This is a genomic window from Shewanella sp. SR1 (assembly GCF_020447145.1).
Lineage (GTDB): Bacteria > Pseudomonadota > Gammaproteobacteria > Enterobacterales > Shewanellaceae > Shewanella > Shewanella baltica.
Window position 1 is genome coordinate 288,357 of the sequence record NZ_JAJAEF010000001.1, and the last position, 57,671, is coordinate 346,027.

The 57,671-nt window shown below is 47.8% G+C and carries 52 protein-coding genes and 1 pseudogene (2 of these 53 cut by a window edge); 25 read left to right on the plus strand and 28 right to left on the minus strand.

The window, feature by feature from the left end:
• The 4 genes from KV201_RS01285 to KV201_RS01300 all read right to left on the minus strand — a co-directional run.
• Nucleotides 1–837: the 5' portion of a TolC family protein gene (locus KV201_RS01285; RefSeq protein ID WP_226058291.1), read on the minus strand. 606 nt of this gene lie to the left of the window's left edge; only the first 837 of its 1,443 coding nucleotides appear in the window; its start codon is at nt 835–837; the stop codon falls past the left edge of the window.
• 371 nt (nt 838–1,208) lie between these two features.
• Entirely contained in the window at nt 1,209–1,661 is a 453-nt protein-coding gene (locus KV201_RS01290) for a hypothetical protein (RefSeq protein WP_226058368.1), read from the minus strand.
• A gap of 220 nt (nt 1,662–1,881) precedes the next feature.
• A complete protein-coding gene (locus tag KV201_RS01295; RefSeq protein ID WP_226058292.1) occupies nt 1,882–2,091 on the minus strand; it encodes a DUF3012 domain-containing protein in 210 nt (69 codons plus the stop codon).
• A gap of 36 nt (nt 2,092–2,127) precedes the next feature.
• A complete protein-coding gene (locus KV201_RS01300) occupies nt 2,128–2,493 on the minus strand; it encodes an STAS/SEC14 domain-containing protein (RefSeq protein ID WP_006079956.1) in 366 nt (121 codons plus the stop codon).
• A gap of 136 nt (nt 2,494–2,629) precedes the next feature.
• Between KV201_RS01300 and arfB the strand changes: the two genes are divergently transcribed.
• From arfB to KV201_RS01320, 4 genes are all read left to right on the plus strand, one after another.
• On the plus strand, nt 2,630–3,061 hold the full coding sequence (gene arfB, locus KV201_RS01305; RefSeq protein ID WP_011845670.1) for an alternative ribosome rescue aminoacyl-tRNA hydrolase ArfB: 432 nt from the start codon (nt 2,630–2,632) through the stop codon (nt 3,059–3,061).
• Nucleotides 3,062–3,294: 233 nt separating this feature from the next.
• Nucleotides 3,295–3,735: a type II 3-dehydroquinate dehydratase gene (aroQ, locus tag KV201_RS01310; RefSeq protein ID WP_006084274.1), complete on the plus strand. Its 441-nt coding sequence runs from the start codon at nt 3,295–3,297 to the stop codon at nt 3,733–3,735.
• Between the two features lie 35 nt (nt 3,736–3,770).
• The gene (accB, locus tag KV201_RS01315) at nt 3,771–4,220 is read left to right on the plus strand and encodes an acetyl-CoA carboxylase biotin carboxyl carrier protein (RefSeq protein ID WP_226058293.1); all 450 of its coding nucleotides are present in this window, start codon (nt 3,771–3,773) and stop codon (nt 4,218–4,220) included.
• Between the two features lie 81 nt (nt 4,221–4,301).
• Nucleotides 4,302–4,979 (plus strand): SDR family NAD(P)-dependent oxidoreductase, encoded by a 678-nt coding sequence (locus tag KV201_RS01320; RefSeq protein ID WP_226058294.1) that lies wholly within the window; start codon nt 4,302–4,304, stop codon nt 4,977–4,979.
• Nucleotides 4,980–5,067: 88 nt separating this feature from the next.
• Here the strand turns inward: KV201_RS01320 and KV201_RS01325 are convergent, their stop codons facing one another.
• Together KV201_RS01325 and KV201_RS01330 are read right to left on the minus strand one after the other, a co-directional pair.
• The gene (locus tag KV201_RS01325) at nt 5,068–6,303 is read right to left on the minus strand and encodes an MFS transporter (RefSeq protein WP_226058295.1); all 1,236 of its coding nucleotides are present in this window, start codon (nt 6,301–6,303) and stop codon (nt 5,068–5,070) included.
• Nucleotides 6,304–6,698: 395 nt separating this feature from the next.
• Nucleotides 6,699–7,508 carry a hypothetical protein gene (locus KV201_RS01330; RefSeq protein ID WP_226058296.1) on the minus strand — a complete coding sequence of 270 codons (810 nt, stop codon included), beginning with the start codon at nt 7,506–7,508 and terminating at the stop codon, nt 6,699–6,701.
• A gap of 159 nt (nt 7,509–7,667) precedes the next feature.
• Between KV201_RS01330 and ubiD the strand changes: the two genes are divergently transcribed.
• On the plus strand, nt 7,668–9,149 hold the full coding sequence (ubiD, locus tag KV201_RS01335; protein WP_226058297.1) for a 4-hydroxy-3-polyprenylbenzoate decarboxylase: 1,482 nt from the start codon (nt 7,668–7,670) through the stop codon (nt 9,147–9,149).
• Nucleotides 9,150–9,263: 114 nt separating this feature from the next.
• The gene (fre, locus tag KV201_RS01340) at nt 9,264–9,974 is read left to right on the plus strand and encodes an NAD(P)H-flavin reductase (protein WP_006079948.1); all 711 of its coding nucleotides are present in this window, start codon (nt 9,264–9,266) and stop codon (nt 9,972–9,974) included.
• 121 nt (nt 9,975–10,095) lie between these two features.
• Here the strand turns inward: fre and KV201_RS01345 are convergent, their stop codons facing one another.
• Together KV201_RS01345 and KV201_RS01350 are read right to left on the minus strand one after the other, a co-directional pair.
• Nucleotides 10,096–10,446: a hypothetical protein gene (locus tag KV201_RS01345; RefSeq protein WP_226058298.1), complete on the minus strand. Its 351-nt coding sequence runs from the start codon at nt 10,444–10,446 to the stop codon at nt 10,096–10,098.
• A 421-nt stretch (nt 10,447–10,867) separates the two neighbouring features.
• Entirely contained in the window at nt 10,868–11,326 is a 459-nt protein-coding gene (locus KV201_RS01350; RefSeq protein WP_226058299.1) for a hypothetical protein, read from the minus strand.
• A gap of 271 nt (nt 11,327–11,597) precedes the next feature.
• On the opposite strand from KV201_RS01350, the pseudogene KV201_RS01355 reads away from it, so the two are divergent.
• Nucleotides 11,598–12,101, plus strand: a pseudogene (locus KV201_RS01355) (transposase); the annotation flags it as partial.
• A 438-nt stretch (nt 12,102–12,539) separates the two neighbouring features.
• Here KV201_RS01355 and KV201_RS01360 read toward each other — a convergent pair.
• Entirely contained in the window at nt 12,540–13,169 is a 630-nt protein-coding gene (locus KV201_RS01360) for a flavin reductase family protein (protein WP_006079942.1), read from the minus strand.
• 263 nt (nt 13,170–13,432) lie between these two features.
• Here KV201_RS01360 and KV201_RS01365 point away from each other — a divergent pair, with 263 nt between their 5' ends.
• The gene (locus KV201_RS01365; RefSeq protein ID WP_226058300.1) at nt 13,433–15,826 is read left to right on the plus strand and encodes a fatty acid cis/trans isomerase; all 2,394 of its coding nucleotides are present in this window, start codon (nt 13,433–13,435) and stop codon (nt 15,824–15,826) included.
• Between the two features lie 51 nt (nt 15,827–15,877).
• Here the strand turns inward: KV201_RS01365 and KV201_RS01370 are convergent, their stop codons facing one another.
• A complete protein-coding gene (locus KV201_RS01370; protein ID WP_226058301.1) occupies nt 15,878–17,992 on the minus strand; it encodes a M13 family metallopeptidase in 2,115 nt (704 codons plus the stop codon).
• A 227-nt stretch (nt 17,993–18,219) separates the two neighbouring features.
• On the opposite strand from KV201_RS01370, the gene KV201_RS01375 reads away from it, so the two are divergent.
• Nucleotides 18,220–18,798 (plus strand): nucleoside triphosphate pyrophosphohydrolase family protein, encoded by a 579-nt coding sequence (locus KV201_RS01375; protein WP_226058302.1) that lies wholly within the window; start codon nt 18,220–18,222, stop codon nt 18,796–18,798.
• A gap of 106 nt (nt 18,799–18,904) precedes the next feature.
• Nucleotides 18,905–19,201, plus strand: coding sequence for a helix-hairpin-helix domain-containing protein (locus KV201_RS01380; RefSeq protein WP_226058303.1), 297 nt, complete (start codon nt 18,905–18,907; stop codon nt 19,199–19,201).
• Between the two features lie 3 nt (nt 19,202–19,204).
• Here the strand turns inward: KV201_RS01380 and KV201_RS01385 are convergent, their stop codons facing one another.
• From KV201_RS01385 to KV201_RS01400, 4 genes are all read right to left on the minus strand, one after another.
• A complete protein-coding gene (locus KV201_RS01385; RefSeq protein ID WP_011845652.1) occupies nt 19,205–20,287 on the minus strand; it encodes an AI-2E family transporter in 1,083 nt (360 codons plus the stop codon).
• 223 nt (nt 20,288–20,510) lie between these two features.
• Nucleotides 20,511–21,428, minus strand: a complete 918-nt coding sequence (locus KV201_RS01390; RefSeq protein ID WP_226058304.1) for a thioredoxin family protein — start codon at nt 21,426–21,428, stop codon at nt 20,511–20,513.
• Nucleotides 21,429–21,648: 220 nt separating this feature from the next.
• Nucleotides 21,649–22,698, minus strand: a complete 1,050-nt coding sequence (locus tag KV201_RS01395) for a nitronate monooxygenase family protein (protein ID WP_226058305.1) — start codon at nt 22,696–22,698, stop codon at nt 21,649–21,651.
• Between the two features lie 34 nt (nt 22,699–22,732).
• Nucleotides 22,733–23,128 carry a VOC family protein gene (locus KV201_RS01400; RefSeq protein ID WP_226058306.1) on the minus strand — a complete coding sequence of 132 codons (396 nt, stop codon included), beginning with the start codon at nt 23,126–23,128 and terminating at the stop codon, nt 22,733–22,735.
• A 298-nt stretch (nt 23,129–23,426) separates the two neighbouring features.
• Between KV201_RS01400 and torT the strand changes: the two genes are divergently transcribed.
• Entirely contained in the window at nt 23,427–24,545 is a 1,119-nt protein-coding gene (torT, locus tag KV201_RS01405) for a TMAO reductase system periplasmic protein TorT (RefSeq protein WP_226058307.1), read from the plus strand.
• Here the strand turns inward: torT and ubiA are convergent.
• The 3 genes from ubiA to KV201_RS01420 form a co-directional block, all read right to left on the minus strand.
• Nucleotides 24,542–25,402: a 4-hydroxybenzoate octaprenyltransferase gene (ubiA, locus tag KV201_RS01410; protein ID WP_226058308.1), complete on the minus strand. Its 861-nt coding sequence runs from the start codon at nt 25,400–25,402 to the stop codon at nt 24,542–24,544. The two genes, torT and ubiA, sit on opposite strands and share 4 nt — an antisense overlap.
• A gap of 138 nt (nt 25,403–25,540) precedes the next feature.
• Nucleotides 25,541–27,709, minus strand: coding sequence for a DNA helicase II (uvrD, locus tag KV201_RS01415; RefSeq protein ID WP_006084318.1), 2,169 nt, complete (start codon nt 27,707–27,709; stop codon nt 25,541–25,543).
• Nucleotides 27,710–28,204: 495 nt separating this feature from the next.
• Nucleotides 28,205–29,371 carry a hypothetical protein gene (locus tag KV201_RS01420; RefSeq protein WP_115333775.1) on the minus strand — a complete coding sequence of 389 codons (1,167 nt, stop codon included), beginning with the start codon at nt 29,369–29,371 and terminating at the stop codon, nt 28,205–28,207.
• Nucleotides 29,372–30,036: 665 nt separating this feature from the next.
• On the opposite strand from KV201_RS01420, the gene KV201_RS01425 reads away from it, so the two are divergent.
• The gene (locus tag KV201_RS01425; RefSeq protein ID WP_226058309.1) at nt 30,037–31,236 is read left to right on the plus strand and encodes an SAM-dependent methyltransferase; all 1,200 of its coding nucleotides are present in this window, start codon (nt 30,037–30,039) and stop codon (nt 31,234–31,236) included.
• Nucleotides 31,237–31,261: 25 nt separating this feature from the next.
• Here KV201_RS01425 and KV201_RS01430 read toward each other — a convergent pair whose 3' ends face one another.
• The 4 genes from KV201_RS01430 to KV201_RS01445 all read right to left on the minus strand — a co-directional run bounded on the left by KV201_RS01430 (nt 31,262) and on the right by KV201_RS01445 (nt 33,454).
• Nucleotides 31,262–31,717: an NUDIX hydrolase gene (locus KV201_RS01430; RefSeq protein WP_226058310.1), complete on the minus strand. Its 456-nt coding sequence runs from the start codon at nt 31,715–31,717 to the stop codon at nt 31,262–31,264.
• 51 nt (nt 31,718–31,768) lie between these two features.
• Nucleotides 31,769–32,647, minus strand: coding sequence for a neutral zinc metallopeptidase (locus tag KV201_RS01435; protein WP_226058311.1), 879 nt, complete (start codon nt 32,645–32,647; stop codon nt 31,769–31,771).
• A 130-nt stretch (nt 32,648–32,777) separates the two neighbouring features.
• Nucleotides 32,778–33,203 carry a hypothetical protein gene (locus KV201_RS01440; RefSeq protein WP_011845643.1) on the minus strand — a complete coding sequence of 142 codons (426 nt, stop codon included), beginning with the start codon at nt 33,201–33,203 and terminating at the stop codon, nt 32,778–32,780.
• Between the two features lie 11 nt (nt 33,204–33,214).
• The gene (locus KV201_RS01445; protein ID WP_172599622.1) at nt 33,215–33,454 is read right to left on the minus strand and encodes a hypothetical protein; all 240 of its coding nucleotides are present in this window, start codon (nt 33,452–33,454) and stop codon (nt 33,215–33,217) included.
• A 239-nt stretch (nt 33,455–33,693) separates the two neighbouring features.
• On the opposite strand from KV201_RS01445, the gene KV201_RS01450 reads away from it, so the two are divergent.
• From KV201_RS01450 to KV201_RS01465, 5 genes are all read left to right on the plus strand, one after another.
• Complete coding sequence (locus KV201_RS01450) at nt 33,694–35,190, plus strand: helicase HerA-like domain-containing protein (protein ID WP_226058312.1); 1,497 nt, start codon at nt 33,694–33,696, stop codon at nt 35,188–35,190.
• A 378-nt stretch (nt 35,191–35,568) separates the two neighbouring features.
• On the plus strand, nt 35,569–35,691 hold the full coding sequence (locus KV201_RS22505; RefSeq protein WP_006079924.1) for a hypothetical protein: 123 nt from the start codon (nt 35,569–35,571) through the stop codon (nt 35,689–35,691).
• A gap of 280 nt (nt 35,692–35,971) precedes the next feature.
• Nucleotides 35,972–36,928 carry a TAXI family TRAP transporter solute-binding subunit gene (locus tag KV201_RS01455; RefSeq protein ID WP_226058313.1) on the plus strand — a complete coding sequence of 319 codons (957 nt, stop codon included), beginning with the start codon at nt 35,972–35,974 and terminating at the stop codon, nt 36,926–36,928.
• Between the two features lie 202 nt (nt 36,929–37,130).
• Nucleotides 37,131–39,164, plus strand: a complete 2,034-nt coding sequence (locus KV201_RS01460; RefSeq protein ID WP_006079922.1) for a TRAP transporter permease — start codon at nt 37,131–37,133, stop codon at nt 39,162–39,164.
• A gap of 42 nt (nt 39,165–39,206) precedes the next feature.
• On the plus strand, nt 39,207–39,632 hold the full coding sequence (locus KV201_RS01465) for a DUF1850 domain-containing protein (protein ID WP_226058314.1): 426 nt from the start codon (nt 39,207–39,209) through the stop codon (nt 39,630–39,632).
• A 27-nt stretch (nt 39,633–39,659) separates the two neighbouring features.
• On the opposite strand, the gene KV201_RS01470 is transcribed toward KV201_RS01465, so the two are convergent.
• Nucleotides 39,660–40,643: a diguanylate cyclase gene (locus KV201_RS01470; protein WP_226058315.1), complete on the minus strand. Its 984-nt coding sequence runs from the start codon at nt 40,641–40,643 to the stop codon at nt 39,660–39,662.
• Nucleotides 40,644–40,785: 142 nt separating this feature from the next.
• The gene (locus tag KV201_RS01475) at nt 40,786–41,121 is read right to left on the minus strand and encodes an FKBP-type peptidyl-prolyl cis-trans isomerase (protein ID WP_011845636.1); all 336 of its coding nucleotides are present in this window, start codon (nt 41,119–41,121) and stop codon (nt 40,786–40,788) included.
• A 238-nt stretch (nt 41,122–41,359) separates the two neighbouring features.
• Here KV201_RS01475 and trxC point away from each other — a divergent pair, with 238 nt between their 5' ends.
• Nucleotides 41,360–41,782: a thioredoxin TrxC gene (trxC, locus tag KV201_RS01480; protein WP_226058316.1), complete on the plus strand. Its 423-nt coding sequence runs from the start codon at nt 41,360–41,362 to the stop codon at nt 41,780–41,782.
• A gap of 81 nt (nt 41,783–41,863) precedes the next feature.
• Here the strand turns inward: trxC and KV201_RS01485 are convergent, their stop codons facing one another.
• Nucleotides 41,864–43,264 carry a DASS family sodium-coupled anion symporter gene (locus KV201_RS01485; RefSeq protein WP_226058317.1) on the minus strand — a complete coding sequence of 467 codons (1,401 nt, stop codon included), beginning with the start codon at nt 43,262–43,264 and terminating at the stop codon, nt 41,864–41,866.
• A gap of 610 nt (nt 43,265–43,874) precedes the next feature.
• Between KV201_RS01485 and KV201_RS01490 the strand changes: the two genes are divergently transcribed.
• From KV201_RS01490 to KV201_RS01500, 3 genes are all read left to right on the plus strand, one after another.
• The gene (locus KV201_RS01490; RefSeq protein ID WP_226058318.1) at nt 43,875–45,041 is read left to right on the plus strand and encodes an MFS transporter; all 1,167 of its coding nucleotides are present in this window, start codon (nt 43,875–43,877) and stop codon (nt 45,039–45,041) included.
• A gap of 322 nt (nt 45,042–45,363) precedes the next feature.
• Nucleotides 45,364–46,065, plus strand: coding sequence for a pseudouridine synthase (locus tag KV201_RS01495; RefSeq protein WP_226058319.1), 702 nt, complete (start codon nt 45,364–45,366; stop codon nt 46,063–46,065).
• A 292-nt stretch (nt 46,066–46,357) separates the two neighbouring features.
• Complete coding sequence (locus KV201_RS01500; protein ID WP_006079914.1) at nt 46,358–47,245, plus strand: prohibitin family protein; 888 nt, start codon at nt 46,358–46,360, stop codon at nt 47,243–47,245.
• A gap of 114 nt (nt 47,246–47,359) precedes the next feature.
• On the opposite strand, the gene KV201_RS01505 is transcribed toward KV201_RS01500, so the two are convergent.
• Nucleotides 47,360–48,862 (minus strand): SO_0444 family Cu/Zn efflux transporter, encoded by a 1,503-nt coding sequence (locus KV201_RS01505; protein WP_226058320.1) that lies wholly within the window; start codon nt 48,860–48,862, stop codon nt 47,360–47,362.
• 2 nt (nt 48,863–48,864) lie between these two features.
• Nucleotides 48,865–49,395, minus strand: coding sequence for a Zn(2+)-responsive transcriptional regulator (zntR, locus tag KV201_RS01510; protein WP_115333766.1), 531 nt, complete (start codon nt 49,393–49,395; stop codon nt 48,865–48,867).
• A gap of 352 nt (nt 49,396–49,747) precedes the next feature.
• Here zntR and purH point away from each other — a divergent pair, with 352 nt between their 5' ends.
• The 4 genes from purH to KV201_RS01530 all read left to right on the plus strand — a co-directional run bounded on the left by purH (nt 49,748) and on the right by KV201_RS01530 (nt 56,585).
• Entirely contained in the window at nt 49,748–51,346 is a 1,599-nt protein-coding gene (gene purH / locus KV201_RS01515) for a bifunctional phosphoribosylaminoimidazolecarboxamide formyltransferase/IMP cyclohydrolase (RefSeq protein WP_226058321.1), read from the plus strand.
• A 130-nt stretch (nt 51,347–51,476) separates the two neighbouring features.
• Nucleotides 51,477–52,775, plus strand: coding sequence for a phosphoribosylamine--glycine ligase (gene purD, locus KV201_RS01520; RefSeq protein WP_226058322.1), 1,299 nt, complete (start codon nt 51,477–51,479; stop codon nt 52,773–52,775).
• 177 nt (nt 52,776–52,952) lie between these two features.
• Nucleotides 52,953–56,186 (plus strand): ImpA family metalloprotease, encoded by a 3,234-nt coding sequence (locus tag KV201_RS01525; RefSeq protein WP_226058323.1) that lies wholly within the window; start codon nt 52,953–52,955, stop codon nt 56,184–56,186.
• A gap of 171 nt (nt 56,187–56,357) precedes the next feature.
• Nucleotides 56,358–56,585, plus strand: a complete 228-nt coding sequence (locus KV201_RS01530) for a hypothetical protein (protein ID WP_006079908.1) — start codon at nt 56,358–56,360, stop codon at nt 56,583–56,585.
• Nucleotides 56,586–56,603: 18 nt separating this feature from the next.
• Here the strand turns inward: KV201_RS01530 and KV201_RS01535 are convergent, their stop codons facing one another.
• Together KV201_RS01535 and KV201_RS01540 are read right to left on the minus strand one after the other, a co-directional pair.
• A complete protein-coding gene (locus KV201_RS01535) occupies nt 56,604–57,407 on the minus strand; it encodes an SDR family oxidoreductase (protein ID WP_006079907.1) in 804 nt (267 codons plus the stop codon).
• Nucleotides 57,408–57,482: 75 nt separating this feature from the next.
• Nucleotides 57,483–57,671: the 3' portion of a bifunctional diguanylate cyclase/phosphodiesterase gene (locus KV201_RS01540; RefSeq protein WP_226058369.1), read on the minus strand. Its footprint extends 2,391 nt past the window's final position; only the last 189 of its 2,580 coding nucleotides appear in the window; its start codon lies beyond the right edge, outside the window — the gene reads right to left on this strand; its stop codon occupies nt 57,483–57,485.

Sequence of the window (57,671 nt, forward strand, 5' to 3'; positions counted from 1 at the left end):
GCCCAACTCGGGCGCTGGCGCTTGCTTAGCCTGAGTCACGAAGACATGGATCTCCTTGATGAACTCACTAAAGGCGAGATTATTATCCCCAAGCAACTCAATCACTTTGCCGTCAGCCACTAAAGCTGCCTGCTCGGCTAAGGCATAATCGGCGGTATTGGTTGCTAACTCGAGTTGCATCAATTGCAACTCAACGTTAGACAAATCCCCCGCCGCCAACCGCTGCTTGGCAATGCCGAGCTGCGCCTTAGTAAACCTGAGTTGCTGCTCGGCAAAGGTCAGCGCCTTACGACTTTGCGCCTGTTCTGCCAGCGCCAGTAAGCGTTCGGCCAACATTTGGTTACGCTCTAAACCTATGTCAGCGAACAGGATTTGGGCTTCAAGCTCGGCACGTTTTGTCGCCACGCCGCGCTTATCTCCCCAATCTAAGGTTTGACTCAGGCCTAAGCTGTAGGAATCTGTGTCGGCATTTTGATAGTTAAGCCCAAGTTCAGGGTTATACACGGCGCGATCCGCCGCCTGAATGGCAAGCTCTGCTTGTTGCTGCCGTGTAAGCTGCGCCTGCACTTCAGGTAACTGATTGAACTGTGTGAGTAACGCGGGCAACCATTGGCCGAAGGCAACATATGGCGTGTCGGTTTCTTTGGCGGGTAAGCCCAGTGATTGAGCTTTAAACACCTCGGCTTCAGGAGCTTTGTTTTCAAGGAAGACTTCAAGAGTGTCATTTTCTGCCGCGAGGGCAAAGGCTAGCAATCCGGCAGCCAATACTAATCCGCAGCTCAGCAAGCCCGATCGAAACAGGCAAGCCAAGGTACGGGCGAGAGTCGTTTTGTTCATCGCAAATCCTAACAATATCGAATGTGAATCGGCTGACTTTTGCGCCCAATGTGAGACAGCTAGATTTGAGCTTCATTTGAAATAACTCAATGCAAAGCAATCCTACCGTTCTGGGCATGGCAAATAAGCGCCGATCGAATCATCCCGCCAAGCAATACATAACTAAAACTATGCGTAACTTAAGCTATGCATAACCAACACATCGCATGGCTAAAAGGCCGATGGCCGGCACAACAACTCACGCTGCTGAGCATCAGTTAAATCGCATTTGGGGGATGAATATAAAAGGCTTATCGCGCGGCGAAATAGATTGAGATCCAAGAAGATGAATCAAGATCCTTAGACCGAGGAATAAGCTGGATATTGGGGGATTAAGCTATTGGAGGACGGTACTTAGGTAAATTATCGGGCTGAAAATAGGATAAATTAGCAGCGAGAAAGACGCTTTCTAACGCTTGCACAGGCTGGCTTAGCCCAGGAGATAACAGCGCCACATGGCCGCCATGGCATTGGCAATCGAGGCACAGGTCAAAATATTGTAATTCAGTGGTTTTCACTAAGTGGGAATGCAATTCGCTGGCATGATTCTCGCCCACGTTATTGCCTAACACATCAATACTTGCACCAATATCGGCAAAGCCTAGGGCTTGCTCACTTGGGCAAACGCAATCGACACATTGGGCTAAAGTGGTCACTTGGGCGCTAAATTGCAGATGGGGATGATTATCGGCTTCTTCCGCGCCATTGCCCGCATGTAACTGATGCGCACCCAAATTCGCGCCAGCAAATTGCAGCACGATAATGGCTATCAGTAAGGTCACCATTCGAGTAAAAAATGGCTTAGCGGTAGAATTCAAATATCACCTTATTAGCATTAACAATGGTTGAGTCACTTATTTAAGGGCCAAGGACTAAGGGTTACCCAGCATCTGACCCAAAGCTGAAGCAGAAGTTCACAGCTTGCAAACAGTAGTATGCAAATATTAGCTAGCTAAGCTGTGATGCTTAAACCTGCGTTTTATTCAAATATGATGTTAAGCCAGCTTATTTAAACACGCAGTGTTTAGCGTAATCGGCGGCTTCATTGGCAGTCCAATCGCCAGATGGCTTATCTTTCATCTGCTTACACCAAGCATCGCTACCGACTTCTGGCGCGCAGGCACTCAGCCCAGCGGTAAACGCCAGCACCAACGCAATAGCACTGATTTTAGAAACATTTTGCTTAGAAAAAGCGTGCGATTTAAATAAAGACATACTTCATTCCTTGTAAATACGGTCTACATAAGACCATTAGATATTCGAACGCTTAGTGATCCAAGCAATCGCTTTGGTTTTCTGTTCTAGGGGAAACCATGCCACTTCGCCCTGCATAAAAGGCCCAAGTAAGCGCACCGAATTTCCCACCCAATCAGGACCGCCCACAAATACTAGCGCTTCAAAATTAGGTAATTGGACTTCACCACTGCCGGTGAGTGACTCAAATTCCCAGCCCTCGAGTAACACGTCCGCCTCAATATACAGGCAAACTTGGCCCCAATCCTTACGATAACTCTTAATCGCTGGCTGTAAACGGGTCCGATAATCGGTGGAGGATAGTCGGCCACTGGCAAAAAGACTGATAACACCCTTAGCAATATCGGGGATTTGGCATAACATAGAGGCACTCCGAATCGAGAACACTTTTGCAAGCAATGGCCTTGGCCAATGCAGTGGCAAAGAATGCGCCCGATGATAACAAATCTATTGAAAAGCCATAAGTGATTATTGATAGCTTCTCAATCCATGCTGAAAAATGCCTAAGTTTGCCATGATAAAAATCTCAAACCGTGTGGAACTTCAGGAAAATGAAATCGAGTGGCAATTTATCCGTTCGAGTGGCGCTGGCGGCCAGCACTTAAATAAAGTGTCTACCGCTGCGCAGCTGATCTTCGATATTAAAAGCTCATCATTGCCCGAGTTTTACCAAGAACGCCTGCTCAACAAGGCCGATCACCGCATCACTAAAAGCGGCAAAATCATCATTAAATGTCAAGCGAGTCGCAGCCAAGATGCCAACCGCCAAACGGCGTTGGAGCAATTTATCGCCTTAGTCGCCAGTGTCGGTGAAGTGCAAAAAAAACGCATCCCTACCCGCGCAACTAAAGGCAGCCAAACGCGGCGATTAGAGTCCAAGAAACAAAAAGGCGCCACTAAAGCCATGCGTCAGCAGAAGACTGACTATTAGCTTTAATAATTAGTCGCGCTACTAGCTTAGATAGAAGTTAGGCCGCAGTTGAAACTGGCTGACAATGGCGCAGAATTTCAATGGCATAGTCGGCTCGCACATGATCAGCTCGCACACAATCGACTAACGGATAATGCAAAATCGATTTGAACAGGTTAAGTTAGTGACCTATCAACAAAACTAAAAAATGCCTCCCAGCTTTAATCCCAAGGCACCTGGTAAAGGAAAGCGCAATGAGTCACAAAATTTTGCTCGTCAATGGCCCCAATCTCAACCTCTTAGGTCGCCGCGAGCCCAGCGTTTATGGTCATCAAACCTTGGCCGACATAGTGGCGGAGTTAAATCAGCAGGCAAAGTTGGCGGAAGTTGAGCTCGAGCATATTCAGTCCAATGCCGAGTTTGAGTTGATCAACGCGATTCATGCGACCGATGCGCAGATGATTATTATCAACCCCGCCGCCTTTACCCATACTAGCGTTGCCCTGCGTGATGCCTTGCTTGGTGTCGCAATTCCGTTCTTTGAAGTGCATTTATCCAATGTGCACGCCCGTGAAGCCTTCCGTCACCATTCCTATTTTTCCGATAAGGCGATAGGCGTGATTTGCGGTTTCGGTTCACAGGGTTATGAGTTTGCGCTGGCGGCGGCCATTAAGCGGCTCAACCAGCCACAGTAATCCCATTCAATAGCGTGCTTTGCAAGGGCAGATAAATGGCAATGGATCTTCGTAAAATTAAAAAACTCATTGAGTTAGTACAAGAATCTGACATAGCAGAACTGGCGATCACCGAAGGTGAAGAATCAATTCGCATCACTCGCTACAGCCCTATGCCAGCCAATGTGCAGTCATCGCAAACGCCAGCCACAGCACGCGTGGCACCTTTGAATGCACAGGCAAAGCAAACAGGCATTTCGCCAAGTACAGAAGGTTTTGTGCAAGTCTCGCCTATGGTCGGCACCTTTTACGCAGCGGCAGAACTCGATGATGTGCCGCTGGTTAAAGTCGGCCAAAAGGTGAGCCAAGGTGAAGTTGTCTGCATTATCGAAGCGATGAGAATGATGAATCCCATCCAAGCCGAGCGCGATGGCGTGATCAGCGCTATTTGGGCCAAAGACGGCGATGAAGTGGCATTCGATCAACCGCTATTTACCTTAATCTAACCGCTCGCCTTATCATGAATTGAAGCGCACTTGAGTTTAAGCTGCGGTTTTCAAGCAAAGGCAGCATTAACCGAGGTCACTATGATATTAATTACCGGCGCCAGCAGTGGTTTAGGCGCGGCGCTAGCATCGCTCTACGCCAAAGAAAATGAACCGCTAACACTCACAGGCCGCAATGCCGAGCGTCTACAAACCGTCGCCAATGCATTAACGCCCTTCTCCAACAAGCCTATCGCCGCGATCACCGCCGATCTCGCCAGTGAATCGAGTCTCGAAGCCCTGTTCGATGGCCTGACGCAAGCCCCTAAAACCGTGATCCACTGTGCGGGCAGCGGCTACTTTGGTGCGATTGAAACCCAAACTGCTAGCGATATCCACAGCCTGCTCAATAACAATGTCACCTCGACGATTTTGTTAGTGCGCGAGCTAGTGAAACGCTATAAAGATCAAGCGGTCACTGTGGTTGTGGTCATGTCCACCGCAGCGCTTGCCGCCAAGGCGGGAGAATCCACTTACTGCGCGGCAAAATGGGCAGTGCGGGGATTTATCGAGTCGGTGCGATTAGAGCTTAAACAAAGCCCAATGAAGTTGATTGCCGTGTATCCCGGCGGTATGGATACAGGCTTTTGGCCAAGTAGCGGTAAAGCATTAGATACCACCAGCTTTATGTCCGCCGATGAAGCGGCTGGCATGCTCAAGCAAGCATTAATCGCCACCCAGCACGGTTATATCGCCGATATCACCATACAAAGAGCCTAGCTCTAGCCGAAACTGAGGTTGGCGGATTGCGCACAAAACAGGTTCGAAACGCAGGATAGCAGCACCTCGAACCTGAGTGATCCGCTTGCTAGTCAGCGCAGTTAGCTGTGTTTAAGCTCACCGCGCGGCGACTCTCCCTGTGGGTCAGCCACCACATCACAAGTCCTCCTAATGACAACAAAGACGCCGCATAACCTGTCGCGGCAATCCCTTGTCCAGACAGGATCACTAAACTGCCCACCCAAGGACCAATCGCATTGGCAAGATTAAAGGCACATTGCACTAACGCACCTGTCATGGCCTGCCCATCGGGCGCCACATCCATCAATCTTGCTTGCACTATGGTGGCAAGTCCCAAGCCACAACCGACAAAGAATACTACGGGCATCAGCGCCCAGTAATGTCCAGTCAGACTCGGGTAAATCGCTAATACCACAGTGCTTAACACTAACGACCAAAACGCCGCAGCTAAGGCCGACTTATCCGCCGCCCAGCCACACACCAGCGTGCCCAATGTTGCGCCAATACCAAATACCGCCATCATAATCGGGATCTTAAACGGCTCGACTTGTGTCACTTGGATTAAGGTTTCAGCCAGATAGGTATACACGCAGAAGATACCGCCAAAGCCAATGGCCGCGATACCGAGCGTCAACCAGACTTCACGATTCTTCAGGGTTTGCAGCTCTTTCCTTGGACTCGCATCAGCGGCCACGGCCTGATCAGGCGCTAAAAAATACACCATCACAGCGGTAATAGTTGCCAAAATCGCCACTATGCCAATCCCTGAGCGCCAGCCCACAGTTTGCCCCATCCAAGTGGCAAACGGCACACCGATAATCGTCGCCAGTGTAAGGCCAATAATCACCCGCGATACGGCGCGGGCCTTCATTTCTGGCGGCACTAAAGAGGCCGCGAGCAACATAGCCACACCAAAATAGGCACCGTGGGGCAAGCCGCTGAGAAAACGGAAAAAGATTAGCCAATTCAATGATGGCGCTAACGCACTTAAGCCATTGGCCACCGCCATTAAGGCAGCTAAAGCAATCAAGAGTGTTCGCCGCCTGACCCTAACCGCCAGCACCATAATAATCGGCGAACCGACCACAACCCCCAGCGCATAGGCGCTAATGGCATAACTCACGTGGGCGACATCTACGCCTAAATCGCTGGCGATATAGGGCACTAAAGTCATGGAAGCAAATTCTGTGGTACCTAAGGCAAACGTCCCGAGCGCTAAGGCGAGCAACACCCATAGTGTACTGGCGCCCTTATGCTGATTTTGGACAGATGGATTTTGAACCTGATGTTGAACGGTTTTCAAACGTTTTCTCCGCTATGCTACAAAACGACAACTAGCTAATACCAATCGTATTAAATATCTGTTCATTCAGCGGGAGTTCAACGCGCTTTAGACAAGGCGAAGGCTTGAAGGCATAGTGGTGCTCTGTCGAAAGCCTTGAACGCAGTATAAAGCGCGTTGCCATGCCGTTAACATCAGCCGCCCTCCGCGAGCCACACAGGCATCCCACTCCCGTGTTGCATTGACTTAAAAGGGAATACCATTTCTGCGTCAATGCGCCTTGGATTGAGATGCCTGTGAGGCTCTGAACTGATTAGATATTTAATGTGATTGGTATAACTCACTAATAAAAGATAACCAATAAATTGGAGCCCACTAAGGGGCTCCAATTTCTCAGTCATTTACCTAATGTAAATCTATCTGACTAACTGTTCTTGATAAGTTTGACTGTTCCAGTCGTAGGCGTAAAGCGTGCCTTGCCACTCGTAAAGTGTACGGCCATCTTGCTGCACAATTCTGGCATTGCTCGGCAAGCTAGACACACTGTGCGCCGCCCGTGGACGGGGAGTCGCAGCCGTCTTGCTTGCGGCATTACTAGCTTGCGACACCAGTTGCCCAGTCGATTGTCCGGCCATATTTACAGGCATACTCGATACCATACGGCCTTCACTCGCAGAATATTGCATACTGGTTGTGACCCGTACAGGCGCAGAAATCGCCACAGGTTCATCGTCGTAGCGCATAGGAATCGACAATCCTATGCCCGAATAGGGCGAGTTCCAGTAATTTCGAGCGTAAACGTCACGCGAAGTATTCCAGCCCCAATCATTATTCCATTGGCTGTTCACACCATAACCGACATTCCAGCCAGAACCCCAACCTGTTGCGAGACCTAAACCCAATCCTAAACCCCAAGGGTAATAGGGACGATAATAGGGACGATAGTGGCGATTATTGTTGCGCACATGGCGGTTGTCGTAATGGTTGTCATGACGATTGTTGTAATGACTTTCTCCACGGCTGTGGCTATCACGATGACCTTGGCGCTCGCCTTGCTCCGAATGGTCCCGATTTCCGGCAACCGCCGCAGTCGACACACTGAGCGCGCCCAAGAGCGATATCCCCACAGCCAGCGACAAAACCAAACACTTTAGCGGCCGCTTAAGCACGCCATGTGATTGACTTTGAACACACTTTCCTTGAGTAAACTTTACTGGGATATTCATATAAACCTCGAAATAAAGGGCGTAAGCGAGATCAATCGTGACTTACTGGCGTCCATTTTACGCTTCCTAAGCTTGAAGATCACTGAATTGGTTAACCCTAAAACAGAAAAATGCTATAGTGCGCGCCACACGGATTTTCATTGCAGAGGCTATTTCCACATGATTTTTAAGGATTTACGCAGCTTTATTGATCATCTGGAAGCCAATGGCGAACTCAAACGCATTAGCTACCCAGTTGATCCTCATTTAGAAATGACAGAGATCGCCGATCGCGTATTACGCGCTAAGGGCCCTGCGCTATTATTTGAAAATCCCAAAGATCATCACATGCCCGTGTTGGTAAACCTGTTCGGTACGCCAAAACGTGTGGCCATGGCGCTCGGTAAAGATGACCCCTTAGCGTTGCGGGAAGTGGGCGAACTGTTAGCCTTTTTAAAAGAACCTGAACCACCACGGGGCTTTAAAGACGCGATCGCTAAGATCCCTATGTTCAAGCAAGCCTTGAATATGCCGCCAAAGACAGTGCGCAATCCCCCTTGCCAACAAGTGATCAAAACCGGCGATGAAGTCGATTTGACCCAATTACCTATTCAGCATTGCTGGCCGGGCGATGTCGCACCACTGGTGACATGGGGCTTAACCATCACCAAAGGCCCGCGCAAGAGTCGTCAGAATTTAGGTATTTATCGCCAACAATTACTGGGTAAAAACAAGCTGATCATGCGTTGGTTATCCCACCGTGGCGGCGCGTTAGACTTTGCTGATTTTAAACAACAATTCCCCGGTGAGCGTTATCCGGTTGTGGTCGCACTCGGCGCCGATCCTGTAACCATTTTAGGTGCCGTCACCCCAGTCCCCGATTCCATGAGCGAATACGCTTTTGCCGGTTTACTGCGCGGTGAACGTACCGAAGTCTGCAAGGCATTAAGCTGCGACTTAGAAGTGCCCGCCACCAGTGAAATCATCCTCGAAGGTTATATCGATCCTGAAGAACTGGCGGAAGAAGGCCCCTACGGCGATCATACGGGTTACTACAACGAAACCGATAAGTTTCCAGTATTTACCGTTACCCACATCACTCACCGTAAAGATGCCATCTACCACAGCACTTACACAGGCCGTCCACCGGATGAGCCCGCCATGCTTGGAGTTGCATTAAACGAAGTGTTTGTGCCGATTTTGCGTAAGCAATATCCTGAGATCGTTGATTTTTATCTACCGCCTGAGGGTTGTTCGTACCGCATGGCTGTGATCTCTATTCGCAAACAATATCCGGGACACGCCAAACGGGTGATGATGGGCGCGTGGTCTTTCCTACGCCAATTTATGTACACTAAGTTTATTGTCATCGTCGATGAAGATGTGAACTGCCGTGACTGGCAAGATGTGATCTGGGCGATCACCACCCGCATGGACCCTAAACGCGATACTGTGATGATCGAAAACACCCCGATCGACTACCTCGATTTTGCCTCACCCGTCGCGGGCTTAGGCTCAAAAATGGGACTCGACGCCACCAATAAGTGGGAAGGCGAAACCAACCGCGAATGGGGCACGCCAATCGTGATGGATCCAAAAGTAAAACAAAAGATCGACTCAATCTGGGATGAGTTAGGCATAGACGACAGCCCAACCCTATAATTCAGCTTAAGCCGTTACTCAAGTATCGGCTTAAGCCAAGAGAATAGGCCAATAACAGGCCGCTAAAGCGACACCTAGACACATACTGTTGAAGAAAGGTGCAAAGGAAGTTTGATGAAAACCATACGTTGTAAGATAGAGAAAGTTAGCCCATTTAACGATGCCGTATATCAAGTATTGTTAAGACCAGAAACCGCCTTCGATTTCCAAGCGGGGCAATACTTATGTGTTGTCATGGGTGAAAAAGATAAACGTCCCTTCTCTATCGCATCAGCGCCAAACGCCGAGCTGATCGAATTACACATTGGCGCCGCTGTCAGTGAAAGCTACCCAATGCAAGTGGTCGAGCGCATGAAAGCCTGCGCCATTGATGGCAGCACTATCGATATCGAAGCCCCAGGCGGCGAAGCCCACCTGCGCCACGAAAGCCAACGCCCTCGCCTCTTAATCGCCGGCGGCACTGGTTTCTCTTACATTAAAAGTATCGTCGAGCACCAAATCGCCATTGGCCAACAGGTTAAAACCACCTTGTATTGGGGTTGTCGTACCCAAGATGCCATGTATTTTGAAGCCATAGCCCGCCAATGGCACGATGCCCACCCTTGGTTGAACTTCGTCCCAGTGATCGAAGAAGCCCCAGCCAATTGGCAAGGTAAAACCGCCAATTTGTTAGCGCAAATTAAGCAAGATTTTGTCAGCCTAAATGGCTACGACATCTATATCGCCGGCCGTTTCGACATGGTGGGTGCAGCACGGGAAATCTTCCGTGAGATTGGTGTAGAGGAAGCGCATCTCTACGGTGATGCGTTCGCGTTTATCAAATAACGCAATAATTGGTTAGCTTAGCTGGCTAACGTTGCCAGCATAGGCTTAAATAATAAACCCCAGCTTTTACTGGGGTTTTGTTTTTACTTTCAATAAGAAAATGACACTTGCGGCATCTTAATCATAAAATAAACAGCAAGATAAAAAAAAGCGGAATCACAACCAACTGAACCAGCATCAAGATCTTGTCGAACCTCGTCACATGAGGGGCCAGGAGTTTAGGATCGAAGAGGTTTTCCTTCCTGTGCATCTTGTCGAACCAAACCGGGCTCAGCGCCGCCCTCATATACAGGAAGATCCGCCCCCCCATCAGATCGAAGGACTGATGAGGGATGCCTGATTTAAGCAGCACAGCGTCATACTTTTTTACGACTTTCAGCCGATACCAAATATGCAGCCCGACAGCAAAAACAAAATCGGCCCACATCAGTAAGATAAAAAATATCCGTTGAGCATCAGTAAGTATATGCATCTATCTCCGGCTCATTGTCTGTGAAGTAATCATTCTTGCTCCAACTGAGTATCTTCCTCCAAGCCTTGCTTGTCTGCCGACTAGGGAGTAATAGGGCTACGCCGAAAACTAGCCAGTCATCCATGACTAGACTCACGCAATGCTATTTAAAACAAAGAGTCCAATGCCCCGCGGCAACTTCACAGGGGAACGGTGTCAGCTTTAACATAAAATGTATGCCTGTCCGCTCTTTTCCGCTGCCTAGGAGGAGACGTCAATTTGGATCTCATTAGGGCGCAACAGACGCCGGATATATGTCGTAAGACCGCGAACCATTAACGACCGATACCCCATTGTGAAAGGTGATCTATCGATTAGCGCAAATGTAGTTTAAACAAAGTAGGACATTGGTCTTGCTAAACCCGAGGTGACCATATATGTCCTATCTTTTGCATCTAACATCACTAAAAACGTCTGCAGATTTAGGCTCATTTAGCTTAGACACATCATAATAATTAGCTATAACACAATGAATATACATTGCTTGTTCACTGTTAACCTCAAAAACCCGCCACCCATTTTTTTCGTAAACGAACATCTTATTTAATGAGGCAATCGCAATGATTTCCTTAGAATCACTTTTCTTATAAAGAAAAACAAAGTTATCTTTTTCTGGAAGAGTCTCTACAAATGAAAATATTTCTGATGCAAAAACCTTATTTAATTCAATATTAGCATCAAGTTTCACCCTAGCAATTAATTCAAATTCTGGAACCGATTTAAAAACTCGATACTTTGTCCAGAAGCCATTGTAAATTATTTCATTTGCAGTGCTGTTTGGCATTGCAAAGAATTGAAATGCTACTATCACCATTAAACTTATATAACTGGCTTTTAACATGACTATCCACCCTCAGTTGGTCGACAAGTTGCTCCAGAGACTGTCACAGTTTCTCCGTCACCATGGTCTGTTCTAGTTCCTTCTCCAGTCTGCCTATTAACTTCATTTTCCATATCAATCGTTGGTTGCAAATTGCCGCTTGATTCAGTTCCATTATCAGTGAGCACAACGTGTATCAGTTCACTGTAGTGATGTGATGGACATCGCAGCACCTAAGCTAGCAGTATTATGCCAAGCTTGAAGCTGACAAATAGTTCAGGAGGTTTTCATCATGGATATTAAAGTTATTGGTATCGATTTAGTCAAAAATGTTTTTCAAGCTTGCGTTTGTCTTATGGATAACTCAATCATGAGTAACAAAAAGGTTAACATAAACAAGCTGCTCGATAAAATTAGACAATTCCCCGAAGGTAGCCTTATTGCTATGAAGGCTTCTGGGACAGCTCATTACTGGGGAAGACAATTTCAAGCACTTGGTTATCAAGTGCAACTGATCCTTGCTAAACATGTTAAGCCATTCGTTGCAAACCAAAAGAATGATGCCAACGATGCCCTCGCTATATGCGAAGCTGCTTTCAGACCTAATATCCACGTGATTCCAGTTAAAACTGTTGAGCAACAAGACATTAAAGCATTACGTTGTGTACACAGTCGTCTAGTTCAAAATAGAACCGCCATGGTAAATCAAATTCGAAGCCTAGCGAGCGAGTCTAGTGTGATCTTCTCTGTCAGCAGATTGCAACTACAAGCGTCACTTAGCAGTATTTTAGCAGACTGAACAGGTCTCATCGGAAAAGATGGAACAGGGCAGAACTCTTTTAAGATTAACAGTTTGCACCGAAACCTTAGGAGTTCACCTTCCCCTGCGAAGTTGTCGAAATACGCAGATAAAAATGCCGTGGCGACATCATGGATGATGGCGCAGGCTCGGGGGGGACAGGGATGTCCCATCTGAGCCGTTAGGCAATTTTTATTGGAGTATGAGACCACTAACCAATGCATGTAACTTCGCTAGGGGCGGCAAGGGAGATCCAAGAGGGAATTGCTGTTGATCCCCTCTTGGTCGGGTGTGGGGTGAAGCCCCACGACTTTGATTTTTCTTTTAAAAAAAGCTTAAGTCATGAATTGCTCTGCCATGAGATACCAAAACTCATAATTCAAAAACTCAAACGAAGTTTGAACACCCAAAGCCCTGCGGCGAATGAGCAGCCCCCTACACTTGTGGTCTATGTAGATCGAAACGCAGATCTTCGGAGATCCCATAATAGGCCGATGGGCCGCCGGCACGTAATACGGGCTCGGCAAGTGCAGTTTGATAAATCCCCTCGGCATTGAGTAAATGCTTGGCGATATGCACGGCCACCACCTCACCTAGTACTAACCAAGTATCAATCTTGTCGCCATTGGCGGCGGTGAGTTGAATACATTGCGACAACTTACATTCAAAATTCACTGGGCTTTCAGCCACTAAATCGGCCTTAACAATCGTGCCTGCTTTAGCCGTGAGTCCGGCAAAGCTAAACTCATCTTGACCGCGTGGCAGCATGGCGGAGGTTTGATTCATTTTCTCGGCAAGGCTGCGAGTGGTGAGGTTCCACACAAATTCCCCTGTTTCGACGATATTGGCGACACTGTCTTTCCAACCTGTGCTGGCAAAGCCGATGATGGGCGGTTTGTAATTGAAACAATTGAAAAAGCTGTAAGGGGCGAGATTGCGTTGCCCCTCGGCATTCCGTGATGAAATCCAGCCGATCGGTCGAGGACCCACAATTGCATTTAAAGGATCGTGTGCAAGACCATGGCCTTTGCTCGGTTCGTAAAAATAGCGGTTATCAGCGGTCATACTTGATCCTTTTGTTATTGCCACATTGTTATTGCCACAACCGTGACGTGAGCGATTAACACAGCCATCACTGGCACACTTTTATGGTCGCTATCTTACCTAAGTTCCTTGGATGTCGCCAAAACTCTGCGGCATAAGTTAAGTGAGAGCTAGGATAAAAATCAGGCTGTAAATTTTAGATCCAACACACTCTTCTGCTAAAGTGATGCTGATCAGTGGGCTAAATGGCTAACTCTGCTAGGTGGCAAATAAAGGAGTCGTGAATGGACGCGATAAAAAGAATATGGAAAAGGTTGTTATTGGCCACAGTGCTGTTGGCGACGGGTTGTGCCAGTGTAGCGCAAATCGATTTCAATGCTCTGTTTGGCACTAGCTCACCGCAAAAGCGCGTCGAGAATGCACAGCTTAACAACCAATTTGTTCAACAGGCCGAATTTGTGCACAAAGAAGTTGAACCGATCCTCAATAGCCGCTGCGTGGTGTGCCATGCCTGCTACGATGCTCCCTGCCAGTTCAAAATGACCTCAAGCGAAGGCATAGAACGCGGAGCGAGTAAGGAAAAAGTCTATCAAGGCACACGTTTAGTCGCCGCCACGCCCAATCGCTTATTTGTCGATGCCTTTACCCCAGAAGCTTGGCGTCAACGCGGGTTTTACCCCATGTTAAACGAGCGCAATCAAACTCCAGAAGCCAATACCCAAGCCTCAGTATTGGCCAGAATGCTCACGCTTAAGCAAATGCATCCCCTGCCCGAAGACAAGATTTTAGATAAGCGTTTTGATTTCAGCCTCGACAGAGTTCAGCAATGCGCCAACCTAGAGGAAATGGACAAATACGAGCAAAGCCAACCGTTTGCGGGCATGCCCTATGGCTTGCCAGCGCTGAATGCGAATGAACATCAAGTGTTGATGCACTGGCTCGAACAAGGTGCGCCGTTGCCGTTCGCACCATCGCTAGCCCCTGAATTTATAACGGAAATCACCCATTGGGAGCAATTCTTAAACGGTGACAGTTTAAAAAGCCAATTAAGTGCACGCTACATCTACGAGCATTTGTTTGCCTTTCACTTATATTTTGAATCTTTAAATCAGCCAAGCGCCCAGCCTCTGTTTTTCGAGTTAGTTCGTTCGAGGACGCCGCCGGGGCAAGCGCTGGATATTATCGCCTCCCGCCGCCCCTTCGACGATCCTAAGGTGGAACGTGTCTATTACCGTTTTCGACCTTATCGAGCGACCATAGTCGATAAAACTCATATCCCCTATGCCTTAAATACCGGCTTGCTGCACGACTGGCAGCAATGGTTTATCGATGCAGATTACTCAGTGACTCAGCTGCCGAGCTACCAGCCGAGCATTGCGGCCAATCCCTTCGAAGCCTTTATTCAAATTCCTGCCGGTGCGCGCTATCGCTTTATGCTGAACCGCGCCCAAGACACCATTATGGGCTTTATCAAAGGCCCAGTGTGCCGTGGTCAGGTGGCGCTCAATGTGATTAACGACAGATTCTGGGTGTACTTTGTTACCCCAGATTATATGGACGACACGGATTTTAGGACCTTCTACCATTCCCAGATTGAAAACCTACGAATGCCAGCGGAGGAAGAAAGCACTGCACTCGCCGTAACTTGGGTGAAATATGCCGCCAAGCAAGGCAAGTACATGCGGGCGCGTAATCAGTTCTTGAATGAGAAGTTTAAAAACGGCCAACACCTCACTATCGACGGGCTCTGGGATGGTGACGACAACAATGATAATGCTAGCCTGACAGTGTTTCGCCACTTCGATAATGCCACTGTGGTCAAAGGTTTAGTTGGCGAGCCGCCCAAAACCGCTTGGATTATCGATTACGCCTTATTGGAGCGTATCCACTATTTACTGGTCGCAGGTTTCGATGTGTATGGTAACTACGGCCACCAGCTTTTAACTCGCTTATACATGGATTTTTTACGCATGGAAGGGGAATCAAATTTCCTGACCTTATTACCACAGGAGGAAAGGCGCAAACAGTTTAGTGATTGGTATCAAGGGGCTGGCACTCAGCTCACGGCGTTTATCGCGGGGGATATCAACACCTTTAATCAGCCCACGGGCGTTCTCTACTATAGCGATGACCTCAAGGGCGAGTTGTATCAAAAGCTCGGGCAGAAAGTCGCTAAGGTTCAGCCAAATAGATATCAAATAGAAAACAGCAACTTGCAAGCCAACAGCAAGGCGCTGTTGCAGGCATTAGGTCGATTAAAAGGCACCCAAGCGACCCTGTTACCTGAACTAACCATGATCATGGTCGAGCCAGAAAAAGCGGGTAAAGCCGAGGTCTTTACCTTAGTTCGCAATAGTGCTCATCGTAATATTTCGAGCCTGTTTAATGAGGCCAGTAACCGCGAACCCGCAAAGGATGATGTCACCTTAGTGCATGGTTTATTGGGCAGTTACCCAGAAGCCTTCTGGCTGGTGAAAGAACAAGATTTACCTAAAATCGTGGCGGCGGTAGAGCAAATGCAAACCGAGAAAGACTATGAGGCACTGCTCGATATTGCGGCTGTACGCCGTAGCGATCCCACATTTTGGGCCTTTAGTGACAAACTCAATCAGATATTTTTCGACAATCATCCAATAGAAAGCGGTTGGCTGGATTACAACCGCCTGCAAAATCGTTAATAAAAAGGGGAACGCTAGCGTTCCCCTTGCTTTTAAATCAACCCAGTAAACTTACCAGATCTTAACGCGATCTTCTGGCGCTAAATACAGCTTGTCGCCAGGCTTAACATCGAATGCGCTATACCAAGCATCTAAGTTACGCACTGTCAGCGCGCGGTACATGCCGGGTGCATGGCCATCGGTAGCGACGCGAGCCCGCAGCGCTTCATCACGCATCTTAGTGGCCCAGGTTTGCGCAAAGCCGATAAAGAAGCGTTGATCGCCCGTAAATCCTTCAATCACTGGGGCTTCTTTACCGTTAAGCGAGGCATGGTACGCATCAAGAGCCGCGGCTAAACCCGCCACATCAGCAATGTTTTCACCTAAGGTCAGCTTGCCATTGACGTGTAAATCAGGGAAAGGTGCATAGGTATCAAACTGCCCAGCTAACGCATCGCCTTGCTTAGCAAACTGGGCAAAGTCAGCGGGCGTCCACCAGTTACGCATAGCGCCAGTCGAGTCGAATGCCGCACCATTGTTATCAAAGCTATGGCTGATTTCATGGCCAATCACAGCGCCAATCGCACCATAGTTGTAAGCCGCATCGGCCATAGCATCGAAGAATGGTGGCTGTAGAATACCCGCAGGGAAGTTAAGCGCATTTTGCACGGGTAAGTTCACCGCATTCACCACTTGCGGTGTCATCCACCACTCGCCTTTATCCATTGGTTTGCCAATCTTGGCGAGCTGATGGCTGTACTCTACTTTTTCACCATTGATGGCATTAGCGTAGGCATTAGTCGCCGTTACAGTATAGCTGTCGTAGTTGCGCCATTTGTCGGGATAACCCACGCCCACTGCCATAGTCGCCACTTTCGCTAGGGCTTCTTTCTTAGTGGAAGGGTCCATCCAATCGAGTTTTTCCACTCGCTGACCAAAAGCGGCCACTATGTTATCTACCATAATGCTGACTTCAGCCTTAGCCGAAGCAGGGAAATATTGCTCGGCATAGGCATGGCCTACGGCATCACCTAGGTATTGATCGAGTGCCGCTAAAGCACGTTTATCGCGGCCACGCTGTTCTGGCGTGCCAGAAAGTTTAGTGCCATTAAAGGCAAACGAAGCATTGTCGATGGTCGATGGCAACACATCGGCGTGGCTGTTGATCTGGTGGAACACGAGCCAATCTTTCCAAGCTTCTAAAGGCTCAGAGGCCACCAGCGCAGAAAGTCCCGTAATCGCTGTAGCATGGTAGGCTGCAAATTTTGGCTGATTGCCTAATTGCGCTGCCGCGAGGAAGGCTGTCCAGTCGATACCCGGTGCTTTGGCATCAAAGTCAGCACGGCTCCACACGCCCGAAGACTTAGCGAAATCTTCGCTATCTTCACGGCTAGCGTGGGCGGCAGCGATCTTGCTCTCAAGGGCAAAAATACGATCGGCACGGGCAGCGGCATCGCTCACGCCCGCATCTTTGAGCAAGGTTTCAATGTAAGCACGGTAAGCACTGCGAATGTCGGCCATTTTAGGATCGGCAGACAGGTAATATTCGCGCTCAGGTAAGCCTAAACCGCCCTGCAAAAAGTAAGGCAAAACTTCGCCCGGCGTGGCTAAACCTTGGGTTACGAAGACCCCAAACAGGTTTTCGGTATGGAAATCGGTCGCGTTGAGAGGGTCAACATCAGCGCGCAGGTTTTCACCTAATGCTGCGGATAAATCTTGCTTGCTTGCAATGGCCTCATAACGGGCGATATCCGCCTCGGCAGGTTTCATTCCTGCGGCATCAATGGCGGCAGTATCTGTGTAAGCCTTGTAAAAATCGGCGATACGCGCTTCGTCGCTACCCGCCGTATGCTGCGCTTTTACCAGTTCAGCAATCAAACTGGTTTTATGCTTTTCGGTCGCTTCAAAGGCAACGAGGAAAGCACCAGTGCTGGAGCGATCGGCTGGGATCATCGTCGTTTTCATCCACTCGCCATTGGCGTAGGTATAAAAATCATCCCCAGGTTTTACGGTTGGCGACATAGCCGCGACATTAATACCTACCGGCATTTGAGCGGCAACGTCTTGGCTTTTAGATGCACTTTCGCTGGTTTTAACTGTGTTTTCTGTGGTGTTATCACTGCAAGCAGTGAGCCCCGTCAGTACTGAAGTAGACAGTAACAGCGCGGGAATAAGACGGTCCGACATGAATGACTCCTCTTTCTTTTATTATTGTATTTATCTTGTGATGATTAGGTTTTGCAGTGTAACTGGCACTGAATGAAGAAGTAAAACAAAGCCACTTTTTATGATAAAAAGTTAATGCAAACATTTTGAGCCAGTCTACCGAGGCAACCTGAACTTTGTATTCTGCGGCGCATTTCTTTAAAATTGCCGCCCACTACTTATTGTTTATTGTTCCCAAGGCAATCCAAATGAAACTCACCCGCTTAACTCAACCTATTTATGACCACTTATATCGTGATATCAGTGAGTTTCGTAGCACCTTCGACTTGCCTGTTAGTGATGTTGATTCCTTAGATGACAAGGCCGACACTTTACATACTTCATTGATTATTGAAGAGTTAACTGAACTAGCAGAAGCCGATAGCCGTATCGAGCAAGCCGATGCCATCGTCGATTCTGTGTATGTGTTAATGGGGCGTTTAGTGCATTTAGGCGCACAAGCCATGACCGACAGACTCGAAATCAGTTACCTGATTGACTTGTTGCTATGCGTCGCTAAAAACCGTGAAATCGACTTTATTCGCTGCTGGGACGAAGTCCATTCAAGCAATATGAGTAAAGTGTGCCGCAACGAGCAAGAACTGGCTGAGACAGTTGCTTTTTATGCTAAGCAAGGTGTTGAAATTGTTGGTAGTCAACAAGGCGACTTCATCATAGCCAAATGCGCTAAAGATGTGGAGATGGCGGGTAAAGTAGTTCGCCAAGGCAAGGTACTAAAATCGGTTTACTACCGCCCTGCAGATCTGACTACACTGGTTAAAGCCTAGATTTGATAGCTTTTTTTAGAGCCTGTTATTTGCAGGCTCTTATTTCGCCAGAGCGATTATCCAGCAGTAATGACTTTTCAGCGTGTGTTTTAACGAGGCAATCCGTATGAATCCTGCGAAAGTAGTGCGTGCCAAGGTGAAGCAATTAACTGATTTGCCGAATATTGGCAAAGCCTGTGCGGCGGATTTACGTTTGCTCGGTATAGATAAACCTGAGCAACTGCTGGGGCAAAATCCCTACGATTTGTATCGAACTCTGTGTGACAAAACGGGCCAGCGACACGACCCGTGCATGATCGATGTGTTTATCTCCATCACCCGTTTTATGGCGGGCGAAGATGCTAAACCTTGGTGGTTTTACACCGATGAGCGCAAAAATACCTTAGGGCAGACTAAACCTTAGCTTTTAGCTTCCCGCCTGTTTATCACTTTGTATTATTTCAGGTTCTTCCCTTAACCATTCCCGCCAAATCGCCACCAGCAAGGCCATCAATACTGGGCCGACAAACAAACCGACAAAACCCATGGTTTTCACGCCGCCGATCAAACCGAAAAAAGTCGGTAAAAATGGCAATTTAATCGGCCCGCCGACAAGATTAGGTCGCAGGGTTTTATCGACAATAAACAGCTCTATACTGCCCCAAAGGAACAAGCCGACGCCCGCCGTCATATCGCCAGTGCCGACAAGATAGAGTGAAATCAAGGTAAACATGGTTGGCGCGCCGCCGGGAACCAAGGCCATAAAGGCGGTTAACACCCCAAAAGCCACGGCCGATGGCACACCCGCAATCCAATAGGCAATCCCCAGCACTATGCCCTCACCGATCGCGATAAGCGTCATGCCAATCACCGTCGAACTGACCGTAGCAGGCACCACACGGGAGAAGCTATGCCAGCGGGCGGGCAATACTCGCTCGCCGACAATATCCAGCTGCTTGGCCACTTGCTCGCCATCTTTATAGAGGAAAAACAACGTAATAAGCATAAAGAGTAAGGTCAGTAGCAGGCCTAGTGTGTTCCAGCCCAATTGCAGCACCCAACGGGAAATGCCACTCAGGTTCTGACCACTGATGGCACTGATAATTTTGCCTAGCTCGTGGGGCTCACCGATAAATTGCTGCCATTGCAGGGTTAACCATTCACCCATCCAAGGTAAATCTTTGATCCACAAGGGCACGGGCGAACCATGTTGGTTAGTAAACACCAACCAATCAACCCAAGTTCTTATCTCTTGTAACGCATAGGAAAATACAAACACCAGCGGGATAATCAACCCGAGCACAATACAACATAGGGCAATGGTTGCCGCCAACGCCGAACGACCACCGCATTTTGCCAATAGTTTTTGATAAAGAGGCCAACTCGAAAAACACACAATCAAGGCGGCTAAGGCAGGCACTAAAAAGTCGATAAAAAAGAATACACCAGCGCATAAGAGCAAAATCAACAAACTACGCCCAATCGCGGCATTACTGAAAATCGGCGTCATAGTGCTAACACTCCCCACAATACAATCCAACGATAAAATGGAAAACACTCGGCATTGTGCCAACCGTTAACGTTTGAGCTCAACCCGTTCTGTGAGTCAGTTTATTGCGCAGCGCTTCCCATGGGCAATCACTTTAATACCGAATATTGCGTTGTGTATCGATTCAATCTTTTAAGAAAAAGGCCTTTGGCTATCTATCAAAGGCCTAACAGTTGAAATGAGCTTATTGAGCCGAGAGCTGCTTAACGAGTTGCTCTGGCTGACTAAAGTCGGTAATGCGCTGAATGACTTTCCCGTCCTTAACCCACAGTAACGTCGGGATATTGCGGATTTTAAAATGATTAAATAACACGCCTAACTCATCGATACTAAAATCGATTTTAGTCTGATAAAGCTGCTTAAAATCTTCGAGTGCTTTATCGTCTGTCCACAGGTGATTGACCACACCGTGCCACGCTTTATTCGGCACTTTTTGCGCGAGATTATTTAAGCCTTTTTGGACGGCAATACACTCTTTCGACATTTCTGGACGGCTCTCTGCCAAGTACCAATCACACCAAGTTGCAGTGAAAAAGAGTAGATGCTCACCTTGTTCCCAAGGCTTCAGTAACTTAGCCGTTTGCTCGGCACTGGGCGCCTCTGTTGCCTGCGCCGTCAACTCTTGGCCATTCGCCAACATATCGATAAATTTATCTAAATTAGCATCTGACTCGTGGCTAGTGTAAACCACATCACCCGCACGATTGATTAATACACTATAGGGCGTGCCGACTAAGCCTAAAGCCACACCCAACTCACCTTCATTATCCAACCACACTGGCATAGTGAGCCCGAAGCGCGCGATAACGTCAGCGATCTTAGGCTGCTCTTCATTAATATTGATGTTCACTGCGACGATATTAATCTTGTCCTGATACTTCTTCTGCAAGGCTTCAAAATGCGGCATTTGTTCCATACAGGGCTGACACCAAGTTGCCCAAAACTTTAGATATATCGGCTTGTTACCCGCAACGCTGCCTAAGGTCACTTGCTGCTGATCGGGATAGGTTTTAAGTGCGATATCTTGATAGGCTTTGTCGCCCGCAAACGTAGCAAAACTCACGACGGCAAGGCACATAACAATGATTTGACGTAACAACATAGTGTTTTCCTTAAATTGATAGACCACTCGCATCCGCACTATGGGGCCAGTGATTTGCAGCCATTTACACAGAAAATACATAATTAAAGGGAGCGACAGTCTACCCAGCAGCCAACCTTTAACCAGTGAGTATAAACTAACAAGTCACTAATTTAGCCATGTAAAATGTAAGCCTTGGTGAGTATATCAATGAGTATTAATGGTCTATTAATACAACATCTTAAACTATCAAGCCTAACGCCAATTGTCTTGTTAGCTCTGCGGCAGGAATCGCCTGACAGCCGGTTGAATTTTGGCCGCACCAGAGCGGGCTAAAATCGCCGAACCCTTGCTGCTCGGCGGCGCTTCGCAATCCTGCGACGGCACTGGAGGCGAGCGGAAAATCCGGTACTGCGTTATTGATAGGTCCAAGTTCAGCCATAAAACGATTCACTATGCCGCGTGCGGGGCGACCAGAAAATAAGTTAGTCAGAGCCGTATGCTGCGCCGCCTCACTTTGCAGGGCGGCGCGATGGATCTCACTGGTGGTGCATTCAGGACAAAGTAAATAAGCCGTCCCAACTTGCACCGCCGAAGCGCCCATCGCCATGGCGGCACGCACGGTTTTGGCATCGACTATGCCACCCGCGGCGATAACGGGCACATCAACGGCAGTAATGATTTGCGGCAATAAACTAAAAGTGCCGAGTTGCTCAGTCAAATCATCGGATAAGAAATGTCCTCTATGGCCGCCAGCTTCTAAGCCCTGCGCAATAATGGCATCTACGCCACGCGCTTCTAACCAGAGCGCCTCTTCCACTGTGGTCGCCGTCGAGATGATCTTAGATCCCCAAGATTTTATCTCCAGCATCAAGTCTTCGTTGGGTAAACCAAAGTGAAAACTCACAACCTCAGGTTTGAATTTAGCTAACACTTCAGCCTGAGCACTGGTGTAGGGCGCGCGTTGTGCTCCCGCAGCTTGGGTATCAGAATGGATACCCAGCTCAGCAAAATAAGGCGCTAGTTGCTTGAGCCATGCAGCTTGTTTCGCCGCTTGCGGTTCGGGCTCGTGATGACAAAAGAAGTTTACATTGATGGGCTTAGTCGTCTGGGCGCGGATCTGTGTCAACGCGGCATCTAAGGCTTCAAGGGATAACATGGCGCAGGGCAAAGATCCCAACGCACCGGCTTGCGACACGGCTATCGTTAAGGCACTGCCCTGAACACCCGCCATAGGCGCTTGAATAATTGGCAATTCGATTCCAAATAATCGGGTTAACTGGCACGGCATACATCATCTCCTTTGACTGGTTATCACTTGACGATCAATCCTGATATGGCCCTGCGGCTAAACGCTGGGAGATCCACCACAGATTGCCCACGGGATCCCGCACTCCACCTTGGCGATCGCCATAGGGTTTATCCGCCACTGCCATGATTAACTCGCCCGCAGCAGCGAGTGCCTGAGCTACCGATTTATCGGCATCTGCCACATACAAATAGTAGGATGCTGGCATTGGCGGAAACGCTTCACTCGCCTCGCTTAACATAAATAGGCAGTCGCCGATTTGCATCTGCGCATTGGCTATTTTGCCATCCAATCGATGGGAAATATGTAGCGCTTTAGCATCAAAGGCTTTTTGCATAAAGGCCACTAAACTATCGGCATTGTTGATAATCATATACGGGCTAACCCGTGAAAATCCTGGCGGAATAAACATAACGACTCCTTGTTACCCAAGCATGATGTTGACAATAGAAAGCCACTATAAGTTATGCACTATAGACCAAGCACGAGGGCGAAAACTAGCCCGCTGCAATTAAGCCTTCAACGTGAAATGTAAACTTAAGCATTCAGTGAACGAGCCAAAGCGTAAAGCCTGCGGATGCGTTGCCCCACGGCGTTTAAGTCATGTTGTATCTTTGCGACCAAACCATAACAGTACTGCTTTACGCTTGTTATTAAACAATAAATTAGCTTTATTTAACTATGATTAAGCAACTACGGATCCTTGTTCTATGCTTAGTTCACTGTTCACTTACCATGATGAGCCTATGCACTTGACTGCATTCTTCGCCCGTTCCCTCAGGATTTGCCTCCTCTTAATCCTCAGTAGTTTCGTCTTTGCAGTGCAGGCAGCTTGGTATCCCGCCGATGTCATTGCCGACGGTCAAAAGACCCTCTACACGCCACTCGCTAAGGCCAATAAAGCATGGCGGATCTGCGCCTTACTTCCCCACGGTAAAGATCAATATTGGTGGGGCGTCGCCTTTGGATTATCACAAGAAGCCGAGCGCCAAGGCGTAACGCTTGGCATTTATGATGCTGGTGGATATGACAAGATTGAGCAGCAAAAACAGCAACTCCATGATTGTTATGCACTCAAGGCTCAAGCTTATATTATTGCCGCCAATACCGCTGACGGACTGATTGCGGATATTGAACAACTCAGCGCTGCGGGCATTCCGGTTATCGATTTAGTCAATGGTATCGCGACCGACAAACTCACGAGTCGCTCCTTAGTCAGCTTTGAAGATATGTCCGTTGCGGCGACAGAATATATTGCGGCGCAGCAGCGAGAAGCTATCAATCAGGAGTCACCTAAGCTTAAAGTGGCGTGGTTTCCTGGTCCTAAGGGCGCCTCTTGGGTGATGGCGGCGGAACAAGGATTTAGACAAGCGGCAGCTAAACAAGAGTTCGACACAATTGAAGGCGGTTACGGCACGACGGAGTTATTTGTTCAAGCGGATTTAGTGCGAAAAGTACTTGCAAAACAAAGCGTAGATTATGTAATTGCCAATGCGGTGGCGGCCACGTTCGCGGCGCGCTTTTTAGATGGACGCCGGAATCAAACCGGCAAAGTCATCGCATTTTACTCTAATGCGCAAACTATAGAATTAGTGCAGAAAAAGCAGCTACTCGCGACAGTCAGCGACTCACCGGTATTGCAGGCTCGAATTGCCATCGATCTCGCGGTGCGCGCACTCGAAGGTGCGCCTTATCCCCGCAGAGTGAGCCCTGTTATCAAGGTTATCTCCCAAGACAACATCCACCAAATCGATTTAGAACAAATATTAGCGCCGGAAAATCAATGGATGATCCATCAAGATCTGCCCAGCGTAAACGGTACTCGTTAAATCAAATAGTCCGCACCCAGCCCAACAAATAAGGCTAAACCTGCCCAGTTATTATTGAGGAAAGCTTTAAAACAAGGGGCTCGTTCACGATCAAAGATCAGCATTTGTTGGTAAGTACTAAAACCGACAAAAGTCAGTATACCTAGACCATAGATCAAACCACGGTCGGCGCTCCAACCTGCGGCGATAAAACAAGCCAACGCAGCAAGCTGAAATAACCCTATGATTTGGCGATCATATTTACCGAACAAAATCGCAGTAGATTTAATACCCACTTTTAGATCATCATCCCTATCGACCATGGCATACATAGTGTCGTAGGCGACAGTCCAACACCAATTAGCTGCAAATAACCACCAAGCCTCCATCGGCACTTCACCCGTTTGCGCGGCGTAAGCCATAGGGATAGACCAGCTCCACACTATGCCTAAAAACATCTGCGGCATGTTGGTGATACGTTTAGTGAAGGGGTAAATAATCGTGAGGATAATGCCAACAACGGATAGTTTAACGACTAATCCATTGAGTAATAAGACTAAACCAAAAGCGGATAAACCTAAAATGACGAACAGTATCAGCGCTTCTTTGGTGCTGATTTCGCCACTGGCCAGCGGGCGAGATCGAGTGCGTTCAACAAAAGAATCGAGATCACGATCGGCATAGTCGTTAATAATGCAGCCACAGGCACGCATGATCACTACGCCAATAATGAAGATAACCAATACCTTAAGATCCGGCATGCCACCCGCAGCTAACATTAGCGCCATCAAACATGGCCACAGCAATAATAGCGTACCTATGGGGCGGTCGATTCGAGTAAGACGGGAATACACATCCCACTTTTGCTTTAAATTCATTAACTAGGTACTCCCAATACCCTCAAGTTTCCACTCGTTTTCAGGCTTAGCATCATATACCCATGCTTCTCCCGATGCGAATTCATCCCCTAAAAGCGTGTCACAAAAAGCTGACATTTATCGTGATGATGGCAGTCATCACAGCGCTTCTAAACGAGCGTAAGCCACTACTAACCACTTGCTGCCAAAGTCAGTAAAGCTGACTTGCACTCGCCCTTGAGCACCGCTGCCCTCAAAGTTGGTCACCTTGCCTTCACCAAATTTAGGGTGATTGACTCGTTGGCCGACGTTAAAACCGGTATCGTTTGTGGCAGCCGACTTTTGGGTGCTAAAACGATTATTCGCCATAGGGGTTGAAACCTGCGCTTTGAGGCGGATTTCATCCACATATTGCGGTGGGATCTCTTTGATAAAACGCGATGGCCTGGCGTAATCTTCGCGGCCATAAATACGGCGCGATTCCGCATAGGTAATGTAGAGTTTTTCCATCGCGCGGGTCATGCCCACATAGCAGAGGCGGCGTTCTTCATCGAGTCTATCGCCCTCTTCGAGTGCCATTTTACTCGGGAAGATCCCTTCTTCAACACCCGCCATGAACACCATAGTGAACTCTAACCCTTTGGCAGAATGCAGCGTCATTAGCTGCACCGCATCGGTAAAGGCATCGGCTTGGCCTTCGCCTGCTTCGAGCGCCGCGTGGGAGAGGAAACCGTTAAGTTCGCCCATGTCCTCCAGCTCTTCTGGCATTTCGAAGGTACGTGCCGCTGTGACGAGTTCTTCTAAGTTTTCGATTCTGGCGTGGGCTTTTTCACCCTTTTCGGCTTCATACATGGCCTTAAGACCCGAAGCTTGGATCACAGTATCGGCCATGCGATACAGCACCATATCTTGGGTGTCTTCACGCATCGTCATGATTAAGTCCATGAAACCACGCACAGAATTTGCTGCGCGGCCCGCGAGCACTTTCTCGTCGAGCAAACGCACACTCGCCTGCCACAGGGTTAACTCATGTTGACGCGCCGTGGAGCGCAAAATATCCAAAGTGCGATCACCAATGCCACGGGGCGGCGTGTTCACCACGCGCTCAAACGCCGCATCGTCGTCTTTGTTATTAATCAACCGCAGGTAACCCATGGCATCTTTAATTTCTTGGCGTTCGAAGAAGCGTAAACCGCCGTAGATTCGATAAGCTAAGCCTTTGTGTAATAAGGCTTCTTCTAATACCCGCGACTGAGCGTTAGAACGATATAAAATCGCACAATCACTGAGGTTGCCGCCCTTTTCATGCCAATCATTAATCCGGCCGACAATAAAACGCGCCTCGTCCATTTCATTAAAGGCGCAATAGAGCGAAATCGGATCGCCATCGGCTTCATCCGTCCACAACTCTTTGCCCATACGTTCTGGGTTATTGGCGATTAAGGCGTTGGAAGCTTTAAGAATATTGCCCTTAGAGCGATAGTTTTGCTCGAGGCGAATCGTGGTTGCCGTCGGGAAATCTTTTAAGAATCTATGTAGGTTTTCAACCTGAGCGCCGCGCCAGCCGTAAATCGATTGGTCGTCATCACCGACTATCATCACATTGGCAGTTTGACCGGCGAGCACGCGGATCCACGCATATTGAATGGCGTTGGTATCTTGGAACTCGTCCACCAAAATATGCTTAAATCTGTCTTGATAATGGGCCAACAAGTGCGGCTTATTGAGCCATAACTCATGGGCACGTAATAGGATTTCGGCAAAATCGACTAAACCTGCGCGATCGCAAGACTCTTGGTAAACCTGATAGATTTTTAGCAGATTTTGCTCAAGCGGAAAACCGCCCGCATCGATATGTTTAGGGCGTAATCCTTGGTCTTTTTTACCATTGATATAACCCTGAGCTTGGCGTGGAGGATATTGTTTCTCATCCAAATTCAAGCTTTTAAGAATACGTTTGATCAAACGCACTTGATCGTCAGAATCGAGGATTTGGAAGCTTTGCGGTAAACCCGCATCTTGGAAGTGAGTGCGCAACAAGCGATGCGCCAAGCCGTGGAAAGTGCCAATCCACATGCGGCCCATATTAGTGCCAGCGACTTTTTCAACTCGCTCGCGCATCTCAGCCGCAGCTTTATTGGTAAATGTCACCGCAAGAATCGAGTAAGGACTCTGCTGTTCAACCTGCATCAGCCACGCAATACGGTGGGTCAACACCCGAGTTTTACCACTGCCCGCGCCCGCCAACACTAACATGCTAGATTGCGGTGCCGCGACAGCCTCGCGCTGCTTGTCATTCAGGCCGTCTAGTAAAGAAGATACGTCCATTCTCGCCTCCAAAAAATCGAGGAGGCATTATAACAGAAGAAAACCCGCCTGCGCGTTTGATCCACAAGACGAGAGCCATAAGGTGAGTGATATGTTGCCGCATCTTGCTTTGCGCTTGTATTGTAATGACGACATTGATTAAGCACTGTCATTCCCACAATGCTCATGGGTGGGAATCCAGCGTTTCGGTAACAGATCTTTGTTTTTGGGTCGGAATTGAACAAATACAAGGCTGTATTAATTGCTCATAGAGAGGGTGTTCATCATTCTGTTTCAACGATTACGCACTGTCATTCCAGTGACACGCCGTGAATATGTCCCTATAGGCTCGACGACGGCATCCATGCCGTCAACGGTCACTTCCATGACAGTGCTTAATCTTGCCAACCCCTACAGTAATTTGAACCACTTCTTACAAGCATGCACTCTGTAAATTTAAAGATGGATGGCTCGTTAATTCCTGCACAGAAAATTTTATAGTCTCATCATTTTTTACTACTGCTGTTTTCTCTGCACTCGATCCCATTCAGCTTTGAGCATTAAGGGTACGATGCGCTGAAACTCTGCGAGTTTTTCTTTGATACGAGATTCGTTTGTAAGAGCTTGATATACCCTTTCCTCTGAGATAAATGCATCATTTATAAAGGTAACTAATCCTAAAATCTTATTATCAAAAGCTTTATCATTTAAACTATTTGCATCTTTATCTGGGTTAAGCATAAAACTAATCTTAACTGTCTTTTCAATTAGTTCAGATTCAAGTTTCTTAAGCTCTGCATACGTGGATTTGACACTGTCAAAATATTCTCTTGCTTGCCTCTCGTAAATCATTAATTCTCTATAATCATTATTGTTTTCTTCAGAGAGGATTCGCGGCAATCCGCTATTTTCTTCACGGAATTTAGCTCGAAACACAGCGCACCGTCTTTCAGCACTTTTCAAATTTTTAACTATCTCAAGCATATCTTTCTCGATTTTATAGAAATAGAGTAGTTGAATTGCGACTCTGACATAACTACTAGCTTCATCTCGAAAGGTGTTAATCCACTTTTGACGAAATTCGTCAATTACGACTTTGTGACGTTCTTTCTGTTCATTTTTAGCAAGTTGAATTTTGCTTTCTAATGAATCATTATGTTGTTTCTCTTGAGTTTTAAGAAGTTCTAGATGTTCTTCCATACGCTTACTTGCATCTATTTCGATTTGTTCAACCTGCTTATCTGTTTCTCTTCGTAGAGTCCGATGAAGAAAATAGAGTGAGAGTCCAATCGAGCCTACGATACTAACTATCGCCGCCCCAAAATTAATCCACGCGGGTTTGTCAGGTGAGTCCATAAAAAGATGTAAATCGACATCTCTCTTTTCAAGCGATTCATAGTTAACTTTTTGTTCTTTAAGATATTGAGCTATCTCTGTATTTTTCCGGTTGATTTGAGTAACTTGCTTTTTGGCTTCCTCAATATTTGGAATAATAGAATTTTTAAGCTCAGTATTATCTTTAGATACAGCCTCAAGCTTTGCTGTAAGCTCTTTAAGCTGTATTGAAAGTTGTTCTACTGTGACAAGTTCGTCTGCCGATTTTAATGTTGTCTGAGAGTTCTCTGAAGCGTTTACTGCTGTTGATAGAATTAGCGCTATAAAAAATAGGGTTCTTGTTATCATATTATGCTTTTGGGAATGAAGTGCATCATGACGGCACGCTTAGTTAAATAACCAATGAGTTTAACACTTTAACGGTGAAACAAGACATCCACAACTCTTCAATGCTTTAAGTGGCCAACAGACAACTCAACAATCAAAGGAATACGCCATCCCCTCGGAGTTGCCGCAGGGCGAATAGACAAATTGCGTGAGTCTCGCCATGGATGGCGAGCTAGCTTTCGCAGGTGCAGGGACGCATCCTTCGGAAGCGATAGCAAATTTGGCAATGAGCACAAGGGGCTTTCAACTCCGTTGGGGGCGTCATGGAGCATCCAAGGAGGATAGGACGAGCAGTCCTCCTTGGTCGGGTGTGGGGTGAAGCCCCACGACGTTGACTTTGATTTTTATTAAAAAACTCAAAAAAGTCTAGGTAAAATTCCATTAGCAAATAACCAACGCAGAATGGCGAATTTCAACTTATGGATCAGACTCACCTACTATCAAGCTACATCTTCAATTAAGCACGTCACTAGAATGACTATGCTTAATCACTACAACCTGAATAGATAGATCAGCAGCGGAGCTCTGCCCCAACCCTCCTTCTCGATGAGAATAACTTTAGGTAGCGGCGGATCGCGGTTAGAATACTCACCCTGTTTTTCTTGGTTACTTTTTCGGAAACAATTATGTCCCATTCAGCGCTTAATTCTTTTGATGATTTTTACCAGCTTTTGGCTGACAGCTTGGCGAAGAATAGTCTGATCAAACTATTGTTGAGTAAGTACCGAGGGGCAGATAAAAGCCTGCAGCGCATTACGATTCGGCCGATCAGTTTGCAGAATGAACCTGTGCTGTCGTTTGTGTATCAACACCAGACGAATCACATCACTAAAAACCTGAGTTATGACGAAGGGTTAGCCAGCATAAAACTGTTACTCGGTAGCGATTTTAAGAGTGCCCACTTAGCCACGGCGCTGGCAGAAGTTCAGCTTGAGATCAGCAAAAAAGGCAAAATCCAAATCAGCACACATAACGTGAAACAAGCCGTCGCGGCGCCGTTGGAACATGACCGTGAGAAAAAGCGTTTTGTGGATATTGAACGTCCCTTCCTGACTCAGCTCGGGGTGACTGACAGCCAACATAATCTTATCCCTGCGATGTCGCGCAAATGGAAGCAAATCAATAAGTTTATTGAGGTTTTCAGCCAAGCGCTCGAAGCGTCACCCCACAAGAATGACCAACCGATCAATGTGGTCGATTTTGGTTCAGGCAAAGGCTATCTCACCTTTGCAATCCATGATTACCTGCGCCATAGCCTACACAATGATGCGCAGGTGACTGGGGTAGAATTACGCCAAGCCTTGGCCGATTTATGTAATGAAACGGCGGCAACGCTAGATCATCAAGGCTTGTCGTTTGTCTGCGGCGATGTGAGAACCCATGCGCCTAAGCAAACCGATGTGATGATCGCGCTGCACGCCTGCGATATCGCCACTGACTATGCGATTCATTATGGTATCCGCGCCAATGCCGACATCATCATGTGCTCGCCTTGCTGCCATAAACAAATTCGACCGCAGATGCACAGCCCAGAATTGTTTAAACCTATGCTGCAATATGGAGTGCACATGGGCCAACAGGCTGAAATGGTGACGGATTCATTACGTGCGCTATTTTTGGAAGCCAACGGTTATGCGACTAAGGTGTTTGAATTTATCAGCCTAGAACATACCAATAAAAATAAGATGATTTTGGCCGTTAAAAAGCCACAACATAATCAGAAAGACAGCGCCGCAATCCTCGCGCAAATTGCTGACATTAAAGCCTATTACGGGATCAAGGAACATTGCTTAGAAACCTTGCTCTCGCAAACCCAAGCCGATTAACGGCCGGCGGTTTGCTGGTAAAGCATTAGAACTTTGCACTCATGACAACTCCGTTGAAATTGAGGCAATCTTTGATTCTTTGCTGCTGAACCGCGCTAAGGGTGTCGATATCGTGGAAGGCAAACTCTGAATGTTCGTGACTTAAGTGGATCGGCAATGGCTCGGCTTCTGCCCCATCTTTTGCCACATCAGGCCCCTCAGGCAACTCAGGCAACACCAGTTCACAACGAAAGATAAAGGCTTGGGATTGATAGGCGCTGTGATAATACACGCCGCTCAAATAGTTAACCTGCACACCTAAGCCTAATTCCTCTTGGCATTCGCGCACCAAGGCCTCGTGAATCGTTTCACCTGGCTCGAGTGCGCCGCCGGGCAAGCCCCAAGCAAAATTACCGTAATTAGCCTTAAGCAACAGCACTTGTCCCTGCGCATTAGTGATCACCGCATGGCTGCTCAGTCTAAAGGTATCGTTAAAGGCCAATCAGTTATCCTTGCATTTATGTTCGGTACGTATTTGAGATATCAAACAAAATCACTTCGCCGCAAAGGTATTACAACTGGCGAGATTACCCGAATCAAACCCCGTCTTAAACCATTTCACCCGCTGCGCCGAACTACCGTGGGTAAAAGCATCGGGCTGTACGGCGCGACCCGCCATCTGTTGCAAGCGATCGTCACCCACAGCACTGGCGGCGGCAATGCCTTCCGCTAAATCGCCCGCTTCAAGTAAATTAAGTTGTTGATTGGCATAATGCCCCCAAATCCCCGCGTAACAATCTGCCTGCAATTCAAGTGCGACACTCAATTGATTCGCCTGCACTTTGCTGCCAGATTGTTGGGCTTGGCGCACCTTAGTGCTAGTGCCAAGCAGGTTTTGCACATGGTGGCCTACCTCGTGGGCAATCACATAGGCAAAGGCAAAATCGCCGGGCGCGCCTAGGGTTTTAAGCTCATCGAGAAAGCTAAGGTCGATATATACTTTGCTATCGGCGGGGCAATAGAAAGGCCCAGACTGCGCCTGTCCCATACCGCAGCCGGTGGAGGTCATATTGCGATAAAGCACTAACTTAGGCTCTCGATATTGACCCTTGAGTAACTGGCCCCAAACGGTTTCTGTGGTACCTAAAATGGCCGCCACAAACTGGGCATTCTCATCCTGTACAGCAGTCGTTGCGCTAGATTGGGATTGGCTAAGATTAGCTTGAGTGCTGGGGTCGAGTGACAGGCCACCGGTAAAATACTGAAAAGCGAAATAAATGCCGCCGATGAGCAACACCACACGGCCAATTTTGGTTCTCAGCAAAAAGGGCAAGAACCTGAGTAACAAAGCACTCGGCACGCCCGCTGATGCCATTTGCTGGCCGCGTCTGTCTTCGATATTGGAGCTTCTGTCAGTATCACGCCAGCGCATCGCATTCCTTCACTCTGTAGTTAAAAACACTCGTTAACCCGCTATTAAAATCGCTTAAATGCACAGCTCTATTTCGTATTTGCACTCTAGAGCCTAGTGGTTAAGAATCTAGTGATTAAGAGTCTAGTGGTTATTTCGCTTGTATATCGCTTGTGGGCGCGTCTTTCAATGAGCGTAAAAACAATCCCAAACCACCAAAGGCCAAAACGAGGATCACGATAAGTTCAAAGGCCGACATGGATTTAAAGTGGAATTGAATCGAGCTGATAACCCCCACAATCAAGGCCGTTAGCGAACCTAAACTCAGCAGCCAAGCTAACTTACTCTTAGCGTCAAAAAACACCATCACAATGCCGATAATAAACGGTAGCATCACCATGCCTGTGGTGATCGACATGCCTTGCCCAAAGGCATTCACTCGATATAAACCATAGCCCAGCCCAAAGCTAGAACTCACTTGTATTGCATTGAACAATAAATAAAATCCGCCACACATCATGGCCAGACCCATAAAAAATTGTCCCGTCCCGCCCTGTGTTCCGCCCGCACCTTTCATAGATATCCTTTCTAAATTAACGATTTTTGAGTGGCTTGTTCTATGGCCGTTTTCAGCCGTTGTTTTTCTTCCGCTGCTTTTGCCTTTTGGTACTCGTCGAGATTTTTATCCGCCTCGGCGACACAGCGCTGTTTATCTCGCATGGGCTCATAGGGATCGACATCAGTTCTGGCAGAACACGCTAATTCGGCGCAGCCAGACGTCAACAAAGTAGAGCACAAGACCAGCATAATCAACGGGGTTTTCATCATCAAGTACGCCTCAGCGGATCACAAAAATAACACATTTTATCCACCAGCAAGGAGCATATTGCCAATCCCACGCGCAGGCTCAGTAATCTCAAGCTTATTCGCGCCCTATGTTGACATAAATTACGCTAAGGCCAACACTCAATGGTGAATTTTTTATACCCATATACGACGCACTACAGTGGCTTAAATAAGGCTCTGCAATCCATGTGCAGGCGCTAAAGTTAACATAAGGAATGCCCTTGAATACTCTATTGATTGGGAAAGGTGATCAACAGGTTCACTTAAATCTTAAGTATGCTAATCGTCATGGATTAATTGCCGGCGCTACAGGGACAGGCAAAACCGTGTCGCTAATGAGCCTAGCCGAAGGTTTTTCGCGCCAAGGCGTGCCGGTTTTTATCACGGATGTTAAAGGCGATATCTCAGGCCTTGCGATGACGGGCACCCCAAGTGAAAAACTGCTACAAAGGGCGGCGCAAATTGGCATAGAGGATTATCACAACGAAGCCAACCCAGTGGTATTATGGGATTTAGCGGGCGTTCAAGGCAATCCACTGCGTACCACCATCAGCGAAATGGGCCCGACCTTACTCAGCCGAATTTTAGAATTAAATGACACCCAAAGCGGCATCTTAGACATAGTATTTCAACTGGCGGACGACCAAGGGTTATTACTGCTCGACTTAGATGATCTGCGGGCCATGCTTGCTTTGGTTGCCGAGGAGCGCAAAGAAGTCTCCGCCAAATATGGTTTGATCAGCGCCCAATCCCTCGCGGCGATTCAGCGCTCAGTGCTAGGACTTGAGCGCGATGGCGGCAAAGACTTTTTTGGCGAACCCGCGTTACAGCTTGAAGATTTAATGCGCACTAATTTGCAAGGGCGCGGCATCATCAATTTGTTAGCGGCGAATAAGCTGATTTTAACGCCACGTTTATATTCGAGTTTTTTACTCTGGCTACTGTCAGAATTATTCGAGAATCTGCCCGAAGTCGGCGATCCCGAAAAACCTAAACTCGTGTTCTTTATCGATGAAGCCCATTTACTCTTTGAAGGTTGCCCACCGAGTTTATTAAAACGCGTCGAACAGATCATGCGCCTTATTCGCTCAAAAGGCGTAGGCGTTTATTTTTGCTCGCAATTTCCTGATGATGTGCCGGGCGAAATTCTCGGGCAATTAGGCAATCGCATTCAACATGCCCTGCGAGCTTATACGCCAAGGGATCAAAAGGCCGTTAAAACCGCCGCAGAAACCTTTGTGCCTAACCCCAAACTGGTTGTCAGTGAGGTTATATCCCAGCTCGGCGTGGGCGAAGCCTTAGTGTCTATGCTGGCCGACAAGGGCGTGCCGACTGTGGTCGAGCGCGCACTCATCGCACCGCCGCGTTGTCGCATGGGACCCGCCACGAGTGAGGAATTACACCAAGTCCGCGCCCAAAGCCCGATTGGTGGCAAATACGATCATTCCATCAACCGCGAATCGGCCTACGAACTGCTTAACCAAAGACGTACCAGCGTTGCCACCAGCAACCCCACATCCACAGCAAATGATGGCCAAACGGGTCAAAAAGCCGAAGAACAAGGTTGGTTCAGCGAACTTATTTTTGGTAATAAACGCCGCCAAGGTTTAGCGGAGACCTTGTCCAAGCAAGCGGCACGCACTGTCGGCAGCCAATTAGGCAAACAAATTTTGCGCGGCATATTAGGCGGGATGTTAGGTAAATCGAGCCGACGCTAGGCATATAGTGCTAAGTGAAGCTTTAGTTCGAGCCCACTCATTCGATCGCACAAAATGACAAACTCTCATGAAAATAGGAGTACAGTGTTATAGATCGCATATTTTTTATACAGGTTAACGCTAGCATTAGCGTTAATTATTCTAAGTGATAGATGGATCATGGTACGGAATTCGGTGATAAGATTATTTTGCTGTAATCGCTCATTGAGGCAAATAAATTCACAGATAATTATCAATGATTTTAAATATTTGTAATTTTAAAATGTTGTAATTCGAGATCAAAATTTCGCTTCAATCAGGACATCATGGAACAGGTTCAATTGAGTACGGCTTACATGATTAGCCTGATGAATAACCAAAGAGTACATGGAGTTTTATATGAGTAAAGAGCAAAAAAACCGTAAAGAATCGAAGAAACAACCGCTGTTGTCTGCTAAAGAAAAGAAAGCAGCAAAACACGCGAAAAATGCCACTAAAGGTTTCTTAGATAACACTAAATAGTGTCTTGTTATTCAAAGGTTCATCCTCAAATAACACAAATAGGGTTAACTCAGGTTAGCCCTTTTTATTGTCCGTTTTTCCTTAAACCGACCTCGTTAAGCCCCAAGATATCGCCGCTGCAAAACCGGCTCAAATCTTCGTTTTATGATGCAAAAGTAGCAGCTATCGACTATAGCCTAATTGACCTTTTTCAGGTTTTATGTAGTTATATTCAGCAGGCTAAGGTATTCCAAGCTCGAAAGACCCTACATAACATTATAAAAAATAAGGATATTTCACAATGAAAATCAAAAAACGTTTTGTCGCCGTCGGCGCCGCCGTGACACTCACACTCAGTGCCGCCACTATGGCCGCTGCACCCGCTTTTATTAACATACTCACGGGTGGCACCAGTGGCGTGTATTACCCTATTGGTGTTGCCCTATCGCAACTCTATGGCACAGGAATCGAAGGCTCTAAAACTTCAGTTCAAGCGACGAAAGCCTCGGTAGAAAACCTCAATCTACTGCAAGCGGGCCGTGGCGAATTAGCGCTCGCGCTAGGTGACTCAGTCGCAGCCGCTTACCAAGGTGATATTGATGCGGGCTTTAAAACGCCACTGGATAAAATCCGTGTGCTCGCCTCTGCTTACCCTAACTACATTCAAATTGTTGCCAATAAAGAGTCTGGCATTAAAACTTTGGCCGATTTAAAAGGGAAGCGTATCTCTGTCGGCGCACCTAAATCGGGTACCGAACTCAATGCCAGATCAATTTTTAAGGCGGCCGGTTTAAGCTACGAAGACATGGGTAAGGTCGAGTTTTTGCCCTATGCCGAATCCGTTGAACTCATCAAAAATCGTCAGTTAGATGCGACCTTGCAATCGTCTGGTCTAGGTATGGCAGCCATCCGCGATTTAGCGGCGACTATGGCAATCAACTTTGTTGAAATTCCAGAGGATGTGATCGCTAAGATTAACAACCCTGCCTATCAACACGGCGTGATCCCAGCATCGACCTATGAAGGCCAAACCACTGACGTTTCTACCGTTGCCATTCAAAACCTGCTAGTAACGCAAAGCGGCGTGTCGGACGATTTAGCCTATCAAATGACTAAGATCATGTTCGAGCACTTAGATCGTCTCGGTAACGCGCACTCAGCCGCTAAATCTATTAGCTTAGAGAAAGCGACGAAAAATCTGCCGATACCGCTACACCCAGGTGCAGAGCGTTATTACAAAGAAGTTGGCGCACTCTAAGTTTTGCTGATATCTGTGCACCCTATTCCAAACTAAGCGATCGAGATGCCGTTGAATAACGGCATCTTTTATATTCAAACAGCCTCAAACGGTAGAATTCAGTCATTGATGCGCCTTGAATTGAAGCGGATCTGAAACTCGTATATTGAGGTAGCTTGGGTATATATATCGCCCTCTGTAGTCTAATGCTGTGAGGCATAATATGAGTGATCCCCAACAAGGTCTCAGCGCTAATACTGGCGATTGGCCCAAGGCGCTGTTCTATACCGCCTTAATTTTTTCTATTTTTCAAATCATCACTGCCGCTTTTCATCCCGTGTCGACGCAAGTGCTGCGCGCCACCCATATTGGCTTTTTGCTACTAGTGGTTTTTTTGAGCTATCCCGCCAGAGGTAAATCACAACCTTGGCAACCGCTCGCATGGCTACTCGGTTTAGCAGGCATGGCAACGGCGGCTTATCAGTGGTATTTCGAAGCCGACTTAATTCAACGTTCTGGCGAGCTGACCGATGCGGACATGGTGATAGGTATCACTTTGATCGTATTGGTATTTGAAGCGGCGCGCCGAGTCATGGGCTGGGCACTACCGATTATCTGCGGCATCTTTTTGGCCTATGGCTTATTGGGTCAATACCTACCCGGCGATTTGATGCACCGCGGCTATGGCTTCGATCAAATCATCAACCAATTAGCCTTCGGCACCGAAGGCTTGTACGGCACACCAACCTATGTGTCGGCGACGTATATTTTCCTGTTTATTCTTTTCGGCTCCTTTTTAGAACAAGCCGGGATGATCCGTTTATTTACCGACTTTGCCATGGGATTATTCGGCCACAAGCTCGGCGGCCCAGCTAAAGTCGCTGTAGTATCATCGGCGCTGATGGGAACGATTACTGGCTCAGGAGTGGCGAACGTCGTCACCACTGGCCAATTTACCATTCCATTGATGAAACGATTTGGCTATCGCTCCGCCTTCGCCGGCGGCGTAGAAGCGACATCGAGTATGGGCAGCCAGATCATGCCGCCGATCATGGGCGCCGTGGCCTTTATCATGGCCGAAACCATTAACGTGCCCTTTATCGAGATAGCTAAAGCGGCATTGATCCCTGCACTACTTTATTTTTGCTCAGTATTCTGGATGGTGCACTTAGAGGCCAAACGCGCCAATCTTTGTGGCCTGCCAAAAGATCAATGTCCCGATCCTTGGGCGGCGATTAAAGAACGCTGGTATCTCCTTATCCCCTTGTTTATTTTGGTCTACTTGCTGTTTTCGGGCAGAACGCCGCTGTTCTCTGGCATGGTTGGTTTAGCCCTAACCTCGATAGTGATCTTAGGCTCGGCCATCGTCCTGCGGTTGTCTTCAATGGCAATGCGGATTGCCTTTTGGATTGCCCTTGGGGTGTTGTGTGCTGGCTTCTTCCAACTCGGGATCGGAGTCGTGTTTGGGGTTATCGCCCTGCTAGTCGCCATTTGTTGGTTTATTAAGGGCGGCAAAGAAACCCTCACCGTTTGCTTGCACGCATTGGTTGAAGGCGCGCGTCATGCTGTGCCTGTGGGTATTGCCTGCGCCTTAGTGGGCGTGATTATCGGCATAGTGTCACTCACAGGGATTGCTTCAACCTTCGCGAGCTACATTCTCGCCGTTGGCCAAGACAACCTGTTCTTGTCACTCGTGTTGACTATGATCACTTGCCTAGTGCTCGGCATGGGGATCCCGACGATTCCTAACTACATTATTACTAGCTCAATAGCCGCACCCGCATTGCTCGACTTAGGCGTGCCCTTGATTGTGTCGCATATGTTTGTGTTCTATTTCGGCATCATGGCCGATCTCACGCCGCCCGTAGCCTTGGCCTGCTTTGCCGCAGCGCCGATTGCGAAGGAATCCGGACTTAAGATCAGTCTCTGGGCGATTCGGATCGCCATTGCAGGTTTTGTGATCCCCTTTATGGCGGTTTACGATCCAGCCTTGATGCTCCAAGGTGATAGCTTATTAGCGACGGGCTTTGTGGTGCTGAAGGCAACGGTTGGTATTGGTATTTGGGGCGTGATCTTTACCGGATATCTACTACAAAAACTCTACTGGTGGGAACGCGTTATCGGCTTCCTTGCGGGGGCAAGTTTGATCCTTGCGACGCCATTGAGCGATGAAATCGGCTTTGGACTCGCGCTGTTGTTTATCGTGCAGCACAGTTGGCGCGCGCGCAAACTCAAACGTCTGGCAGAGCAAGGATAACCTCTTGGGATTAGCCGTCGTTAATAAGTCTAAGGTAAAGCTATGCTAGGCCTATGTTTAGGCCTAGCAGGTACCCTGTGGGCGCAAGTGCCCACAGAGCACTTCACCTTGGCATGGAACCACACCATAGAGAAAATCCGCTGGGAGGAAGACTATCACGTCACGCCTCAAGGCTTAGTGCTGGTCGAAGCGAGAGTAAAAGGCACGGGTGCAGGCATGGACATCCCAGATGATGCCTATCTTAAAAATGGCAGCTGGCATTATCGGCCTAAGCTCCCTATTCTGCCTAAATTACGTTTAGGTCGCACACCCGAAGCGGGAGATTTTGATGTTTGTTTTGCGCAGGTCTCTGGTAAGGTACAATGCCAAGCCATGAGTCATTGGATTGGCGCGCCGAACAAGCAAGATGCCGCCGTTGAGGTGTGGGGTTGTGAACAGGCAAATGTCGCGCCTATTGATGTTCGCTAAGCGAGTAAATGACGGGCGGGTTAAGGATTAGCAATCATCAGCTTGCTGGTAAAAGCGGTAGCCATTTTTACCTTGGTGTTTCACGCGATACATAGCAGCATCCGCGCGATCGCAGCTTTTGGCAAAACTATCACCATAGCTAAATATATCGATACCGATACTCAGACCTATCTCCACGTCACAACCTTCAAGCAAAAAGCCCTGTCGATAAACATCGAGCAAGGATTGTGCGAGCATAGCTAGAGATTCAATATCGGAGGACGGCAGTATGATCACAAACTCATCGCCACCTAGTCGAGCGATCTTCGCTAACTCACCCGAGTGAGACACTAACGTATGCGCCACATGCATCAATAAATTGTCGCCAAACTTATGGCCGTGACGGTCATTTAAGGCTTTAAAACCATCAAGATCGATAAAAAATAATGCACCGCGCATATCCGGTTGCAAACACTCATCGAACGCTTTGGCTATGGCTTGGCGATTCATTAAGTTGGTGAGGGGATCGCTGTGCGCTAACAGTGCCAAATCCAGTTCGTAGCGTTTTTCTTGGGTGATATCGATATGACTGCCCATCATCCGCAGCGGCGTGCCATCGGCAAAACGCTCAACAATGCGCCCACGGTCAGACACCCAAGTAACGCTACCATCTTTATGCAACATTCTGTGTACTGCCTGATAGTAATCGGCCTTGCCACTGACATGATCATCAAAGGCTTTTATCACCCATGCTTTATCTTCTGGGTGTAACTTACTTTTCCAGATATCAACGTGGGCGGCTAATTCTTCAGGACTAAAACCGAGCATTTCGCCCCAGCGCATATTGAAAATGGTTAAATTCCCACTTGGAATATGCTGTTCCCACAGGCACAAGCCATTGCCATCGAGGGCGGCAAACAGTTTTTCTTCGGCACGACGATTCAACGCCGTTAACTGGGCGTTTTCGCGTTTGAGTTGAGCAATTTCAGCCTGAAGCTGTTTGATGTGTTCTGCTGCCGTATCCGATGCCACGAAAAATCTCTTTCATTAAAGCGGGAAAATCTCGTTCAGTGTAAAACACTCAATGCCGAAGCAAGATAGCGAGGAGTGCAAGATGAGCCAGAATCATGCTGGCCCAATCGAGCTTACACAGACTATCGCTATCATGCCACGCTTAGTCGCGCGTCAACACTTCAAGCAATTCAATTTCAAAGGTGAGATCTGAATTTGGTTTAATATGCGCACCGACTTGGCGCTCGCCATAGGCTAAATGAGCTGGCACTAATAACTTACGTTTACCACCGACTTTCATCCCCATAATGCCTTGGTCCCAGCCTTTAATCACACGGCCTGTGCCAATCACACATTGAAATGCCTGACCGCGATCATAGGATGAATCGAATTGGGTGCCATCCTGCAAAAAACCACGGTATTGGGTGGTGATCAGCGCGCCTTTTACCGCTTCTTTTCCTTCACCCACTTGCAGATCGATTACTTCTAATTCGGTCATTTCTTCACTCTCTTTTCTTTTCGTACTTAATAAATTGCGTGATATGTAACTTTGTGCAGGATTTTATCACCGACGACCACGCTTGTCGGCGCTATTGCCACATTTCTGCGGCTCGGTTCACTGCTTTATTCTTGAGAATAAGGTCACCATGGGCGATAACATCATCACTCCCCCTTTAAATAACCGTCAGTTAGCCCAATATATTAGCCGTATAGACGTTTTATTTTGGAGCTTTGCCATGATTATTGCCTGCCCCCATTGCGATACGTTAAACCGCGTTCCCTATGAGCGTGTAAACCAGCAACCCACTTGCGGTAAATGTAAGCTCAGTGTCTTTACGGCTACGCCGATTGAACTCACTAGCGCAAACTTTGCCAACCATGCCAATAAATCTGAGCTTCCCCTAGTCGTTGATTTTTGGGCCAGCTGGTGTGGCCCCTGTAAAAGTTTTGCCCCGGTATTTTCCGCGGCAGCTAAGACGTGGGAGCCTCAATTTCGCTTCGGCAAAATCAACACTGAAGAACAGCAAGCCCTTGCGGCGCAATTTAATATTCGCTCGATTCCCACTCTTATGATTTTCAAGCAAGGGAAAATACTCGCGCAGCAAGCGGGCGCTTTACCTCAGTCAGCCTTAAATCAATGGTTAAAAAGCCATAGTTAATCGCAGATAACTTTTTCGCGCCCATAAAAATACCCAGACTAGCTGGGTATTTTGTTTTACGTGGATCTCAATCTACTGACATCAGATATCCCAAAAAACATGGGCGATAATGCCTAGCACTATCATGCTGATAAAGTTGATGATCATACCTACTCGCACCATTTCCGATTGCTTGATATGGCCAGAACCATAAACGATCGCATTGGGCGGCGTCGCCACTGGCAGCATAAAGGCGCAGGACGCGGCGATACCAATCAGCACAGATAACATCACAGGCGATACGCCTAATGCCTCGGCAATTGCAGCAAATACAGGCACTAACAGTGCGGCGCTGGCGGTATTACTGGCAAACTCGGTCAGCATCACCACAAAGGCAATCACAGCAAAGACGAACAACGACATGTGCGTACTGCCGAAAATATCTGTCATCCAGTGGGCTAAAAACACGCTGGTGCCTGTGGTTTTCAGTACCGCACTTAGCGTTAAACCGCCGCCAAACAGTATTAGTACACCCCAATCTGTGGTCGATTCAATCTTCTTCCAGCCAACTAAGCCTAAGCCCGCGAGCAAAACAACCGCGCCTAACGCCACTATGGTATCGAACTGAGTGATGCCACCTAATGCTTTGGCTAATGGCACACTGAAAATCCAGCAACATACTGTCGCGAGGAAGATAAGCAGGGTGAATTTACCTTGGAACGTCAGCTTCTGCGCTTCAACTTGCACATCGAACTTGGCAGAAAGATCCGGCTTAAAATACCAATATAAGGCAATCAACATTAACGGCAACATGAGGATGACGGTTGGAATACCAAACTTGAGCCAGTCACTAAAACTCAAGCCAACTTGCGCCGCAGCAATCGCATTCGGTGGACTGCCCACTAAAGTACCGATACCGCCGATGTTGGCCGAATAGGCAATCCCGAGCAGTAAGAACACATACGTGCTGTGATATTTGTCACGATCTAGTTGCTGCAAAATCCCGAGAGCCAATGGCAACATCATCGCCGTGGTGGCGGTATTACTGATCCACATAGAAAGCAGCGCAGTTACCCCAAACAACATGAGGCAAGCGATACTGAGTTTGCCCTTAGAGGCTAACAACAACTTTTGTGCGATTAAGGTATCAATCTTTTGATGGTGCAAGGCAGCTGCGAGTACGAAGCCACCGAAGAATAAATAGATGATGGGATTAGCAAAGCTACTCATTGCTTCTTTGGTTTCAAACACCCCAAAGAATACGGCGAGTATAGGCACGAGAATCGCAGTGATACTGATGTGAATTGCTTCGGTCAACCAAAGAATGCCAGCGAAAACCAGAATCGCCAGACCCGTGTTCACCCCTTGTTCGAAAGGTAAGCCGTAATAGAGTGCAAATAACAGCACAATATCCGCCGCTAGGATCAGCATTTTCTTTTTATCGAGCCCCTCGCTGACGGGAGCTTTGTGAGGTGGAACAGTGCTTGGATCTGTTGATGACATGGTTACAACCTTAATACCATTTTATTTTGACGCAAATTTAGGGCATAGATCACACTTGGCAAAGCGGTTTATTTTGTAATTTTATCACCCAGCAACAACATTTATTGCTGAGACAGCGCGCATAAATAGCCGATCCGCGACAATAATCACCAAATTCTGATCGACACCTTTGTTTTTAATTTTCAAACGAGCAAAGATCGAACAAAACCTTACCCATGCTGTAATTTTATTAATGTTTAAAACTGCGATATAGATCACGCCACGCTTTCTGCCAAGGTGATAAATAGCCAATTCATCATACCTTCTTATTATTTGTAGGATTCGGTATGAGCCTCCAAATTTGGCACTAAATTGAATGTGTGTGGCGCTAAATCGAATATAGCTGTCGTTGAACGGGCACTAAAACAGCGATGCAGTGAAACCACGCGTTCAACACAAAACCATTGCAACAAAGCAACATAGAAAACCCAATATCTACATGAATAATAAACACAAATATTATTCACCACCACAGTCAATCTAACTCACTTTACCCTGTCAGCGATCCAGCCTAAAGTCGCGACCGCAACCCTGCCTAGCGTATAATATTTGTCTGTTTTCGGAACCGTCCGTGGAAAAAATTGCCTTAACTCAGTCGGCTCAAAAGCCCAGTCTTTTCGTCCCCGTAGCAGGGTTAAGTTTGTTTGCTTTGGCATCTGGCTACTTGATGAGCTTAATCCCACTGTCACTCACTTTTTTCGAACTCAGCACTTCACTTGCCCCATTACTTGCGAGTATTTTTTATTTAGGTTTACTGCTGGGAGCGCCTTGTATTGCTCCCATTGTTTCCCGTATCGGTCACAGTAAAGCCTTTATCCTTTTTTTGAATATCCTGCTTTGCAGCGTTGTCGCTATGATATTAATCCCCAAAAGTGGCGTCTGGTTAGCCTCTCGACTCGTCGCGGGATTTGCGGTTGCAGGGATTTTTGTGGTGGTTGAATCATGGCTATTAATGGCCGATACCCAAAAGCAACGCGCTAAGCGGCTTGGGCTTTACATGACAGCGCTTTATGGCGGTACTGCCATAGGACAATTAGCCATAGATTATTTAGGTACAAAGGGCAATCTACCTTACCTAGTGGTTATGGGATTATTAGCCGCAGCAAGTTTACCTGCGTTATTGGTAAAACGCGGTCAACCTCAGGTAAGCGAACAACAGTCAATGTCATTGTCTGCGCTAAAAAACCTAAGTCAGCCTGCCATTATGGGATGTTTAGTCTCTGGATTATTGCTCGGCCCTATCTATGGGTTACTGCCTATTTATGTGGCACTGGATATGGGGCTTGATCAGCAAACAGGACAATTTATGGCCCTCATCATAGTGGGTGGCATGCTAGTACAGCCTTTAGTCAGTTATTTATCTCCTATATTTAACAAAAGTGGCTTGATAGTGAGCTTTAGCCTACTGGGCGTCGCGGCATTATTGCTACTCAGTCAGCATTCAAGTATGACGCTGATTATTGGATTTCTATTACTTGGCGCCAGCGCTTTTGCCCTTTACCCGATTGCAATCAGTCTGGCTTGTGACAACTTGCCTGCTAGCCAAATGGTTTCAGTGGCGCAAGTGATGCTGCTGAGCTATTCGGTGGGGTCAGTGATAGGGCCATTAGTTGCCAGCCGCTTTGGCCAAACGGAGTTCGGCTTACTCATTTATTTAGGCATATGCTGTATTCTGAGCAGTATTTACATTTTTGCTCAATTACTTATTAACACTAAGCCCAGTTTTTCTTCGCCTTAACAGGCCCCATAAAATACCTTGCACTGCTACTTAATTGGAAGCGACTTAATAGACAGGCACTTAACTCAGTGACTTAATAGGCTGGCACTCAATAAGCCGCCACTTAATGAAGGCATGTTCATCGAGTGGCTCAAATAGAAACACCTGCGCTAAATTCAACACAAAAAGAGCCGTAAGATGATTCTCAAAGGTCATTAAGTTAGAAAATATAATAAAATCAACACGCTTAGTTTTAACATTTATACAGAGCAGTTGCTTATCCTCCCTGAGTCGCGATAATACCGCTTACTCGTGCTCACTGCTCTGCCTGAGATTTTTCACTATGCGCCTCGATAAATTCCTCTGTAAAAGCACAGATCTTAATCGTGATGCCGCAAGTGTCGCCATTCTTAGCGGCTCAGTCACAGTCAATGGCGTTATCGCGACAGACTGCGCAATGCAAGTGCATGAAAATAATGCTGTCTGCCTGAATGGAAAGCCGCTAGCGCCACGTCCATCCCGCTATTTCATGTTGCACAAACCCGCTGATACCTTATGTTCAAATGTGGATGGCGCCTACCCTTCGCTATTTCATCTGCTAGATATTGAGCGTGCATTTGACCTACACATCGTTGGTCGCTTAGATGCCGATACCACGGGCTTAGTGCTACTCACAGACGATGGCCGCTGGTCATTTAATATTATCTCGCCTCAATATCAGTGCAAAAAAGTCTATCGCGTAACACTACGAGATCCACTCGACAGCGAGGCGACTGCTGCCATAGCCGCAACGTTTGCCGCAGGGCTGCCATTACAGGGCGAAACGGCCCTCACTCTGCCAGCAACACTGCAGCAAGTGGATGAAAAAACCGTGCTACTCACGCTCACCGAAGGCAAGTTTCATCAAGTCAAAAGGATGTTCGCCGCCGTGGGCAATAAAGTGGTTGCCCTGCACAGGGCACAAATTGGCGCAGTTACCTTAGATGTGGACGTTGGAGAATGGCGCGAGTTAACCTTAGCCGAGATAGCCTCCTTCACGGCCTAAGCTTTTATAGCAGAACAATTTCCAGCGATCATTTCAGTGTTGTTCATTCAACCATTCCTACAAAGTCATACCTACAAACAGCCTTGAGCTGGGTACTTAATTCCATCACTAAGGCGCTGCGAATACATCACATGTCCCGTCATTCCGACAGTTATCGAATTGTTGCCACCACTTCACCATTCAGTTACATTGCTTTTTAAAACACAGCTCACTTAGCCGCCTTGTTGAAGGCTAATCAAGCACCAATCCTGACTCACGCTTTATCGATACTGTTACCAGCAAAGGAAGCTAAATGATTAAAAATGAACTCAATCTACCGAGCTCAATCGGCCTCAGCAAGATTATCCCCATCGTTATTCTGTTAATCCTCTTTATCTCTTTATTTGGCAGTTGGTATACGGTTGACCAAGGTGAACGTGGCGTACTGCTGCGCAACGGTAAAGTTATTGGAACTGCAGAACCTGGGCTTGGTTTTAAAATCCCACTGATAGACACTGTGGTTAAGATTTCTACCCAAACGCACACCACCAGTTATACCTCGCTGCAAGCCTATAGCCGCGATCAACAGCCTGCGACGCTTAACGCATCGGTAACTTTTAGCGTACCGCCAGACCGCGTCGAAGAAGTGTATGCTAACTTCAAAAGTATCGATGCCATGGTCACGCGCCTGCTCGACAGACAAGTGCCAACTCAAGTCGAAAACATCTTCGGTAAATACACGGCGATTTCAGTCGTACAAGAGCGGATCAAATTCGGTATTGATGTGACCAGCGCGATCACTAACTCAATCAAAGGTCCGGTAGAAATCAACTCAGTGCAGATTGAGAATATCGACTTTTCCAACGCCTATGAAAAATCCGTCGAAGACAGAATGCGCGCCGAAGTCGAAGTGCAAACTCAACTGCAGAATCTAGAGAAAGAACGCGTCAGCGCGCAAATCGCCGTCACCCAAGCGCAAGCACAGGCAGACTCGCAATTGGCCCGCGCCAAGGCTGAAGCCGAAAGTATTCGTATCAAAGGTGATGCAGAAGCCTCTGCGATTAAGAGCCGCGCCGAAGCGCTGGCACAAAATCAAAACTTAGTTGAATTAACCAAAGCGGAAAAGTGGGACGGCAAACTACCGACGACTATGCTGCCGACAGGCACTCTGCCCTTTATCGATGTGAAAAAAGGCAACTAAGCTTAGGTTTAGCCCGAGCAAAAACATCAATCGACAATAAAAATCCCAGTGTTAGCCCTAACACTGGGATTTTTCGTTATTCGCTCGATAATTACTGAGCGGAATATGAGCCGATTAAGAACAGCAATCGTTGCGGCGGATCCAGCTTCGAGGAATTTTTTCAAACACCACTTTCGCCATGAGTAACGCCAGTACTATGCCAGAAGTTGCCACTAGCCACTGAGGTAACATTTGGTGCTGCTCACCAATCTGTGGCATCACCACAAAGCCAAAGCTATCCACCAGATAATTGACCAATATGCCCGCGACTAAGGCCACGCCAATCACGCCGCCCAGGTATCCCCACAACGCACGTTTACCTAACTCTTTAGCCACCACACCTAACGTTGCGATATTAGTCGCAGGGCCCGCCATCATAAACACTAAAACGGCCCCCGGTGATACACCCGCCAGCAATAATCCGGCAGCAATCGGTGTCGAGGCAGTAGCGCAGATATACATAGGCACAGAGACCAACACCATCACTAACATGGCTAAGATACCGTCGCCCCATTGCGCTAAAAAGTCTGCAGGGACATAGGTTTGTACCAGCGCGGCGAAGAATAAACCCACCAGCAGCCACAAGGTAGTGTCACGCACTAAATCCGTTGCCGCATATTTAAGACCAATACCGACGCGGCTTAAGACGGATTGCGACTTTAACTCAGTCGCCATATCTTGAGTCGAGGCGCAGCAGCTATCCGCTTCACCTTGGGTTTGAGAACCATGGCCGTGAGCACTATGATCATGTGTTCCAGACTCGGCTTTATTTGAAGTACCGCAACAGGCACCTTTTTTCACCACAAGGATTTTCTCAGGGGTGACAGATTCAGCTGTTTTACTAGCGCAGCAGGAAGCTGTTTTCTCAGCTTTTATCACACCGACGTTCGCAACACTGCCGCCATGAGCCGTCATTAAGCTAGACGTTGCAGCCATTGGCGTCATTTTGATCGCACTCTTGAGCTCAGTCTTATGCTCACTATCTGCAGGACTTTCATTGCCGCAGCAGGATGCAGCCGCTTTAACAGGCGCTAAAGTTGGCTCTTTAGTTGATGAGCAACAGCCTTTAACCGGTTCAGCTTTAATAGCTTGGGACTGACTCGCCGATTTCGACGCACAGCAGGCCGCCACGGGTGCGTCGCTAGCTGACTTGGACTCTGATTTAACCGCAGGCTTGCCATCGTCGTCATCGCGGCCAACGAGTAAGCCAGCCACAATCGCACTGGTAATCGCAGCAATCGGTCTGACGATCGCCATAAAGGGGCCGAGTAACACGTAGGAAACGGCGATTGAATCGACGCCTGTTTCTGGCGTCGACACTAAAAAGGAGGTAGTTGCCGCTTTAGAGGCTCCTGAACGGCGTAACCCTACCGCCGCAGGAATCACGCCACAAGAACACAAAGGTAAAGGTGCACCGAGCAACGCCGCCTTCACCACAGTTTTAAAACCGTGACCGCCGAGCTGCTTTTGCATCCACACCATTGGTACGAATACTTTTAATAGCCCAGCCAGAATCAGGCCCAATAACAACCAAGGCGCCGAGTCTAAAAACAGATCAATAAAATTCTTCAGTAACATAATTAATTCCCTGACTCATCATGGATTGTTTTGCCGTGAGTATGCTGGTGCGACTCATTTTGATGTGCTTTGTGCTGATGCGTTTCGTGCTGATTTCCATCATGAGAATGATGCTCAACACGTACCCGCTCAGTACTGGATTCCAACGCCTCTAAAATCGAGCAATGTTCGGCGCTGCGCGGCCCGCCACAACAGGCATCGGACAGACTTTGTAAACTGGTTTGAAAATGATTCAGCTCGGCGATTTTGGCCTGTACTTGGGCCAATTTAATATCAACCATACCCTTCACATCGGCGCAGACGCGATTAGATTTATCAAGCTCAATTGAAAGCAATTCACTGATTTCATTGAGGGTAAAACCTACAGCTTTAGCCCGTAAGATAAAACGCAGTCGCGCGGCATCGGCCTCGGTATACACTCGATAGCCTGACTCGGTACGGCTCGACGGCGCGAGCAGACCGTGCTTCTCGTAGAATCTCAACGTGTCGGCTTTCACCTCACACAAATCCGCCAGTTCACCAATACGATACATGTCTTCATCCTTTGCGAAATCGCGCCCAACTCAGGGAGTATTTCCAGCATACAACTCAATAATGCGAGTATAAACCTTGGAGCCTACTCTAAGGTCAAGGGGTAATTCATACTTTACATAAAGTCGGCCGAGTCACGTCACTTTGTTCTGATATGAATATTGTGAAATCACGCAGAAAAAACACCCGTAAATCGAGTTTTACGTTAGAATACGCGCGCCGTGATGAAGGGATAAAAAGTTAGCTAATAAAGTAAAAATAGGACCAAGGGACTTTTGGAAAGCAGTGCAGCGCTAAGGCTGTTCTGTTTTCCGAAAGATCCTTGAAACTAAAATAACTGGACCCTGTACCCAAATGACTGCTGCAAATAATGCCAGACCCATTCGTCGCGCGCTGTTAAGCGTTTCAGATAAAACCGGAATTCTCGAGTTCGCCAAAGCACTTCACGCCCAAGGTGTGGAACTGTTATCAACTGGCGGCACCGCTCGCCTGTTAGCGGATAACGGCGTGCCTGTTATCGAAGTATCTGATTACACAGGACACCCTGAGATCATGGACGGTCGTGTTAAGACGCTGCACCCTAAAGTGCACGGCGGCATTTTGGCGCGCCGCGGTCTTGATGAAAGCGTGATGGCCGACAACAATATCAATGCCATCGATCTGGTTGCGGTTAACCTTTATCCTTTCGCTGAAACTGTGGCTAAAGCCGGTTGTACCTTAGAAGACGCTATCGAAAATATCGATATTGGCGGCCCAACTATGGTGCGCGCAGCGGCAAAAAACCACAAAGACGTCACCATAGTCGTTAATGCGGCCGATTACTCACGCGTACTGGCAGAAATGACGGCTAACAATGGCAGCACGACCCATGCGACGCGTTTCGACTTAGCGATTGCGGCCTTTGAGCACACCGCAGGTTACGATGGCATGATCGCCAACTACTTCGGTACTATGGTTCCTGCACACAGCACGGACGAATGCTTTGCTGACTCTAAGTTCCCACGCACGTTCAATACCCAATTAGTGAAGAAGCAAGACTTACGCTATGGCGAAAACAGCCATCAAGCGGCGGCTTTCTATGTCGACACTAAAATTGATGAAGCCTCTGTGGCGACGGCAATTCAGTTACAAGGCAAAGCCTTGTCTTACAACAACATTGCCGATACCGACGCCGCCCTTGAGTGTGTAAAAGAATTCTTGGAACCCGCCTGCGTTATCGTTAAACACGCAAACCCATGTGGTGTAGCCTTAGGTAAAGACTTGCTCGATGCCTATAACCGCGCTTATCAAACTGATCCAACGTCTGCGTTTGGTGGCATTATCGCCTTCAACGGCGAGTTAGATGCGGCGACTGCAAGTGCTATCGTTGAGCGTCAATTCGTTGAAGTGATTATCGCCCCAAGCGTCAGCCAAGCGGCGCGCGATGTGGTTGCCAAGAAGACCAACGTGCGCTTATTGGAATGTGGTCAGTGGAACACTAAGACCCAAACCTTAGACTACAAACGCGTTAACGGCGGCTTGTTAGTGCAAGATCGTGACCAAGGCATGGTCGGTTTAGAAGACATCAAAGTAGTCTCTAAACGTCAACCAACCGAAAGCGAACTGAAGGACTTAATGTTCTGCTGGAAAGTGGCAAAATTCGTTAAATCTAACGCTATCGTTTATGCCAAAGACGGCATGACTATCGGTGTCGGCGCAGGCCAAATGAGCCGCGTTTACAGCGCGAAAATCGCTGGTATCAAGGCCGCCGATGAAGGATTAGCAGTAGTGAACTCTGTAATGGCATCCGATGCTTTCTTTCCCTTCCGTGATGGTATCGATGCCGCAGCGGCTGCGGGCATTAGCTGCATCATCCAACCGGGTGGCTCAATGCGCGATGCAGAAATCATCGCCGCAGCCGACGAGCACGGCATGGCCATGGTGATGACGGGCATGCGCCACTTCCGTCACTAATCGCCACTAAGCAGCCAGCACTCAATCAGTACTGGCTGCTTTTTTGTTTTACCACTCTTTGTTTTACCGCACTCTGGTTTCGACCACAGTGTACCTACACAGAACATAAAACTCTAAGGGATGACTTAACATGAAAGTATTAGTTATTGGTGGCGGCGGTCGCGAACATGCCCTAGCGTGGAAAGCTGCACAATCGGCTCAAGTTGAAACTGTCTATGTTGCGCCAGGCAATGCGGGCACAGCCCTAGAACCTAATGTTGAAAATCTGGCGATCAGCGCCACCGACATTCCTGCTCTGCTCGATTTTGCGAAAACCCATAAGATTGAACTGACTATAGTCGGCCCAGAAGCGCCATTAGTGATGGGCGTAGTTGATGCATTCAACGCCGCAGGTTTACCGATTTTTGGCCCAACTAAGGCGGCAGCTCAGCTAGAAGGTTCAAAAGCCTTCACTAAGGACTTTTTAGCCCGCCACAATATTCCAACAGCGGGTTACAAAAACTGCACTGAAATCAGCGATGCTAAAGCCTTCGTGCGTGAATTAACGGCCACCACTGGTTATCCAGTGGTCATTAAAGCCGACGGTTTAGCCGCAGGTAAAGGCGTGATTATTGCCCAAGACCAAGCTGAAGCCGATGCCGCGATTGATGACATGCTCGCCGGTAACAAGTTTGGCGATGCGGGTTCGCGCGTGGTCATTGAAGAATTCCTTAAAGGTGAAGAAGCTAGCTTCATCGTAATGGTCGATGGCAAAAATATTCTGCCAATGGCGACCAGCCAAGATCATAAAGCTCGCGATAACGGCGACTATGGTCCAAACACGGGCGGCATGGGCGCTTACTCGCCAGCACCTGTGGTGACTCAAGCGGTACACGATTGGACTGTGGCAAACGTGATTCGCCCAACGGTTGATGGCATGGCCGCAGAAGGCAATGTCTACACTGGCTTTTTGTATGCTGGCTTGATGATTTCTCCAGACGGCAGTGCCAAAGTGCTTGAGTACAACTGCCGCTTCGGCGATCCAGAAACTCAGCCAATCATGATGCGGTTAAAGTCTGACTTAGTGGAACTTTGTTTAGCGGCCACCCGTGGCGAGTTAGATAAAGTGACAGCTGAATACGACGAGCGCGCAGCCGTGGGCGTGGTATTAGCCGCTGGCGGTTATCCAGATGAGTATCGCAAATTTGATGTGATTGACGGTCTCAGCCTTGGTGATAACAATGGCAAAGTGTTCCATGCTGGCACTGAGATGAAAGACGGCCACGTAGTCACCAACGGCGGTCGCGTACTCTGCGCCACTGCACTGGGTAACACCGTGACCGAAGCGCAAAAAGCCGCCTATAAATTGGTTGATGAAATCCACTGGGATGATGTGTATTTCCGTACCGATATTGGCTACCGCGCGATTGCACGTGAACAGCAAGACTAATTGCTAGGCGCGTTAAAAAACCGGCCAGAAGCCGGTTTTTTTGTGCCTGAATTTTGACGAACGTCAAATATAACGTCATGATTTTCAATGAAATTACATAATTAATTCTATTGAAAATTGGAGCAACGAGATACAATGTCAACCAAATGTTAAATACCTAAATATCAAGGACTCCCCATGAGGATTAGACTGCTGTGCGCCTCCATCGCCATACTGCTTAGTGGATGCGGTGGTGGCTCAGAAGATGCTGGCACGACCACACCACCAACTCAGCCGCCAGTCCAACCTCCCGTACCGGTGCAATACATTGCCAGCAGTGCGTCAGTTAATGGCGGAAACTTAGATCCAAGCAGTCAAAAAGCGGAGTCAGGCAAAAGCGCCATCTTTAGCATTACTGCCGATACCGGCTTTACGCTTGAGGGCATTACTGGCTGTGGTGGTACGCTCAATGCGCTAACTTACACCACTGCGGCAATAACGGCAGATTGCACTATCACGCCGACATTCATTACTAACGCCGAAAATGCCATTAAGCACCAAGACCACAGGCTTACCAGTGCGAGTGAGTTAATTGATTTCAGCATCGCCGAACTCGCTAATATCGACATCGAACGTAAAGCCCATATAAATCAGCTATATCAAGGTGTCGGTAGCAGCATCACTTGGCATCCGACCCACGACTCAATTACCTTTTCGAGCTTTATGCCAGAGAACACTTTTACTGTTTTGCCATCGAATGTCGATGGCAGTGGCGCAAGCGCGGTTCGCGGGTTAGTGATGGCAGGCGAGCAACAAGGGCAAAGATATGCGGCCATGGCGGGAAATCTCTTTTCCGTCAACACTTCAGCTCAAACCGATACTTTGCTGAAAAATCTTTTAGGCTGGCTGACCAAGGGAGGCGATAAAACTGACGGCCTCAACATAGTCACCACCCAAATGCCGAGCAAAGCCGACAGTTGGTACTTTCCCCATAACGAAGGTATTCGCACTTGGCTTGCAAACAACTACCCCGCAGCCCATAGCATTAATGCGGCAAACACCTGTGACTACAGTGAGTTAAGCAACTGTATCGACACACTCAAGCCCGATGTGATAGTGATTAGTGACATAGACCGTCAGTCCTTGGGTTTTGCAGGCATTAAAGCTGCTATCACTAAGGCCAAAGCGGCGGGCATTTCCTTGCTGCTCTCAAACTACTGGCGCAATCAAAGCCCAATGCTATCGCCGCTTTATCTTGAAATGGGACTTTCAACCTCAGGTAATTATTGGTCAAAGCTCAATGCAAGCGACCTCAGTGTGACTGATGTTTTGGCTGAAGATACTGCCCTGACCAAGGTAAATAATTTGCTCAGCAAGCTCAATGAAGCAAGCTTCGATACCTCAGTGCTTAACGACTGTACAGGCAATTATCTCAACTGTAATGCTGCCGCCTTTGTTGACTCATTCAAAGCGGGTGCTGATTGGTATCGAGCCAATGCTGAAACCTTAGATAACAATGCAATTGATGTGTTTACCAAGACAGACTTCCCTTTGATGAAGGCCGGACTGTTACTCGCCGATAAGTATCGCAGCGAGATTGATTACCCCATAGCCTACAGCGAGCACGCACAGTGGCAGCAGGCTCTGTTTGCCGATTGGACCGTCAGCTATGCCCGCGTCCATAACTTAGCCCAGCCTGACTTGGGTGAATATGTCACCGACAGAGCTAACCTCAGCAAGGGCAGCAATGCGCACTACGCTTATCCTGCGACTGTCACAGAACGTAAAACCATTAGCGTGCCCTATACAGGCCAATGGACGACCACGGGCTGGTATGCACTGCCGGGGCAAACCATAAAACTTACTCGCCTCGATAGCAGCGCTGCGAATGTGGAGATCAAACTCAACTACCACAGACGTAACACTAATCGCGCCTATGAGCAGAAAGTCTATCGCGGCCCCTTGGAGCTGGCGCAGCAACGCCTGCGCTTAGCACAAGGGAAAAGTATTGAGTTTTCCTCCCCCTACGGCGGGCCGATTTATCTATACATCAATGGTGATGCTTCGAGTGTTGATGGCGCGTTAAGTGTTGATGTCAACGCTGAGCATGTCGCTAAACATCCGACCATTATGGATTTCTCCAATCCAGCTGAAATCGCGGCCTTTAACGATCGCATTCAAAACACCGAATTACCCCATGTAGACTTGCGCACCGATGGTGCAGAGCAGCATCTACGTCGCGACCGCTTCTTAAACGCCATCGGTACCGATCTGCCCGATGTCAACGCGCTACTCAACAGCATTGTCGATGACCATATCAACAGCGTTTACACCTTAGCTGGCCTTAAAATTCAAGGTAAGAGTCTAAGTGAATCCTTACCCGCCGATGTGCTGGCGGCCTGCAAAGGACTGTTTGGCGACGACTGTATCGACAATAGTCTGCATACCCGCACTATTATTCAACACGCCAATTATGACCAAAATGCCCAGTGCGGCGCCGGTTGTAGTGGTAATCCTTGGGATGCGGCATGGAATATCGACCCAATGGGTTGGGGTGATAACCATGAATTAGGCCACAATCTGCAAACGAACCGCCTCAATGTGCAATATGCAGCGGCAAACAATAGTGACAACTGGGCAGGTTATAGTAGTCGTGCTGGCGAAAACTCCAACAATATCTTCCCTTATGTAGTGAAGTGGAAAACCCATTATCTGCGCGATGGCAATACAGACACAGTGACCGATGGCCACATGAACCACAAAGATCTCTTCTATGTGTTTATGTCCGATGCCGCGGGTACAACAAACACCAGCGGCAAACGTGTAGTATTTGGGGCTAACTGTAAAGTGCTTGATGCTGGTGAAGACAGATACACAGCGCCTTGGGCCAGTAATGCTTATGCTGTGCATAACGGTTATCGCATGGCGTTTTACATCCAAATGGCACTAAAAGCTCACGGCATGACGCTCAGTGACGGCACCACTCTGAACAATGGCTTTGATCTCTTTACCTTGCTGTATCAACACAGTCGTATTTTCGGCAAATATGCCAATAACGCCAGTGATTGGGAAGCGAACCGCAGCAAACTGGGCTTTAGCCAATTTCCGTTTGACGGCAATAGTGTCTACGGCGGAAAAACCGTGAAAGATATCCCCGGCAACGACTTTATGCTGGTGTCTTTGAGTCAGCTCACAGGCAAAGATTGGCGTAGCCACTTTGATATGTTGGGTCTGCGCTACTCAAGCCTTGCAGCCGCGCAAACGGTCGCTAATACGACCTCGGGTACTATGCCCATGGGCATGTATGAGCTAGAAACTGACTTGCCGCCAGCGAACATGAGCCAAGGTTTAACCTTTGTGTCACTGTCACTCACTGATGGCACTACACAGTGGAAAGGCGTGGGTTCGCCAACCCAGTGCACCAAACCATAAGTGCACTAAGCCTTAATCGCGCTAAGATACTAACGCAACTGATAAACCTCGCTCTGGCGGGGTTTATTTTTACCTGAAAAATGTGACCTAAAGCACATACCTAGGCTCAGATGACGTGCACCATTTAACTTCTTATATTTTTAACAATCATGAAATTAATGAGGTAAATATATGGGTTATTCGATAAAAGATCTTATTTATCAAGGCGAAAAATCAGGTGTGCACAACTGGGGAACGCTAGAAGGAAAGAGTTTTTACTGGCATCCAGATTGGTTCCATATTGCAGAGGATATGACAGGTCATATGGCCACTGCCACAATCGACAAACAAGGGGAAAAAGCAACGCAAAGCGAGGCTGAACAATCAATCATTAAGCATCTCAATAAGAGTGGTAAATAGCTTGTAGTGGCAAAGATTTTAGTGCCCGGAGGCGATCGCCCTGCGGGCAATTTTGTCGATTAAACCTGGCGCGATCAGCTTAAGCCAACGCCCCAAACGACCGCGAAGTGAAGTGATAAGTTGTCGGCCTCGAGTCGCAATCACAGGTAACATCATATTGGCGCATTGCTCGGCCGTCAGTATCTTAGCTTCTTGCATCGGTGACTTGCCTAAAGGATTACCCGCACCATCAAGGGCGCGTTTGTGAATTTGTGACACCACAAAATCAGGGCAAATTACCGTCACCGCCACATTATCGTCCGCGAGCTCAATCCGCAATGAATCGAAAAAACCAATCACGGCATGTTTAGATGCAGCATAACCGCTACGAGTGGGTACGCCCGTTAATCCGGCGACTGAGGCCACAACGACCACTTGGCCCTTACTGGCCTTTAAATGGGGTAAAGCGGCATGGGTCAAATACGCAGGCCCAAGATAATTCACCCGCATAATGTCTTCGAGTACAGACAGTTGAGTAAGCTCATCGAACCGTGACCACATGGTCATGCCGGCATTATTAATTAAAATATCGAGATGTCCGTAATGCGCGACCGTGGCTTCAATTAAGGCTTCGCACTGTTCAGCACGAGAAACATCGGCAGCAAATACAAAGGGAGGTAAACCATAATTAGCGATTTCTAAGGCGAGTGAAGCGAGACGTGTTTCATTGCGTGCACTGATCACTAGCTGGCAGCCCATTCGCGCCATTGCCACTGCGAGTGCCCGACCAATACCTTCTGAGGCACCCGTGATAATCACGACCTTGCCAGTGAGTCCATCCATAGTCATTCCTTTGTTATCGCCATGTTAATTACGCCTTTGGCTAAATTGGCATAATCACGCTAAAAGCGCAATCCTTCACGCGCGTTGTGCAAGCCTCATCTCATATTGTTCACGATAATTAGCTAAGGGTTGTGGGCGCCCTATCGCATAACCTTGCGCGTAGTTAATCCCGATGCTCAACAATCTGTCGATAATATCCTGATTTTCAACAAACTCAGCCACGGTCTCGATCCCCATGACCCGACATACATCTTGAATCGATTT

Excerpts from the sequence above, each read along its gene's own strand:
- KV201_RS01500 (WP_006079914.1), top strand. The coding sequence starts at position 46,358 with ATGATTAAAAATGAACTCAATCTACCGAGCTCAATCGGCCTCAGCAAG.
- KV201_RS01375 (WP_226058302.1), top strand. The coding sequence starts at position 18,220 with ATGAAACTCACCCGCTTAACTCAACCTATTTATGACCACTTATATCGT.
- accB (WP_226058293.1), top strand. The coding sequence starts at position 3,771 with ATGGCAATGGATCTTCGTAAAATTAAAAAACTCATTGAGTTAGTACAA.
- KV201_RS01390 (WP_226058304.1), bottom strand. The coding sequence starts at position 21,428 with ATGTTGTTACGTCAAATCATTGTTATGTGCCTTGCCGTCGTGAGTTTT.
- KV201_RS01365 (WP_226058300.1), top strand. The coding sequence starts at position 13,433 with ATGGACGCGATAAAAAGAATATGGAAAAGGTTGTTATTGGCCACAGTG.
- KV201_RS01505 (WP_226058320.1), bottom strand. The coding sequence starts at position 48,862 with ATGTTACTGAAGAATTTTATTGATCTGTTTTTAGACTCGGCGCCTTGG.
- fre (WP_006079948.1), top strand. The coding sequence starts at position 9,264 with ATGAAAACCATACGTTGTAAGATAGAGAAAGTTAGCCCATTTAACGAT.
- aroQ (WP_006084274.1), top strand. The coding sequence starts at position 3,295 with ATGAGTCACAAAATTTTGCTCGTCAATGGCCCCAATCTCAACCTCTTA.
- KV201_RS01465 (WP_226058314.1), top strand. The coding sequence starts at position 39,207 with ATGCTAGGCCTATGTTTAGGCCTAGCAGGTACCCTGTGGGCGCAAGTG.
- KV201_RS01320 (WP_226058294.1), top strand. The coding sequence starts at position 4,302 with ATGATATTAATTACCGGCGCCAGCAGTGGTTTAGGCGCGGCGCTAGCA.
- KV201_RS22505 (WP_006079924.1), top strand. The coding sequence starts at position 35,569 with ATGAGTAAAGAGCAAAAAAACCGTAAAGAATCGAAGAAACAACCGCTG.
- KV201_RS01345 (WP_226058298.1), bottom strand. The coding sequence starts at position 10,446 with ATGCATATACTTACTGATGCTCAACGGATATTTTTTATCTTACTGATG.
- ubiD (WP_226058297.1), top strand. The coding sequence starts at position 7,668 with ATGATTTTTAAGGATTTACGCAGCTTTATTGATCATCTGGAAGCCAAT.
- uvrD (WP_006084318.1), bottom strand. The coding sequence starts at position 27,709 with ATGGACGTATCTTCTTTACTAGACGGCCTGAATGACAAGCAGCGCGAG.
- KV201_RS01385 (WP_011845652.1), bottom strand. The coding sequence starts at position 20,287 with ATGACGCCGATTTTCAGTAATGCCGCGATTGGGCGTAGTTTGTTGATT.
- KV201_RS01455 (WP_226058313.1), top strand. The coding sequence starts at position 35,972 with ATGAAAATCAAAAAACGTTTTGTCGCCGTCGGCGCCGCCGTGACACTC.
- KV201_RS01495 (WP_226058319.1), top strand. The coding sequence starts at position 45,364 with ATGCGCCTCGATAAATTCCTCTGTAAAAGCACAGATCTTAATCGTGAT.
- ubiA (WP_226058308.1), bottom strand. The coding sequence starts at position 25,402 with ATGAATTTAAAGCAAAAGTGGGATGTGTATTCCCGTCTTACTCGAATC.
- KV201_RS01295 (WP_226058292.1), bottom strand. The coding sequence starts at position 2,091 with ATGTCTTTATTTAAATCGCACGCTTTTTCTAAGCAAAATGTTTCTAAA.
- KV201_RS01425 (WP_226058309.1), top strand. The coding sequence starts at position 30,037 with ATGTCCCATTCAGCGCTTAATTCTTTTGATGATTTTTACCAGCTTTTG.
- arfB (WP_011845670.1), top strand. The coding sequence starts at position 2,630 with ATGCCTAAGTTTGCCATGATAAAAATCTCAAACCGTGTGGAACTTCAG.
- KV201_RS01380 (WP_226058303.1), top strand. The coding sequence starts at position 18,905 with ATGAATCCTGCGAAAGTAGTGCGTGCCAAGGTGAAGCAATTAACTGAT.
- KV201_RS01485 (WP_226058317.1), bottom strand. The coding sequence starts at position 43,264 with ATGTCATCAACAGATCCAAGCACTGTTCCACCTCACAAAGCTCCCGTC.
- KV201_RS01290 (WP_226058368.1), bottom strand. The coding sequence starts at position 1,661 with ATGGTGACCTTACTGATAGCCATTATCGTGCTGCAATTTGCTGGCGCG.
- KV201_RS01400 (WP_226058306.1), bottom strand. The coding sequence starts at position 23,128 with ATGTTTATTCCGCCAGGATTTTCACGGGTTAGCCCGTATATGATTATC.
- KV201_RS01330 (WP_226058296.1), bottom strand. The coding sequence starts at position 7,508 with ATGAATATCCCAGTAAAGTTTACTCAAGGAAAGTGTGTTCAAAGTCAA.
- KV201_RS01350 (WP_226058299.1), bottom strand. The coding sequence starts at position 11,326 with ATGTTAAAAGCCAGTTATATAAGTTTAATGGTGATAGTAGCATTTCAA.
- KV201_RS01525 (WP_226058323.1), top strand. The coding sequence starts at position 52,953 with ATGAGGATTAGACTGCTGTGCGCCTCCATCGCCATACTGCTTAGTGGA.
- KV201_RS01445 (WP_172599622.1), bottom strand. The coding sequence starts at position 33,454 with ATGATGAAAACCCCGTTGATTATGCTGGTCTTGTGCTCTACTTTGTTG.
- KV201_RS01440 (WP_011845643.1), bottom strand. The coding sequence starts at position 33,203 with ATGAAAGGTGCGGGCGGAACACAGGGCGGGACGGGACAATTTTTTATG.
- zntR (WP_115333766.1), bottom strand. The coding sequence starts at position 49,395 with ATGTATCGTATTGGTGAACTGGCGGATTTGTGTGAGGTGAAAGCCGAC.
- KV201_RS01460 (WP_006079922.1), top strand. The coding sequence starts at position 37,131 with ATGAGTGATCCCCAACAAGGTCTCAGCGCTAATACTGGCGATTGGCCC.
- purD (WP_226058322.1), top strand. The coding sequence starts at position 51,477 with ATGAAAGTATTAGTTATTGGTGGCGGCGGTCGCGAACATGCCCTAGCG.
- KV201_RS01475 (WP_011845636.1), bottom strand. The coding sequence starts at position 41,121 with ATGACCGAATTAGAAGTAATCGATCTGCAAGTGGGTGAAGGAAAAGAA.
- KV201_RS01360 (WP_006079942.1), bottom strand. The coding sequence starts at position 13,169 with ATGACCGCTGATAACCGCTATTTTTACGAACCGAGCAAAGGCCATGGT.
- KV201_RS01420 (WP_115333775.1), bottom strand. The coding sequence starts at position 29,371 with ATGATAACAAGAACCCTATTTTTTATAGCGCTAATTCTATCAACAGCA.
- KV201_RS01370 (WP_226058301.1), bottom strand. The coding sequence starts at position 17,992 with ATGTCGGACCGTCTTATTCCCGCGCTGTTACTGTCTACTTCAGTACTG.
- KV201_RS01435 (WP_226058311.1), bottom strand. The coding sequence starts at position 32,647 with ATGCGCTGGCGTGATACTGACAGAAGCTCCAATATCGAAGACAGACGC.
- KV201_RS01530 (WP_006079908.1), top strand. The coding sequence starts at position 56,358 with ATGGGTTATTCGATAAAAGATCTTATTTATCAAGGCGAAAAATCAGGT.
- KV201_RS01300 (WP_006079956.1), bottom strand. The coding sequence starts at position 2,493 with ATGTTATGCCAAATCCCCGATATTGCTAAGGGTGTTATCAGTCTTTTT.
- KV201_RS01535 (WP_006079907.1), bottom strand. The coding sequence starts at position 57,407 with ATGGATGGACTCACTGGCAAGGTCGTGATTATCACGGGTGCCTCAGAA.
- torT (WP_226058307.1), top strand. The coding sequence starts at position 23,427 with ATGCTTAGTTCACTGTTCACTTACCATGATGAGCCTATGCACTTGACT.
- KV201_RS01395 (WP_226058305.1), bottom strand. The coding sequence starts at position 22,698 with ATGCCGTGCCAGTTAACCCGATTATTTGGAATCGAATTGCCAATTATT.
- purH (WP_226058321.1), top strand. The coding sequence starts at position 49,748 with ATGACTGCTGCAAATAATGCCAGACCCATTCGTCGCGCGCTGTTAAGC.
- trxC (WP_226058316.1), top strand. The coding sequence starts at position 41,360 with ATGATTATTGCCTGCCCCCATTGCGATACGTTAAACCGCGTTCCCTAT.